Annotated in this window: 55 protein-coding genes (2 of these 55 only partly in view); 33 read left to right on the top strand and 22 right to left on the bottom strand. The window is 57.8% G+C overall.

The genetic code is table 11. The features are described 5' to 3' along the window. The 6 genes from cphA to AC3RLQ_RS12600 all read left to right on the top strand — a co-directional run. Positions 1 to 31: the end of a cyanophycin synthetase gene (gene cphA, locus AC3RLQ_RS12625; protein WP_493037572.1), read on the top strand. 2,576 nt of this gene lie to the left of the window's left edge; 31 of the gene's 2,607 nt are visible here — the last part of the coding sequence; its start codon lies off the left edge, out of view; it ends in the stop codon at positions 29 to 31. Positions 32 to 105: 74 nt separating this feature from the next. After that, positions 106 to 756, top strand: coding sequence for a glycerol-3-phosphate 1-O-acyltransferase PlsY (plsY, locus tag AC3RLQ_RS12620; protein WP_493037570.1), 651 nt, complete (start codon positions 106 to 108; stop codon positions 754 to 756). Beyond that, positions 753 to 1,754 carry an NAD(P)H-dependent glycerol-3-phosphate dehydrogenase gene (locus tag AC3RLQ_RS12615; protein ID WP_493037568.1) on the top strand — a complete coding sequence of 334 codons (1,002 nt, stop codon included), beginning with the start codon at positions 753 to 755 and terminating at the stop codon, positions 1,752 to 1,754. The genes plsY and AC3RLQ_RS12615 overlap by 4 nt, the downstream gene beginning before the upstream one ends. A 7-nt stretch (positions 1,755 to 1,761) precedes the next feature. Then, positions 1,762 to 2,619, top strand: coding sequence for a class I SAM-dependent methyltransferase (locus AC3RLQ_RS12610; protein WP_493037566.1), 858 nt, complete (start codon positions 1,762 to 1,764; stop codon positions 2,617 to 2,619). Between the two features lie 43 nt (positions 2,620 to 2,662). Then, a complete protein-coding gene (locus AC3RLQ_RS12605; RefSeq protein WP_493037564.1) occupies positions 2,663 to 3,583 on the top strand; it encodes an ABC transporter permease in 921 nt (306 codons plus the stop codon). Further along, entirely contained in the window at positions 3,576 to 4,562 is a 987-nt protein-coding gene (locus tag AC3RLQ_RS12600; RefSeq protein WP_493037562.1) for an ABC transporter permease, read from the top strand. Before AC3RLQ_RS12605 ends, AC3RLQ_RS12600 begins: the two co-directional genes overlap by 8 nt. Before the next feature lies 1 nt (position 4,563). On the opposite strand, the gene polA is transcribed toward AC3RLQ_RS12600, so the two are convergent. From polA to AC3RLQ_RS12575, 5 genes are all read right to left on the bottom strand, one after another. Further along, on the bottom strand, positions 4,564 to 7,377 hold the full coding sequence (gene polA / locus AC3RLQ_RS12595; protein WP_493037560.1) for a DNA polymerase I: 2,814 nt from the start codon (positions 7,375 to 7,377) through the stop codon (positions 4,564 to 4,566). A 43-nt stretch (positions 7,378 to 7,420) separates the two neighbouring features. Continuing rightward, positions 7,421 to 9,115 carry a cation:proton antiporter domain-containing protein gene (locus AC3RLQ_RS12590; protein WP_493037558.1) on the bottom strand — a complete coding sequence of 565 codons (1,695 nt, stop codon included), beginning with the start codon at positions 9,113 to 9,115 and terminating at the stop codon, positions 7,421 to 7,423. A 207-nt stretch (positions 9,116 to 9,322) separates the two neighbouring features. Further along, the gene (locus AC3RLQ_RS12585; protein ID WP_493037556.1) at positions 9,323 to 11,197 is read right to left on the bottom strand and encodes an ABC transporter ATP-binding protein; all 1,875 of its coding nucleotides are present in this window, start codon (positions 11,195 to 11,197) and stop codon (positions 9,323 to 9,325) included. Positions 11,198 to 11,275: 78 nt separating this feature from the next. Continuing rightward, a complete protein-coding gene (locus AC3RLQ_RS12580; protein WP_493037554.1) occupies positions 11,276 to 12,406 on the bottom strand; it encodes a glycosyltransferase in 1,131 nt (376 codons plus the stop codon). Positions 12,407 to 12,504: 98 nt separating this feature from the next. Then, entirely contained in the window at positions 12,505 to 13,632 is a 1,128-nt protein-coding gene (locus AC3RLQ_RS12575; protein ID WP_493037552.1) for a glycosyltransferase family 4 protein, read from the bottom strand. Positions 13,633 to 13,956: 324 nt separating this feature from the next. Here AC3RLQ_RS12575 and AC3RLQ_RS12570 point away from each other — a divergent pair, with 324 nt between their 5' ends. The 14 genes from AC3RLQ_RS12570 to AC3RLQ_RS12505 all read left to right on the top strand — a co-directional run bounded on the left by AC3RLQ_RS12570 (position 13,957) and on the right by AC3RLQ_RS12505 (position 27,493). Next, the gene (locus AC3RLQ_RS12570; protein WP_493037550.1) at positions 13,957 to 15,252 is read left to right on the top strand and encodes a nucleotide sugar dehydrogenase; all 1,296 of its coding nucleotides are present in this window, start codon (positions 13,957 to 13,959) and stop codon (positions 15,250 to 15,252) included. Further along, a complete protein-coding gene (locus AC3RLQ_RS12565) occupies positions 15,249 to 16,196 on the top strand; it encodes an SDR family oxidoreductase (RefSeq protein ID WP_493037548.1) in 948 nt (315 codons plus the stop codon). The genes AC3RLQ_RS12570 and AC3RLQ_RS12565 overlap by 4 nt, the downstream gene beginning before the upstream one ends. 66 nt (positions 16,197 to 16,262) lie before the next feature. Further along, positions 16,263 to 17,342, top strand: coding sequence for a dTDP-glucose 4,6-dehydratase (rfbB, locus tag AC3RLQ_RS12560; RefSeq protein WP_493037546.1), 1,080 nt, complete (start codon positions 16,263 to 16,265; stop codon positions 17,340 to 17,342). 7 nt (positions 17,343 to 17,349) lie between these two features. Beyond that, positions 17,350 to 18,228, top strand: a complete 879-nt coding sequence (gene rfbA / locus AC3RLQ_RS12555; RefSeq protein WP_493037544.1) for a glucose-1-phosphate thymidylyltransferase RfbA — start codon at positions 17,350 to 17,352, stop codon at positions 18,226 to 18,228. A gap of 17 nt (positions 18,229 to 18,245) precedes the next feature. Then, positions 18,246 to 18,959: a WbqC family protein gene (locus AC3RLQ_RS12550; RefSeq protein WP_493037542.1), complete on the top strand. Its 714-nt coding sequence runs from the start codon at positions 18,246 to 18,248 to the stop codon at positions 18,957 to 18,959. Beyond that, positions 18,956 to 19,183 carry an acyl carrier protein gene (locus AC3RLQ_RS12545; RefSeq protein ID WP_493037540.1) on the top strand — a complete coding sequence of 76 codons (228 nt, stop codon included), beginning with the start codon at positions 18,956 to 18,958 and terminating at the stop codon, positions 19,181 to 19,183. The genes AC3RLQ_RS12550 and AC3RLQ_RS12545 overlap by 4 nt, the downstream gene beginning before the upstream one ends. Next, positions 19,180 to 19,932 (top strand): SDR family NAD(P)-dependent oxidoreductase, encoded by a 753-nt coding sequence (locus tag AC3RLQ_RS12540; RefSeq protein WP_493037538.1) that lies wholly within the window; start codon positions 19,180 to 19,182, stop codon positions 19,930 to 19,932. Before AC3RLQ_RS12545 ends, AC3RLQ_RS12540 begins: the two co-directional genes overlap by 4 nt. Before the next feature lie 12 nt (positions 19,933 to 19,944). Further along, entirely contained in the window at positions 19,945 to 21,492 is a 1,548-nt protein-coding gene (locus AC3RLQ_RS12535) for an AMP-binding protein (RefSeq protein WP_493037536.1), read from the top strand. Further along, complete coding sequence (locus tag AC3RLQ_RS12530; protein WP_493037534.1) at positions 21,489 to 22,169, top strand: acetyltransferase; 681 nt, start codon at positions 21,489 to 21,491, stop codon at positions 22,167 to 22,169. Before AC3RLQ_RS12535 ends, AC3RLQ_RS12530 begins: the two co-directional genes overlap by 4 nt. A gap of 19 nt (positions 22,170 to 22,188) precedes the next feature. Next, a complete protein-coding gene (locus AC3RLQ_RS12525; protein WP_422316445.1) occupies positions 22,189 to 23,175 on the top strand; it encodes a class I SAM-dependent methyltransferase in 987 nt (328 codons plus the stop codon). Positions 23,176 to 23,187: 12 nt separating this feature from the next. After that, entirely contained in the window at positions 23,188 to 24,147 is a 960-nt protein-coding gene (locus AC3RLQ_RS12520; RefSeq protein WP_493037532.1) for a hypothetical protein, read from the top strand. A gap of 1 nt (position 24,148) precedes the next feature. Beyond that, the gene (gene purN, locus AC3RLQ_RS12515) at positions 24,149 to 24,850 is read left to right on the top strand and encodes a phosphoribosylglycinamide formyltransferase (protein WP_493037530.1); all 702 of its coding nucleotides are present in this window, start codon (positions 24,149 to 24,151) and stop codon (positions 24,848 to 24,850) included. Positions 24,851 to 24,899: 49 nt separating this feature from the next. Beyond that, positions 24,900 to 26,060 (top strand): aminotransferase class I/II-fold pyridoxal phosphate-dependent enzyme, encoded by a 1,161-nt coding sequence (locus tag AC3RLQ_RS12510; protein WP_493037528.1) that lies wholly within the window; start codon positions 24,900 to 24,902, stop codon positions 26,058 to 26,060. A 449-nt stretch (positions 26,061 to 26,509) separates the two neighbouring features. After that, the gene (locus AC3RLQ_RS12505) at positions 26,510 to 27,493 is read left to right on the top strand and encodes a hypothetical protein (protein ID WP_493037526.1); all 984 of its coding nucleotides are present in this window, start codon (positions 26,510 to 26,512) and stop codon (positions 27,491 to 27,493) included. Between the two features lie 32 nt (positions 27,494 to 27,525). Here the strand turns inward: AC3RLQ_RS12505 and AC3RLQ_RS12500 are convergent, their stop codons facing one another. The 6 genes from AC3RLQ_RS12500 to AC3RLQ_RS12475 form a co-directional block, all read right to left on the bottom strand. Then, complete coding sequence (locus AC3RLQ_RS12500; protein WP_493037524.1) at positions 27,526 to 28,458, bottom strand: hypothetical protein; 933 nt, start codon at positions 28,456 to 28,458, stop codon at positions 27,526 to 27,528. Further along, positions 28,455 to 29,675, bottom strand: coding sequence for a glycosyltransferase (locus AC3RLQ_RS12495; protein ID WP_493037522.1), 1,221 nt, complete (start codon positions 29,673 to 29,675; stop codon positions 28,455 to 28,457). The genes AC3RLQ_RS12500 and AC3RLQ_RS12495 overlap by 4 nt, the downstream gene beginning before the upstream one ends. Further along, complete coding sequence (locus AC3RLQ_RS12490; protein ID WP_493037520.1) at positions 29,672 to 30,649, bottom strand: glycosyltransferase family 4 protein; 978 nt, start codon at positions 30,647 to 30,649, stop codon at positions 29,672 to 29,674. The genes AC3RLQ_RS12495 and AC3RLQ_RS12490 overlap by 4 nt, the downstream gene beginning before the upstream one ends. Positions 30,650 to 30,845: 196 nt before the next feature. After that, entirely contained in the window at positions 30,846 to 31,616 is a 771-nt protein-coding gene (locus AC3RLQ_RS12485) for a hypothetical protein (protein WP_493037518.1), read from the bottom strand. A 211-nt stretch (positions 31,617 to 31,827) separates the two neighbouring features. Continuing rightward, complete coding sequence (gene rfaQ, locus AC3RLQ_RS12480; protein ID WP_493037516.1) at positions 31,828 to 32,820, bottom strand: putative lipopolysaccharide heptosyltransferase III; 993 nt, start codon at positions 32,818 to 32,820, stop codon at positions 31,828 to 31,830. Between the two features lie 51 nt (positions 32,821 to 32,871). After that, the gene (locus tag AC3RLQ_RS12475) at positions 32,872 to 33,981 is read right to left on the bottom strand and encodes a glycosyltransferase family 61 protein (protein WP_493037514.1); all 1,110 of its coding nucleotides are present in this window, start codon (positions 33,979 to 33,981) and stop codon (positions 32,872 to 32,874) included. Positions 33,982 to 34,180: 199 nt separating this feature from the next. Between AC3RLQ_RS12475 and AC3RLQ_RS12470 the strand changes: the two genes are divergently transcribed. The 4 genes from AC3RLQ_RS12470 to AC3RLQ_RS12455 all read left to right on the top strand — a co-directional run bounded on the left by AC3RLQ_RS12470 (position 34,181) and on the right by AC3RLQ_RS12455 (position 38,607). Continuing rightward, positions 34,181 to 35,002, top strand: a complete 822-nt coding sequence (locus tag AC3RLQ_RS12470; RefSeq protein WP_493037512.1) for a hypothetical protein — start codon at positions 34,181 to 34,183, stop codon at positions 35,000 to 35,002. 52 nt (positions 35,003 to 35,054) lie between these two features. Next, a complete protein-coding gene (locus AC3RLQ_RS12465) occupies positions 35,055 to 35,888 on the top strand; it encodes a class I SAM-dependent methyltransferase (RefSeq protein WP_493037510.1) in 834 nt (277 codons plus the stop codon). Positions 35,889 to 36,073: 185 nt separating this feature from the next. Then, positions 36,074 to 36,478 carry a type II secretion system protein gene (locus AC3RLQ_RS12460; protein ID WP_493037508.1) on the top strand — a complete coding sequence of 135 codons (405 nt, stop codon included), beginning with the start codon at positions 36,074 to 36,076 and terminating at the stop codon, positions 36,476 to 36,478. A gap of 71 nt (positions 36,479 to 36,549) precedes the next feature. After that, a complete protein-coding gene (locus AC3RLQ_RS12455; protein WP_493037506.1) occupies positions 36,550 to 38,607 on the top strand; it encodes a prolyl oligopeptidase family serine peptidase in 2,058 nt (685 codons plus the stop codon). Positions 38,608 to 38,620: 13 nt separating this feature from the next. Here AC3RLQ_RS12455 and AC3RLQ_RS12450 read toward each other — a convergent pair whose 3' ends face one another. Beyond that, positions 38,621 to 38,830: a transposase gene (locus AC3RLQ_RS12450; RefSeq protein WP_493037504.1), complete on the bottom strand. Its 210-nt coding sequence runs from the start codon at positions 38,828 to 38,830 to the stop codon at positions 38,621 to 38,623. A 117-nt stretch (positions 38,831 to 38,947) separates the two neighbouring features. After that, on the bottom strand, positions 38,948 to 39,469 hold the full coding sequence (locus tag AC3RLQ_RS12445; RefSeq protein ID WP_493037502.1) for a pentapeptide repeat-containing protein: 522 nt from the start codon (positions 39,467 to 39,469) through the stop codon (positions 38,948 to 38,950). 178 nt (positions 39,470 to 39,647) lie between these two features. Here AC3RLQ_RS12445 and AC3RLQ_RS12440 point away from each other — a divergent pair, with 178 nt between their 5' ends. Both AC3RLQ_RS12440 and AC3RLQ_RS12435 read left to right on the top strand, forming a co-directional pair. Next, positions 39,648 to 40,613, top strand: a complete 966-nt coding sequence (locus AC3RLQ_RS12440) for a hypothetical protein (RefSeq protein WP_493037500.1) — start codon at positions 39,648 to 39,650, stop codon at positions 40,611 to 40,613. A 17-nt stretch (positions 40,614 to 40,630) separates the two neighbouring features. Then, positions 40,631 to 40,837 carry a hypothetical protein gene (locus AC3RLQ_RS12435; RefSeq protein WP_493037498.1) on the top strand — a complete coding sequence of 69 codons (207 nt, stop codon included), beginning with the start codon at positions 40,631 to 40,633 and terminating at the stop codon, positions 40,835 to 40,837. A gap of 3 nt (positions 40,838 to 40,840) precedes the next feature. Here the strand turns inward: AC3RLQ_RS12435 and AC3RLQ_RS12430 are convergent, their stop codons facing one another. Next, complete coding sequence (locus AC3RLQ_RS12430; RefSeq protein ID WP_493037496.1) at positions 40,841 to 41,401, bottom strand: hypothetical protein; 561 nt, start codon at positions 41,399 to 41,401, stop codon at positions 40,841 to 40,843. A gap of 5 nt (positions 41,402 to 41,406) precedes the next feature. Next, entirely contained in the window at positions 41,407 to 41,775 is a 369-nt protein-coding gene (locus tag AC3RLQ_RS12425; protein WP_422322084.1) for a HesB/IscA family protein, read from the bottom strand. A 151-nt stretch (positions 41,776 to 41,926) separates the two neighbouring features. On the opposite strand from AC3RLQ_RS12425, the gene AC3RLQ_RS12420 reads away from it, so the two are divergent. The 3 genes from AC3RLQ_RS12420 (at position 41,927) to AC3RLQ_RS12410 (ending at position 44,267) form a co-directional block, all read left to right on the top strand. Further along, positions 41,927 to 42,247, top strand: coding sequence for a hypothetical protein (locus AC3RLQ_RS12420; protein ID WP_461523628.1), 321 nt, complete (start codon positions 41,927 to 41,929; stop codon positions 42,245 to 42,247). A gap of 3 nt (positions 42,248 to 42,250) precedes the next feature. Then, entirely contained in the window at positions 42,251 to 42,733 is a 483-nt protein-coding gene (locus AC3RLQ_RS12415; protein ID WP_493037493.1) for a hypothetical protein, read from the top strand. Positions 42,734 to 42,896: 163 nt separating this feature from the next. Next, positions 42,897 to 44,267, top strand: a complete 1,371-nt coding sequence (locus AC3RLQ_RS12410) for a Gfo/Idh/MocA family protein (protein ID WP_461523626.1) — start codon at positions 42,897 to 42,899, stop codon at positions 44,265 to 44,267. Positions 44,268 to 44,271: 4 nt separating this feature from the next. Here the strand turns inward: AC3RLQ_RS12410 and AC3RLQ_RS12405 are convergent, their stop codons facing one another. The 3 genes from AC3RLQ_RS12405 to AC3RLQ_RS12395 form a co-directional block, all read right to left on the bottom strand. Then, complete coding sequence (locus AC3RLQ_RS12405; RefSeq protein ID WP_493037491.1) at positions 44,272 to 44,526, bottom strand: chaperone modulator CbpM; 255 nt, start codon at positions 44,524 to 44,526, stop codon at positions 44,272 to 44,274. A gap of 1 nt (position 44,527) precedes the next feature. Continuing rightward, positions 44,528 to 45,490, bottom strand: coding sequence for a DnaJ C-terminal domain-containing protein (locus AC3RLQ_RS12400; protein WP_493037489.1), 963 nt, complete (start codon positions 45,488 to 45,490; stop codon positions 44,528 to 44,530). 62 nt (positions 45,491 to 45,552) lie between these two features. Then, positions 45,553 to 46,809 (bottom strand): MgtC/SapB family protein, encoded by a 1,257-nt coding sequence (locus AC3RLQ_RS12395; RefSeq protein WP_493037487.1) that lies wholly within the window; start codon positions 46,807 to 46,809, stop codon positions 45,553 to 45,555. 88 nt (positions 46,810 to 46,897) lie between these two features. On the opposite strand from AC3RLQ_RS12395, the gene hisC reads away from it, so the two are divergent. Together hisC and AC3RLQ_RS12385 are read left to right on the top strand one after the other, a co-directional pair. Then, positions 46,898 to 47,992, top strand: a complete 1,095-nt coding sequence (gene hisC / locus AC3RLQ_RS12390; protein ID WP_493037485.1) for a histidinol-phosphate transaminase — start codon at positions 46,898 to 46,900, stop codon at positions 47,990 to 47,992. A gap of 73 nt (positions 47,993 to 48,065) precedes the next feature. After that, positions 48,066 to 49,607, top strand: coding sequence for a L,D-transpeptidase family protein (locus AC3RLQ_RS12385; RefSeq protein ID WP_493037483.1), 1,542 nt, complete (start codon positions 48,066 to 48,068; stop codon positions 49,605 to 49,607). Between the two features lie 47 nt (positions 49,608 to 49,654). On the opposite strand, the gene AC3RLQ_RS12380 is transcribed toward AC3RLQ_RS12385, so the two are convergent. Next, on the bottom strand, positions 49,655 to 50,395 hold the full coding sequence (locus AC3RLQ_RS12380) for a glycosyltransferase (protein WP_493037481.1): 741 nt from the start codon (positions 50,393 to 50,395) through the stop codon (positions 49,655 to 49,657). A 143-nt stretch (positions 50,396 to 50,538) separates the two neighbouring features. Here AC3RLQ_RS12380 and AC3RLQ_RS12375 point away from each other — a divergent pair, with 143 nt between their 5' ends. After that, positions 50,539 to 51,297, top strand: a complete 759-nt coding sequence (locus tag AC3RLQ_RS12375) for a DUF3313 family protein (protein ID WP_493037479.1) — start codon at positions 50,539 to 50,541, stop codon at positions 51,295 to 51,297. Positions 51,298 to 51,306: 9 nt separating this feature from the next. Here the strand turns inward: AC3RLQ_RS12375 and AC3RLQ_RS12370 are convergent, their stop codons facing one another. The 3 genes from AC3RLQ_RS12370 to AC3RLQ_RS12360 all read right to left on the bottom strand — a co-directional run bounded on the left by AC3RLQ_RS12370 (position 51,307) and on the right by AC3RLQ_RS12360 (position 54,863). After that, positions 51,307 to 52,386 carry a L,D-transpeptidase family protein gene (locus tag AC3RLQ_RS12370; RefSeq protein ID WP_493037477.1) on the bottom strand — a complete coding sequence of 360 codons (1,080 nt, stop codon included), beginning with the start codon at positions 52,384 to 52,386 and terminating at the stop codon, positions 51,307 to 51,309. 210 nt (positions 52,387 to 52,596) lie between these two features. Continuing rightward, entirely contained in the window at positions 52,597 to 53,865 is a 1,269-nt protein-coding gene (locus AC3RLQ_RS12365; RefSeq protein ID WP_493037475.1) for a glutamate-5-semialdehyde dehydrogenase, read from the bottom strand. Between the two features lie 74 nt (positions 53,866 to 53,939). Next, positions 53,940 to 54,863: an alpha/beta hydrolase fold domain-containing protein gene (locus tag AC3RLQ_RS12360; RefSeq protein ID WP_493037473.1), complete on the bottom strand. Its 924-nt coding sequence runs from the start codon at positions 54,861 to 54,863 to the stop codon at positions 53,940 to 53,942. A 113-nt stretch (positions 54,864 to 54,976) separates the two neighbouring features. Between AC3RLQ_RS12360 and AC3RLQ_RS12355 the strand changes: the two genes are divergently transcribed. Further along, positions 54,977 to 55,695: the 5' portion of a tetratricopeptide repeat protein gene (locus AC3RLQ_RS12355; protein ID WP_493037471.1), read on the top strand. 631 nt of this gene lie beyond the right edge of the window; the window shows 719 of its 1,350 coding nt (coding positions 1-719); its start codon is at positions 54,977 to 54,979; its stop codon lies off the right edge, out of view.

Raw genomic sequence — 55,695 nt, 5'->3', positions numbered from 1 at the left:
GTATCTCAAAGAAAAGTACGGCGCAAAATGACATCCGGCAGTTTCGGCCTGATGAAATGCTTGCCAGAGCAGGCTGAATTCGGCTACTAGGAGCCTGATCAAGCCATGACCACAACCACCGCCACACTCCTCAGCATCGCCTGCGGCTATCTTTGCGGCTCAGTACCCTTCGGCTATATCGCCGGTCGCTTGAAAGGCATCGACATCCGCCAGCACGGCAGCGGCAACATCGGCGCCACCAATGCCATCCGCGTGCTGGGGAAGGGGATCGGCATCCCGGTTTTCATCCTCGACATGCTCAAAGGCTGGCTGCCTGTCTGGCTGGCGGCAGGCTGGATCGCCCAAACAGGAGCTGCTCCTGAAATAATTTCCGTTGGCAAGGTTCTGACGGGTTTCGCCGCCGTGATCGGCCACATGTTCACCTTTTGGCTTGGATTCAAAGGCGGCAAAGGCATCGCCACCACGGGGGGCGTTTTGGCAGGCATCTCGCCTGTGGGGATGCTCGGCGGCTGGATCGGCTTTCTCACCTTCCTCTTCGCGTTTCGTTATGTCTCCCTGGGGTCAATCGCGGCTGCCGTCGGTGTGCCCACGGCGATGGCCATTCAAATGTGGCGTGAAGGTCATTGGGACTTCGTACTACTCGGCTTTGGCATTGTCGTGATGATCCTCGCCATCGCTCGGCATCGCTCCAACATCCAGCGCCTGCTCGCAGGCACGGAGAACAAGGCCTTCACCAAAAAGAAGCCTCAGCCATGATTCAGTCCGCCACAGTCATTGGTGCCGGCAGTTGGGGCACCGCACTTGCTGCAGTGTTGTCCTGGCGCGGGCTGAACGTTCAGTTCTGGGGGCGCGATCCCGAACTGATGGCGCAGATCCGCGACACCCGCCGAAATGTCCGCTACCTGCCTGATCTGGAACTCCCTTCTCAGGTCACTGTCACTTCGGATCTGAATGCTCTGCAGCCTGCGGACATGCTCGTGTTTGTGATTCCTTCCAAGGCCATGCGTGGCACAGCGGAACTCGTTGCTCAAAGCCTGGCGGCCTCCAAGGCGCGGGTGCTGGTGTCCTGTTCCAAAGGCATCGAACTCGAAACCGGCCACCGCATGAGCCAGCTGATCGGTGAATCCATCCCCGGTGTTCCTCTGGCGGTGCTGACTGGTCCGAATCATGCCGAAGAAGTGGCGCGTCAGCTTGCCACCGCCGCCGTCGTGGCCTGCGCAGATGATGAAATCGCCAAAGCGGTGCAGGCCTGTTTCACGCTGCCGTTTTTTCGCACCTACACCACCGATGATATCATTGGCGCCGAATGGGCCGGTGCGATGAAGAATCCCTATGCCATCGCCTCGGGAATCGCCCATGGCTTGAAACTCGGAGACAACACCCTCGCCGCACTCGTCACCCGTGCGCTGGCTGAGATGGTGCGCCTCGGTGTTGCCGAAGGCGGTAAGGTGGAGACTTTTTATGGCCTCAGTGGCGTGGGAGATCTCGTTGGTACCTGCTACTCAACTCACAGCCGCAATCACCGCGTCGGTGTCATGCTTGGTCAGGGGCGTCCTCTGGATGAAATCATCGCCAGCACGCGCATGGTCGCCGAAGGCGTGCCAAACACCGCCAGCATGCACCGTGCTGCCCAGGCTCGGGGGGTGCGCATGCCGTTGCTCGATGAGATCAACGCCGTCCTTCATCAAGGCAAATCCCCCAAGGAGGGCATGAAGGCCCTGCTTTCACGCGATCCACGGCCTGAGGCCGACTAAATTTCCCATGGCTGATTCAAACGGTTACGAACTTCTCGACAGCGGCTCATTTCAAAAGCTTGAGCGCTTTGGCAGCGTCGTGCTTTCACGACCTTGCGCGCAGGCGGTCTGGCAGCAGACCCTTGCCAAAGCTGACTGGCAGAAAGTGACCGCCACCTTCTTTCGCGACGGCGGCAATCAATGGCGCGGCCGTGACAAGCTTCCTGAGACATGGGCCATTGAGGTCGATGGCACCAAGTTCCAGCTCAGCTCCACCGATTTCGGCCACCTCGGCATCTTTCCCGAGCAGCGTGACCAATGGAGGCGCATCCGCGAAGTCTGCACGGAATATGCCAAGCGCCACAACCGTCCGGCACGGGTACTCAATCTCTTCGCCTACTCCGGTGGCAGCACGCTGGCAGCAGCTCATGCTGGGGCTGAGGTCTGTCATGTGGATGCTTCCAAGGGCATGGTCGATTGGGCGCGCAAAAATGCCGCCATCAATGGCCTCGAAGAAAAACCGATCCGCTGGATCGTGGATGATGTGACCAAATTTCTGGAGCGCGAACTCCGGCGCGACCGGCAGTACGACCTGCTCATCCTCGATCCTCCAAGCTATGGCCGCGGTGCCAAAGGAGAGGTATTCAAAATCGAAAACGACCTGCCACCGCTGCTTTCGCTGCTCGGAAAACTCCTGTCTCCTGAGCCGCTCGGCGTGCTGCTTTCCTGCCATACGCCCGAATTGACGCCCATTTCTCTGCATCACCTCCTCCAGCAGCAGTTTGGCCGCAAGAGTGGTAAAGTGGAGCATGGCGAAATGCAGCTTCGCGGCGCGGCCGGTGTTTTGCCCGTTCCCAGCGGCAGCTTTGCATGGTGGCTGGCGTGATTGAGCATTCGACATTCCGCCTTCGTCGTTCGACATTTCCGCGATGCTTCCGTTCCTCCTCCGCCGCGCCTTCAGCAGCGTGATCGTGATCTTCTGCGTGATTTCGATCACGTTCGTGCTCGCACGGATCACGAAAGGCGGGCCGTTTGACAAGGAGAAGGAACCTCCGCCACACATCAAGGAAGCACTGCTCACGCGCTACAAGCTCAACGGCACTGTGTGGGACCAATACACCGCCTATGTCGCTTCTCTCGTGCGTTTTGACCTCGGCCTCTCCACCCGCTACCGCGACTGGCGTGTCTCTGAGCTCCTGCGGCAGAAGATGCCGAATTCATTCGCGTTGGGAACGCTGTCCTTCTTGATCGCCAGTTGTGCAGGGGTGTTCCTTGGCAGTCTGGCCGCAATGAAAAAAGACACTTGGATCGACCGCTCGGCCATGTTTGGCGCACTGCTCTCCATTTCCATTCCTTCCTTCATCAGCGGACCGTTCCTGATCGCGATCTTCGCGCTCTGGCTTGGCTGGCTGCCAGTCGGCGGTTGGGGCACGGTGTCGCAGATGATCCTGCCCGCGATCTGCCTCGCAGCACCCTACATCGCCTACGTCGCACGCTTGATGCGCAACAGCCTGCTGGATGTGCTGAAAAGCGATTTCCTGCGCACCGCCCGGGCCAAAGGACTCACCGAAACACAGGCCGTGGCCCGGCATGCCATCAAAGTGGCCATCCTGCCCGTTATCACCTTCCTCGGCCCGCTCGCGGCGCATCTGCTCACCGGTTCGATGATCGTCGAAAGCGTCTTCAACATCTCCGGTGCCGGCATGATCTTCGTGAACTCGATCCAGAACCGCGATGTTTTCCTGCTCGGCGGTGCCGTCATCGTTTACTGCGTGCTGCTTGTGCTCTTCAACCTGTTCGTGGACGTGATCTACACGCTGCTGGACAAACGCATCAAACTCTATGCCTGAAGCCGCCGCTCCAGCATCCATCGCACGGCCGGACGGCTGGCAGGTCTTGAAGCGCAACCGCGCGGCACTTATTGCGCTCGGTTTTCTCGTGGGCCTGTCGCTCATTGCCATCGTCGTGCCGCTGCTGCTTCCGGATGAACTGAAATCCACCAGCAGCGCCTCGTTTGTGCCGCCCATGCAGCATGCTGCGGAAACTCATGCCACCCATGTTCTCGGCACGGATGTGAACGGACAGGACATGCTCTACCGCCTGCTCTCCGGTGCCCGCGTGTCACTCGGCGTGGGATTGGTCGGCGCACTGATCAGTCTCTGCATCGGCACGCTCTATGGCATGATCAGCGGCTACGCAGGTGGTCGGATCGATGGCGTGATGATGCGCACGGTCGAGGTCCTCCAGTCCGTACCGCGTATCCTCTTCATCATGATCCTCATCGCCGCACTCGATGACTATGTGAAGGAATGGATCGACGGCTGGCGCCTCGCCGCGCAAGCGCGCAATTGGACGGATCTGGCTTCCAACATCAGCGAGGTAAAGGCCTACTCCAAGGTGTTGGTGATGATTGTGTCGCTCGGCCTCGTGGAATGGCTCACGATGGCACGCATCGTTCGCGGTCAGGTGCTCGTGCTGCGGGAGATGACCTTTGTCACCGCCTCCCGCGCCATGGGCCAGAGCCCCGTGGGCGTGCTTCGCCGGCATCTGCTGCCTAACCTCAGCACCATCATCCTCACCTATCTCACTCTCACCATTCCCGCCGTCATCCTCGATGAATCCTTCCTCAGCTTCCTCGGCCTCGGCATCGAAGATCCTGCTGCAAGCTGGGGCTCACTGCTCAAGGATGGTGCGCAGGTCATCAACCCGCTCGAAAGCAAATGGTGGCTCCTCATTTTCCCCGCTCTCCTCATGTCCGCCAGCCTCCTCGCCCTCAATTTCCTTGGTGACGGTTTGCGTGATGCCTTTGATCCGAAGAGCGGGGATTAGTTCAATGCGCCTGCAGCCAGTTTAGTCCCGTTCCCGCTTCAACTTCCACAGGCACACCTTCGAGGAGCAGCGCGTTTTTCATCGCATCAAGGATGATCGGGCGTGCCTGCTCGACTTCGCTCTCGGGCATTTCGAAAAGCAATTCATCGTGAACCTGCAGCAGCATGCGGGTTTGCAAACCTGCTTTCGTCAGTGCCGCATCGACGTTGATCATCGCGAGCTTGATCATGTCTGCTGCCGTGCCCTGGATGGGAGTATTCATGGCAACACGCTCTGCCGCACCGCGTACCGTGGCGTTGCCGCTGGTGATGTCGCGGATGGTGCGACGGCGGCCGGTGAGTGTCTCGACATATCCGCACTGCTTGGCATCCTCGACGACCTTTTCCATGAAACGCTTCACGCCGGGGAACTGCTTGAAGTAGTTCTCAATGATGGTGGCAGCCTCACCGCGTGGAATGCCAAGGCGCTGGCTCAGGCCGAAGGCTGAAATGCCGTAGATGATGCCAAAGTTCACCATCTTGGCGGTGCGGCGCATCTCGGGCAGCACGCCGTCGAGTTCGACGTCATATACGCGCGCAGCGGTAGCCTGATGAATGTCGAGACCCTGGGCGAAGGCCTCAATCATGGCTTTGTCGCCGCTGAGGGCGGCCATCACGCGGAGTTCGATCTGCGAGTAGTCGGCGCTCATCAGCACCCAGCCTGCTTCGCCGGGAACGAAGGCCTTGCGGATCTCACGACCGAGATCGGATCGGATGGGGATGTTTTGCAGGTTCGGATTGCTCGATGCCATGCGGCCGGTGGCCGCCATCAGCTGATGAAACGTGGTGTGAATTCTGCCTGTCACGCGTGAAACGGCATGCGGTAGTGCTTCGACATAGGTGTTGCTCAGTTTGGTCACCTCACGGTAGTCGAGGATGTCCTGAATGATGGGGTGCAGGCCCATGAGAGACTGCAGCACCTGCTCATTCGTCTGATACTGGCCGGTGGCGGTTTTCTTCGGCTTCTCGATGAGCTTGAGGCGATCAAACAACACTTCACCGAGCTGTTTGGGGCTGTTGAGGTTGAAGGGGCCGCCTGCGTTTTCCTGAATGCGTTTTTGCAACTCGGCGGCTTTCCTGTCGAGTTCGACGCCGTATTCACGCAGCGCCTGAACGTCGATCTTCACGCCATAGTTTTCCATCTTGGTGAGCACGGGCAGCAGCGGGCACTCCACCTTGTCGAAGACATACTGCTGCTCCTTCAATTCAGTGCGCATCTTCGCGGCAAGCTGCCACGTCACATCCGCATCCTCTGCGGCATAGTCGGCCACCTTGCGGGCATCTTCTGCCGCGACATCGGCCATGGTGGACTGGCTGAAGAGATCGTTTTTTTCAGTGCCGATGAGCGCGGTGATCGGCACCGGCGTGTAGTGCAGATACGATTCTGCGAGGTAATCCATGCCGTGGCGCTGATCTGGATCGATCAGCGAATGCGCCAGCATGGAATCGAAAAACGGTCCGCGAACTTCAACACCATGCGCGAGCAGTACGCTGAGGTCGAATTTGAGATTGTGGCCGATCTTCTCGACGCCTTCTTGCATGAGCAGGGCACGGAATTCCTCCAGCACAGCCTTCGCGGCCGCCTTCTCGCGCGGGAAAAGCACGAACCAGCCTTCATGCATCTGCCATGAAAAGGCGATGCCAACGATCTGCGTATCGCGTGGATCGAGTCCGGTGGTTTCGAGATCGAAGCAGAAGGCTTTTAGCTCGGCGAGCCGTGAGATGATTTTCTGCCGCTCCTCCGCTGTCTCCACAAGATGATAAACATGCGGAGTGTCTTCGATGGTGCGGAGCTTGGCGGGGACAGGCAGGGCGGGGGCGGCAAAGAGGTCCGCCGGGGCAGACGATGTTTCAGACGACTGGCTGGCAGCCTGTTCCATTTTCCGACCACGTCCAGCTTTGAATTCCTCACCGTAAAGCCGGCGGCCGAGGGCGTTGAATTCAAACTCCGTGAAGAACGCCTTCAGCGCCTCGTCGTTGTGAGGCTTGATCACAAGATCAGCCACTTGAGCTTCATAAGGCACGTCCACAAAAATGGTGGCCAGTTTCTTGGAAAGCAGCGCGTCCTCCTTGCTGGCTTCGAGTTTTTCCTTCTGCTTGCCCTTGAGCTGATCGATGTTGGCGAGCAGGTTTTCGACGCTCCCGAACTGCTGGATGAGCGCTGTGGCAGTTTTTTCGCCAAATCCCTTCACGCCTGGGATGTTGTCCACGGCGTCGCCCATGAGCGCGAGAATGTCGATGACCTGCTCCGGGCGCTCGATGCCCCAGCGTTCACAGACCTCCTTCACGCCAAGGATCTCCACGTCAGCCCCGGAACGGCCCGGCTTGTAGATTTTGACGTGCTCGGAGACGAGTTGCCCGAAGTCCTTGTCTGGCGTGACCATGAAGGTCTCAATGCCCTCCTTCTCAGCACGCTTGGCCATGATGCCAATGATGTCGTCAGCCTCATATCCATCACGCACGAGGATGGGCACGTTCATGGCCTCCATGAGGCGTTTGATTTGCGGGATGGCCATGCTGATGTCCTCAGGCATTTCCTCACGCTGCGCCTTGTAAGCCGGGAACATCTCATGGCGCGGCGTGGGCGCGGAGGTGTCCAATGCCACGGCGAGATGAGTGGGCTGCTGGTTCTTCAGGATGTCGAGCAGCGTGTTGGCAAAGCCGTAGAGCGCAGACGTGTTCAATCCATCACTGGTGCGGATGGGGGCTTTGATAAAAGCAAAGTGCGCGCGGTAAAGCAGCGCCATGCCATCGAGGAGGAAGAGACGTTGGGACATTTGCCCTCAGACTAGGCGGCATGAGGGCCTGCGCAAATGATGCTCAAGCTCCCTGCAAAGTGATCGCTGCATCTTCCATGGCCCGGCTGGCCTCTGTTTCGTCGTTGACGACCTGCGTGGCACCCAGACGCTTCAGACGCTCCACATCGGAGCTGAAGCGTGCACGGGCCAGCACCGAGATGTCCGGACGATGCTCACGGATCATGGCCAGAGCCTGGGCGTTGACCGTGGCGTCGGGGAAGGTCAGTGCCACCATGCGGGCATGCTTCAACTGGGTAAGCTCCCAGGTTTCCTCGTGGCTGGCATCCGCAAACAGCACGGCCTGCCCCTGGCGCTTGAGTTTTTGCACGGTTTCGGCATTCAGCTCCACCACCAGCGTACGCACGCCGGAGTCGAGCAGCGCTTTGTTGAGCTTTTCGCCCACGGGGCCATGTCCGCAGATGATGGCGTGGTCGGTCAGGCCGCTGATGCGCTGGCGCAGGTTGCCAGCATCGGCCTTGACCGGCTTGCCCCGGCCCCAGCCGCGTTTCACCAGCCATTCGCCGAGCGGTATGCCAAACTTCAGCAGGGCAGGGAGGAGGCCCATGGAAAGCGCGCTCGCGGCCAGAAGCGTCTGCTGGGTGTCATTGCTCCAAAGATGGGCGCTGCTGGCGTTCTGCAGCAGCACGAGTGAAAATTCCCCCGCGCTGCACAGGCCGATGCCTGCCATCAGCGCCTGCTTGTGGGCGAGACCTAGACGACGAGCGATGATGGTGATGATGCCTGCTTTGGCGAGCATCAGTGCCGCTGTAAGCATGCAAATCGGCATCCACAAAACCATGGCAGCCTTCACGTCGATCATGAGCCCGACGGACACAAAGAACAGCGTGAGGAAGAGATCCTTCAGCGGCATCACATCCGCCAAAATGCGGTGCTTGAAGATGGATTCGCTGACAGCCAGTCCGGCGACAAACGCACCCAATGCCAGCCCCAGCCCCAGCAAACCGCCGACGAAGGCCAGACCGACACAACTGCCGATGATCGAGAGTGTGAAAAGTTCACGGCTGCGCGTGCGCGTCACCGCGTTCAGCAGCCAAGGGATGACCCATCTCGCAGCCACGCCCGCCAGAATCACAAAGGCACCACCACGCAAAGCCAGCGAGCCAAGTCGTGGCATGAGCGCCGTGGCAACACCTTCATGAGGCAGGAGCAGAGGCAGGAACAAGAAAAAGACGATGATGAAGAGGTCCTGAAAAATCGCCACGGCCAGCGCCATGCGCGCACCCGGGCTCGCTTCAAGGCCGAGATCTTGAAAGCTTTTCAAGCTCACCGCTGTGGAGCTCATGGCAAGCGCGACGGAGACGAGCACGGCTCCCTGCCAAGACGTGGCAATCAACCCCGCCGAAGCCGCCGCGGCCACCGCCATGCAAAGCCCCATCTGCCAGCCGCCGCCCGCAAACGCGAGCCGACGCAGAAAGCGCAGTTCGCCTAGCGAGAACTCCAGCCCCAGCGTGAACATGAGCAGCACCACGCCAAACTCCGCCATCTGGGAGACCTGCTCGTGCGATTCACCACCGCCGAGGAGCGCCAGCACACCGGAATTGGCGATCAGAACGCCGCAGATGAAATACCCCGCCAGCATCGACTGCCGCAAACGCAGCAGCAGCAGCGAAACCATGACCACGCCCGCAAGCATCAGCGCCAGCAGCGCAAACAGAGGCGGGATGGAGGCAGATGCGATGGTAAATCCCTGGATCATGCAAGAAATCTCCTTCGCAGTTCAGGCGCGGCAGATCAAGTTCTGATGCAGGCATTCGCCTCAAACGTATGAATGCGCTGCGGTAAAGAGATCACTTGCTAGGCGCATAAAAACATCGGACCACTCACGGCATGCCGCACCTTGGATGGCTCCTTCAGACTCCTTGCGATGTTATGCCGTAGCCGCCTTGGTGGATGACATGAACATTCAGGTTTCCCGCCGTTCATCAGAACTGAACTGGAGATTATACAGATTCTGATACACCGGATTGCGGCCCAGCAGTTCCGCATGTGTGCCGCGGTCAAGAATGCGACCTTGGTCCATGACGATGATCTGATCTGCCTCAAGAATGGTGGAAAGCCGATGTGCGATGGCAACGACCGTTTTACCAGTTGATAGTGTGTGAATGGCGTCCTGGATGATTTTTTCGCTCTCGGTGTCGAGTGCGGAGGTGGCTTCATCGAGCAGCAGGACCGGTGCATCACGCAAAATGGCTCGGGCGATGGAGATCCGCTGCTTCTGGCCGCCGGAGAGATTGCACCCGCCTTCACCGACGATGGCATCGTAGCCATTGCTGATCTGCTCGATGAATTCATGCGCATGCGCTTTTTTCGCAGCCGCGATGATTTCCGCCTCGCTGGCATCAAGACGTCCGTAGCGGATGTTTTCGCGGATGGTGTCGTGAAACAAAAAGGTGTCCTGATTGACGATGCCAATGTTGGAGCGCAGAGAATCTTGCGTGATGGATCGGATATCGCGTCCGTCCAGCATGACCGAACCCTCGTCGGGGTCGTAAAAGCGCAGCAGAAGAGAGAACAGCGAGCTTTTGCCGGCGCCGCTGCGACCGACGAGGGCGTAGAATTTGCCGGGATCGAGTTTGAGGTTGATGTTGGTTACAGCCGGAACCTCTTTTTTCTCACCATTGGTTTCTCGATAGTAAAGAGCTGTGTTTTGAAAGCCGATTTCACCACGCGAACGTCCGACATCCACCGCGTCGGGTGCGTCTACAATGTCCGGAGTGCGTTCGAGCAGTTCAAACACCATGCCTGCAGCCACGGTGGTTTTTTGCAGCATCATCTGCACACGGCTCAGTTCCTTCACGGGCGGATAGATCTGCGTGAGCGCCATGACGAGCAGGAAGAAATTTTCCGCTTCAAGTCCACGATCCCAGGCATACACCAGGCCTGCGGCAATGCCTAGAGAGGCGATGGTTTCCACGCAGGGACCGACAAATTCGACGGCTTTGGCCCAGCGCACCATATTGCGAGTCATGCTGGCGTTGGTGCGTTCAAAGCGCTGCTCGGCATGTTTTTCACCGGCATAGGCTTTGACCAGCCTGATGCCCGAAAAGGATTCCTGCATGGCCACCATCAGCTCTCTTGAATCATATTCCTCACGCGCTCCTGATTTTCGCACCCGTTTGCCGATGCGAATAATCGGCAGGAGGCAGGCCGGAAAGACAACAAGTGACATGAGTGTAAAAAACCAATCCTGAGCAAAGAGGACAACAAGGATGGAGATGATAGTCAGGGGGCGTTGCGCAAGAATTTGAATCAGCTGCATGGCATTGCGCTGGACCGTGGCAGTTTGGTTGGTCACAGTCTGCATCAGTTCGCCTGTTTTGGCGGAATTGAAGAAGACCGGAGACTGCCGCATCACGCAATGGAATGCATCATTGCGAAGCTGGTAGGCCACCTTGCTGGTCACCCACGCCTGCATGTAGCTGGAAAGGTAGCCAAAAAAGCCGCGCAGAAAGATCAAAACTGGAATGAAGGAGCAGGCGATCATGACACCCGTCAAACCAATCGGGGTGTCAGCGTCGAGTCCGAACATCTTTGCCAGATTGATTTCACCAATCAAAGGCAGTTCGGTCCCCTCGCCCAGGGTGCGTGTCTTGCCTTTCAAAACCAGTGAGAAGATCAGTTGAAAACCAATCAGCATGAATCCGTTGAAGACGGCGCTGAGCATTCCAAGCAGGACACTCAAAGCGAAACGACCGCGATAAGGAAGGACATACTTCCAAATGGAGGTGAGCGTCTTTTTTACCAAGGCTGCAAATTGAAGGTCTTCCGTAAGGTGCATGAACAATAATGTATCAGGGGGTGGGAAATGCCGGCGTAGCTAGTTACACTAGCTGGTGAAATGCCACCAGCACAAGGTTCAACGCTCGCCGAGATGCTGACGATAGAGAACATCCAGACGGTCCAGCATCGTATCAAGACTGTGATGATTCACGATAAACTCCTGTCCGGCGCGGCACATGGCCTGGGTTCGGAGCTTTTCCTCCAGGGTTTCACGAATGGCGGCGGCAAGCGCGGCGGCGTCATGAGGTGGTACGAGCCGGCCTGTTTCACCATGCTTGATAATGCTGGGAATGCCCCCGACGTCACTGGCTACGACTGGAACTCCAATGGCCAGGGCTTGCAAGCCTGACTGGGGAATGGCTTCGTGGAATGAGGGAATGGCAATGATGTCGAGTGCCCGCAAGATTTCGGGGACGTCTTCCCGGTGGCCTAAAAACGTGAATTGATTACCCACCGAGAACTGTTCGACCACGGAATTCACATATTCAAGCGCTGGTCCTTCCCCGGCAATGATGCAGTGGACATGAATTCCATACTGAGTTTTGAGCAGATGTGTGGCCTCTGCCAGGACTTGAATGCCCTTGGCGGCACGAATCACCGTGATCATGCCAATAAGGGGTGTTTGCGGCGGCGGCAGGCAGGTTGAAAAATCTGCTTTGGGACCCTCCGGGTTGAATCGTTCGAGATCAACCCCTGTAGGCAGGGTTGTGATGCCACCCGGGTCCAGATCGAAGGTGGAAATCAGCGAACTGGTGATTTTAGGGCTGGTCGTAATGATGTGATGACTCCACTCTTTATACATCAGTCGGCTGAGCGACTTGTTCGGAATGGGAACGTCAAAATGGCGGCTGCGGATGATTAGTGGTACTCGTGCGATGCGCGCCGCGAGGGTCAGCATCCAGCCATCCCGTGAACTGTGTGGATTCACGATCTCGATGCGCTGGCGATGCAGCCACCAGGCAAGTCTGAGGACGTGAAACGGCAGCAGGCTGCGCTGGTTGAAGCGCTGGGCCAGGACATGCACCCCAGCCTGGCTGGCGCGTTGATAAATTTGGCTGTCCTCCGGGGCGATCAGCCAGACTTCGCTGCCGCGGCGGCGGAATCCGTTTATTTCCGCCAGAATTCGGTGTTCCTGACCTCCCCAGCCAAGGGAGGCTTCGGAGTGGGCAATACGCCAGACGCGTTTGAGAGAAATTGAATCAGCCATGAAGTCCACGCTGCTCTATTCCTCAAGCAGCATGGAGCCAACACCTTTTTTGGCGTGAAGTTTCAAGTAAAAGTCAGCTTTGCACGGATGCAGTATTTTTATACCGCCGGGCGTTCAATATAGCGTGCATAGATGTCATCGAGACGATCCAGCATGGTGTCGAGACTGTGCTGATTTTCCACCATTTCGCGGCCGGCCCGGCACATCCGCTGGTTGCTTTCCTGCTCGTCGATCGCTTCAGCGATGCGTGTGGCGAGAGCTTCGGAATCGTTCATCGGGAAAATGCGCCCCGTAGTGCCATCCAGGACGATTTCCGGAATGCCGCCACAGTCACTGCCGACCACCGGTGTACCACAGGCCAGCGCCTGCAGGCCTATTTGCGGTATTCCTTCATGCTTGAAAGAAGGAATGCATAGCACATTCAGCGCACGCAAAACATCCGCAATGTCTTCACGATGTCCGGTGAAGTGCACGCAGTCCCCCACACCATGGGCGTTCGCCATGTTGGCGAAAACTTCGATTGGGGCGCCGCCGCCGACGACCACGTATTGAAATTCTCGGCCTGCCTCGCGCAATTTTCGTATCGCAGCAAAGAATACTTCATGGCCTTTCCATGAGCGCAGCACGGAGACCATTCCAATAACGGGTGGTGCCCCAGGTCCGCTTTTCACTGGCAGTTCGGCTTTGGGGCCCTCGGGATGAAACTGCCTCACATCAATGCCGGTTGGCAGCGTCGTGACGCGATCCTCAGGCAGTCGAAAAGTGGTGCGGATATAATCAGTGATTTTCCTGCTCGTCGTCAGCGCATGATCCGCAAGTGTTGTGAATTTATGCCTGCTGATGGTTGGCGTACGATCGATCACGTCTATGTGCCGGGTGCGGAGCAGCAGGGGCACACGGTACAGCCGTGAGGCCAAGCCTGCCAGCCAGCCATCACGGGAGCTGTGAGTATTGACAATCTGGATCCGCTCACGTCTCAAAGTGAGCGCCAGTCGCAGCAGTTCAAGTGGCAGCAGCCTGCGGTCAAAAGTGCAGGCGTGGGTTGTAATGTCTGTCTCTCGAGCACGCTGCAAGATCTGGCTCTTTGGATGCGCCAGCAGCGAAACTGAGCAACCGCGTTGCTTGAAGCCGATCAGTTCTGCCATGACACGGTGCTCCTGCCCCCCCCAGCCAAGGGAGGCTTCGGAATGAAGAATGCGCCATTGGTGGGACTGAGTCGCAGCCATGATTTAAACAGTTGTGGAATGGTTTGTTACCCAGGTTTTCTGGTGAAGAATGCCGAAATATTAAAAACAATAACGCCAGCATGCTAAAAGTATTATGCTTAGAATATCAATGTCATTAAAATGTAATGCTGAGCATCGCAAAAAATATTTGATTATGCTTTCATTCTTTAAATGAGATTCCAAAAAAGTGTCATTAGGGAATCAATTCGTTTTATATTTGATAGTGGCTCTTCATGAATCCGGTTGGTCCTCCTTTTTGGAAAAAAGTTCTCGCAAGCCTTCTGCCTTGCCTTCATATCATGTTTTCACATTTCTGATCTTTACATGACGTCATCAACCATCGGTATCATCGGCTTGGGCTATGTGGGTCTGCCTTTGAGCCTTCAGTTTGCTCGGACTGGCAGCACAGTGCTGGGATTCGATATCGATCCCGCCAAAATCAAAGCCTTGGAGGCTGGTGAGACCTACATCCTCCACATCTCTTCTGAAGCCGTGCGTGCTCAGCGCGATGCGGGGCGCTTTTCCGCCACCACAGACTTTTCTCGTATTTCCGAATGTGAGGCCATCATCATCTGCGTCCCCACACCGCTGGCGAAACACCGCGAACCTGACCTCACTTATGTAATGGACACCGGTCGCGCCATTGCTCCCCATCTGCAGCGTGGCCAACTGGTGGTCTTGGAGTCCACCACTTATCCAGGGACAACGGATACCGAACTCAGGGAGGTTCTGGAAGCTGGTTCCGTCCTCAAAGCCGGGGTGGATTTTCATCTCGCCTTCTCGCCAGAACGCGAGGATCCGGGCAATCCGCAGAGCGATGTGGCGGTGATTCCGAAAATCGTCGGTGGCTTCACCCCTGCATGCCAGAAGCATGCACTGAGTGTTTATGGCCGGGCGATCAAGACTCTCGTCCCGGTGGAGTCCTGTCGTGTTGCGGAAGCGGTGAAACTGACAGAAAACATCTTCCGGGCTGTGAACATCGCCATGGTGAATGAACTCAAGGTTGTCTATGCCGCCATGGGCATCGACATCTGGGATGTCATTGACGCGGCGAAGACAAAGCCGTTTGGCTTCATGCCGTTCTATCCAGGTCCCGGACTCGGAGGCCATTGCATCCCGATCGATCCCTTTTACCTCACTTGGAAGGCCCGAGAATATGGTCAGGAGACTCGTTTCATCGAACTCGCCGGTGAGGTCAACACCGCCATGCCTGCTTACGTAATTCAGCGTGTGGGGGAGGCTCTGGCCTCGCTGCACCTGACCATTCGCGACAGCCGCATCCTCATGATTGGCATCGCTTACAAGTCCAACGTCGATGATGATCGCGAAAGCCCGGCCTATGCGCTTTGGGATCTGCTCGAACAGCAAGGCGCGGAAGTGGATTACCACGATCCGCACGTGCCGGTGATCCGGCCATCACGTGAGCATGCTCATTTTGCCGGACGGCAGAGCGTCGCTCTTGCGGCAGGCACGCTGGCTGATTACGACCTCGTGCTGGTGGCTACCAATCACAAGGCGGTGGACGCAGCGCTCATCGCAGAACACTCGCGGCTGGTGGTGGATTCACGCAACGCGCTCAGTACCCTGATGAAGGGCAAACCCAATTATTTTAAAGCATGAAGGCTCTCGTCACAGGTGGTGCAGGTTTTATTGGTTCTCACATTTCCGAGGCACTCTGTCGCAGAGGTGCGGAAGTCATTGTTCTGGACAATCTTTCTCTTGGCAATCCCGCCAACCTCCATTGGAAACAGCCCGGTGATAAGATCGACCTCGTTGAGGGCGATATTCGCGATCAAGCCCTGCTGGCAAAACTGATGCCTGGTATTGACTGGGTGTTTCATCAGGGCGCGCTTCCCTCGGTGCCGCGTTCAGTCGCTGAACCGCTTGAGAGCAACGCGCAAAACTTGGACGGCACGCTGAACGTGCTGCTGGCAGCGCGCGATGCTGGCGTGAAGCGTCTGATGTTTGCATCCTCGTCCTCCATCTACGGAAACGCAGACGTCCCTGAAAAACATGAAGGACTGCCCGTTCAGCCGCTTTCTCCCTACGCGCTGCAAAAGTATGGTGGCGAGCGCTACTGCCAGCTCTTTTATCAGCTCTATGGCTTTGAAGCCATCGCGTTGCGCTACTTTAATATTTTCGGTCCACGCCAGGCTTTTGATTCACCCTACTCCGGTGTGATCGCGAAGTTCTGCACCTTCATGCTGGAAGGCAAGCCACCCGTGATCTTTGGTGATGGCAGTCAGGCCCGCGATTTCACCTTTGTGGACAATGCCGTCTCCGCGAATTTGCTCGCCGCCGAGGCTCCCGCGGAGAAGGCTGCAGGCAGGGTCTTCAACGTTGCCGCCGGGCACTCCATCGACCTGATCCGCCTCGTGAAAGACATCAACCAGCTGACCGGCCAGGAACTGCAGCCAACGTTCGAACCGGCACGTGCAGGAGACGTTCTGCATTCGCTGGCAGATATCAGTGCCGCCCAGAAAGGATTGGGCTACCAGGTGACTGTCTCATGGGAGGAAGGCCTTGCCCGTACCTTGGATTTCTACCGGGCAATCCAAGCGTGAAGAGGCTCGACCTGATGGAGAAAAACAAAGCCATTCCGACGATCCACTCAAAATAGAATCAGATTAATGACCGTCTTAGTTACAGGAGGCGCCGGTTTTATTGGCGCCAATCTGGTGCGCCAGCTGATTCTGGAAACAGATCACGAGATCGTTAATCTTGACAAGCTGACCTACGCGGGAAATCTAAGTTCGCTGGAGGGAGTGCTCGATCATTCCAGGCACCATTTTGTCAAAGCGGACATCAACAACGCTGCCGCCGTGGAGGCGGTCTTCCAGAACTTTGGCATTAATGCGGTCATGCATCTGGCGGCTGAAAGCCATGTGGACCGTTCGATTGACGGCCCGCAGGAATTCATTCACACGAATGTGATTGGCACGTACAACCTGCTTCAGTCTTCACTGCGCCACTGGCAGGCAAAGCAGGGCCATGAGCGCACGGACTTCCGGTTTCTCCATGTTTCGACCGATGAGGTTTTCGGCTCGCTCAAACCCGAAGATCCTGGCTTCACGGAAACAACCCCGTACAAGCCGCATTCGCCCTACAGCGCCAGCAAAGCTGCATCGGATCATCTGGTCAGGGCCTGGCACGACACGTATGGTCTGCCCGTCGTGGTGACCAATTGCTCCAACAACTACGGACCATACCAGTTTCCCGAAAAGCTCATCCCCGTGGTCATCCTCAAATGTCTGCGGCGCGAGCCGATCCCCGTCTACGGTAAAGGCGAGAATGTGCGCGACTGGCTGGCTGTGTCAGACCACTGCAGAGCACTGCGGATGGTCCTCGAAAAAGGAAGGGTTGGAGAGACTTACAATGTGGGAGGAAACAACGAATGGAGCAATCTTGAGCTGGTCAGAAAGCTTTGCCAGCTCGTGGACGAATTGATCGAGCCTCCTTCCCCCAGTGAAAACCTCATCACCTTTGTCACTGACCGGCCCGGCCATGATTTAAGATATGCCATCGATTCGTCAAAAATTCGCACGGAGCTTGGCTGGCAGCCTCTGGAGTCGAGAGAGAATGGATTTCGTGAAACGGTGCGCTGGTATCTGGAACATCGATCCTGGTGGGAGGATATTCTGATGAAAAAGAATCAGGGATTGCAACGAATCGGTGCTGCCGAAAAAAACATGGCCAACAAGCCCTCCTAAATCACCTATGAAAGGCATTCTCCTCGCCGGTGGCTCCGGATCTCGACTGCGCCCCGTGAGTCAGGCAATCAGCAAACAATTGCTGCCGGTTTATGACAAGCCGATGATCTACTACCCTCTTTCCGTGTTGATGCTCGCCGGAATTCGCGAAATTCTGGTGATCTCAACTCCGGAAGACCTGCCCCTTTACAAGCGACTGCTCGGCAATGGTTCACGCTTTGGCATTCAATTGAGCTTTGCAGAGCAGCCACGCCCAGAAGGTCTGGCGCAGGCCTTTCTCATCGGCGAAGACTTCATTGGCAGTGACGGTGTAGCGCTCGTGCTTGGAGATAATCTTTTCTATGGCCAGGGGTTCTCACCTAAACTTCACGCAGCGGCTGCACGGCGGAAAGGGGCAACCATTTTTGGTTATCAAGTGAACGACCCGGAACGTTTCGGCGTGGTGGAATTTGATTCGAATGGGGATGCCAGATCCATCGAAGAAAAACCCACCCGCCCCAAATCCAACTTTGCTGTCACCGGATTGTATTTTTACGACAACGATGTGGTGTCGATTGCTAAAACGGTCAAACCTTCAGCACGGGGCGAGCTTGAAATCACCTCCATAAACCAGGAATACCTGTCGCGCGGGCAGTTGCATGTGGAGAGGCTTGGACGCGGGCACACCTGGCTGGACACCGGCACTTTTGATTCGCTGCTTGAGGCCGCCCAGTTTATTCGGACGATTCAAGAACACCAAGGATACTTGGTGGCCTGCCTGGAGGAGATCGCTTTTCAAGCTGGCTGGATCGACAAGGAAACCGTGCAGGCTACTGCCGCAGAGATGGGTGGAAACGCCTATTCGCAGTATCTGCTCAGACTCATCTTAACCCACTCACCGGCCTAAAAATGCGTCTCGCCGTCATGCAGCCCTATTTTCTGCCTTACATTGGTTATTTCCAACTGATGGCGGCTGCGGACCGGTTCGTATTTTTGGACGACGTCAATTATATCAATCGTGGCTGGATCAACCGCAACCGTCTGCGCACACCGCAAGGCCCCGCATGGTTCACCCTGCCTTTGATCGGAGCCAGCCAGAACCGGCTGATATGTGAGCTGGACATCAAGCCCGATGACGGCTGGAAGCGGTCTTTGGAGCGCACCATTTCGACGACCTATTCGAAGGCTCCCTGCTATGCTGAAGTCTTCCCGTTGTTTCAGAGTTTTTTGGCTGCCGCCTCTGGGAATTTGGCGCAGTTTTTGAGTCAAAATTTGCAGGAGGTTGCCGCATGGTTGGGACTGGCCACGCAGTTTGTGCCCTCATCAAGCATTTACCCCAAGGGGGAGTTGAAGGGCCAGCAACGCATTCTGGACATTTGCCTGCGAGAAGGTGCCGAGACCTACATTAATCCACCCGGTGGGCGCGAGCTGTATGACTCCCCCGTTTTTACCGCCGCTGGGGTGGAGTTGCAGTTCCTCAAACCGGAGCTGAAAAATCTGCAGCTCGACTCAGTGGGAGACGACGGGCCGGTGCTTTCTATCCTTGATTTGATGATGTACAACTCCCAAGAGTTGCTGCGTCAGGCCGCATGCACTTTCCAGGTGGAAACAGCCTGCCCGACTTCTCCTTTATCATGACTCTTGAAAAAATATTCGCCGAGGTGTTCGCCATCCCTGAGAGCAGTGTCGCGGACACTCTGGAGCTGCGCCAGATCAGCAGCTGGGACTCCATGTCTCACATGTTCCTCATCACTCGTATTGAGGAAATTTTCTCCGTGCAGCTCACAGGTGATGAGATTGCCGACATGAAGAGCGTCGGGGATGCTCGTCGCTCGCTTCAAGCTCATGCCGTCGCTGTATGATCGTCAAAGATAGCGCAGTTTTGATCACCGGTGGTGCTCGCGGCATCGGCCGGCATCTGGCCGAACGTTTTCTGGCTGACGGAGCCCGGGTGGGCGTGATTGATCGTGATGAAGCATCCTGCGCCGAACTGCGCGAGACCTCCGGCGGCCAGATCCAGGCATGGGCCTGCGATCTTACTGATGCGGATGCCGTGGACGTCACCCTGCGGGCCATCTTCGATGCAGGGCTGGTGCCGGACCTTCTCGTCAACAACGCCGGCATCATTCACAGCGAGCCGCTGGTGAACATGCTCTCCCGCACCGAACGCGTTCATTCGCGTGAGGCTTGGCGGCGCGTCATGTCCGCGGATCTCGATTCTGTTTTTTATGTCACCAGCCGCGCCGTTGATCTGTGGCTGGCTCGCCGCCACAAAGGCACGGTCGTTTCCATCAGCTCCATCTCCGCCCATGGCAATCCCGGCCAGTCCGCTTATTCCGCAGCCAAGGCGGGCGTCAATGCCCTGACCCAGACCTGGGCCAAAGAGCTGGGGCCTCTGGGCTTCCGCTTTGCCGCCATCGCTCCCGGCTTCCTGGACACTCCTTCGACGCGCGCCGCCCTGAGCGAAGCGATTATCACCCGCCTTCAGCAGCAGATCCCGCTGCGCAGGCTCGGCGGCGTGGAGCACATTTACCTGAGCGCTCGGCACATTTTGGAAAACGACTACCTCAATGGCCTGATCCTGGATGTGGACGGCGGACTGGTCCTTTAACCCTTGAATCGAATGGCCTTCATTTCGAATCTCCCCATCGCCTTTGCCGAAGTCATTCGCAACCAGCCAGAGCGCACCGCCCTGTGCTATCCTGCCACCGGTGAAAAGGTGACGTATGCCGAGCTCGCGGCGAGCGCCGATGCCACCGCCGGAGTGCTGCACGCGCGTGGATTGCGGCAGGGAGATGTGGCGGCGTTTTTCCACGACAAAAGCCCCGCCGCCTACGCTGCTATGCTGGCCTGCCTGCGGCTCGGCATCATCTATACCAATCTGGATGCGGACAGTCCTTGGGAGAGGCTGCGGAAAATCTTGGGCAGCTGCGAGCCGCGCCTGATCATCAATGCTTTCGAGCAGCTCCCGCATGCGGAGGCTCTGAATCTTGCCGGCCATGCCGACGTGCTGCATCTGCGGCAGCTCCCGCCTGCGCAGGTATCGGCAGAAGCGCTGCCGGATGTGCGGGGGATCAGCGGTGCCTCTCCGGCCTACATCATGTTCACCTCGGGCTCGACCGGCATGCCGAAAGGGGCCGTCATGTCTCATGCCAATCTGCTGCTGTTCATCGCGTGGGGCAGGGACCGTTTTGGCATCACGAATGAGGACGTGCTCACGAATGCCAATCCCATCTATTTCGACAATTCGGTCTTCGACTTCTACACGGCCATCTTTTCCGGCGCCACCCTGGCTCCCATCACCAATGCGCAGGCACGGGATGCCCGCCTGCTGGTCAGACTGATCAATACGGCGAACTGCACGGTGTGGTTTTCAGTGCCCTCCCTGCTGGTGTACCTGCTGACCACGCGTGCGCTGGGTGCGGCGGATTTTCCCAGCATCCGGAAGATCATCTTTGGCGGGGAAGGCTTCCCCAAGCCGAAGCTCAAGCAACTTTTCACGCTCCTCGGGCATCGCTGTGATCTTGAAAACGTTTACGGTCCCACCGAATGCACCTGCATCTGCTCCGCCCACACCATCACGAGTGATGATTTCGAGGACATGCAAAACCTCGCGACGCTCGGACCGCTGGCGCAGAATTTCGATCATGAAATCCTGCCGCTGGATGAGTCAGACCCGCATTTCGGCGAGCTGTTCCTACGCGGGCCGCAGGTCGGCTTGGGCTACTACCGCGATCCCGAGCGCACCGGCCGCGCCTTTGTGCAGAATCCACGACATCAGGATTACGCAGACGTCGGCTACCGCACCGGTGACCTGGTTCGCCGGGACGAGCGCGGGTGGCTCCACTTCAAAGGCCGTGCCGATTTCCAGATCAAACACATGGGCTACCGCATCGAGCTGGAGGAGATCGAGGCTGCCTTGTCCACCTTGCCGGGAGTGAAGGAGTGCGCGGTCATCTATCAGCGCCTGGGAGAAGGCATGGGGCAGATCCTCGGCTACGCCGCCATGCCGGAGAGCGTCCCCTCGGAAGCGCTGGTCCAGCAGGTCGCGGCCATCGTGCCGCCCTACATGGTGCCTCGCCGCATCACTGTGCTGGACACCTTGCCAAAGAACGCCAACGGTAAGATTGACCGCGTCGCCCTCTTGGCCCTCGCTTCATCCCCTTCATGAAACCAATCATTCTCTTTGGCACCGGCAAAATCGCCGAGATCATGCTGTACTTCCTGCGCAATGATAGCGACCGCACCGTGGTCGCCTGCACGGTGGACAGGGCCTACATGCCGGGCTCGGAGTGGCAGGGGCTGCCCGTGGTGCCGTTTGAAGAACTGGCCGCGACTTATCCTCCCGACCAATATGAGGTCCTTGTTGCCTTGGGCTATCAGGACATGAACGAACTGCGTGCCGGCAAATGTGCCGCGGCGCGCGCTCTCGGCTACACGCTGGCCTCCTACGTGCACCCCCAGTCCGGCGTGCCGAAAGATTTGGTGCATGGAGACAACTGCTTCATCATGAACCAGGTCATGATCCATCCCTGCGTGAAGCTCGGCAGCAATGTCTTCGTCTGGAGCGGAGCGATGATCGGCCACCACAGCACCATCGGAGACAATGTCTGGCTCACTTCCTGCGCAAATGTCTCAGGCGTGGTCACTGTGGGTGCCGGTACCTTCCTCGCTGTGAACAGCACCATCGGCCACGGCGTGAAAATCGGCCAGCGCTGCTTCATCGGCGCCAATGCCCTCGTGACTCAGGGCACGGAAGATGATCAGGTCTTCGTGAGCGCAAGCACCAAGCCATTCCGCCTGAGCAGCCAGCAGTTCATGCGCATGTCGCGCTTTTCCGATCTCTAAAACACGATCCGTTTTGCCTATGAATCCTTCCGAACTCAAATTTTTCATCAGCCCGGTCACCAAGCTGCCTCTCACCTTGGATGCCTCCAAGAATTCGCTATCCACAACGGCGGGTGAGCAGTTTGGTTTCCTGGACGGCATCCCCGATTTCGTGCCGGCCGAAGGGCTGGCAGCCAAAGCACGTCAGGCGCAGTCATTCTACGATGACCGGTCTGAAAACTACGACCAGTATCTTCATCTGACCTTTTACACCCACGGCGAAGATGAAGGCGTCGTGCGTAACCGGCTTGTGGACAATCTTGAATTGAAGCCGGATTCCAAGGTGCTCGAGATTGCTGCCGGCAGCGGACGGGATTCGGTGATCATCGCTTCCCGCCTCAACGCCAGCGGGCTGCTCTGCCTTCAGGACATCTCCGCGGGCATGCTGGCCAAAGCGCGAGCCAAGCTCACCGACGTCGAGGTTCCCGTTTCTTACTCCCTTTCGGACGCCACCAGCCTGCCATACGCAGATAACAGTTTTGATGCTGTCTTTAGCTTCGGCGGTCTTGGTGAGTTCCCAGACATCGCCAAAGCTCTCGCTGAAATGGTTCGCGTGTGTCGTCCCGGCGGCAAGGTGGTTGTCGGCGACGAAAGCATCCCCGTGTGGCTGAGAAAAACAGAGTTCGCGAAAATCCTGACCACGACCAATCCGCAATTCATGGCGCCGCTGCCTCTTGAGCATCTGCCAGTGGAGGCACGGGAGGTCTGCGTGCGCTGGATCATCGGCGGCGTGTTTTATACCATCGACTTCCGTGTTGCAGAAGGGGAGCCGTCGGGAAATTTCGATTACCCCATTCCAGGTCCCCGTGGTGGCACCCTGCGCTCTCGATATCTGGGCCAGCTGGAGGGAGTCAGCGTGGAGACCAAAGATCTTGCGCACAAGGCCCGTCTGAAAAAGGGGCTCAGCATGCATGACTGGCTTGAGTCCGTTGTCCATGAGGCCGCAGTGCGCGATCTCCAAGAATGATGTCTTGAATTCATGAGCATCAATTCGACACCCCTGGAATGGCATAAAATCGGGCGCATATTCGGTCCTGCGGAGGGGGCTCCGTGGATGAAAAGCCATGCCCAGGTCCCCACACCTCTCGTCATTGAGAAAGAGGGAGTCTTGCGTGTTTATTTTTCATCCCGCCCAGATCGCGGAATGAGTTTGACCAGTTACGTGGATCTCGACCTGGCAGATTTCACAAAGATCGTGAACGTGAATCAGCAGCCATTGCTTGAACTTGGCCGACCTGGCACCTTTGATGAACACGGGATCATGCCGTCATGCGCTGTTCGCACCGGTGACCTTGTTTACCTGTACTATAGTGGCTGGAGCCGCGCTACTTCCGTTCCTTATACCAATTCCACCGGGTTGGCGATCAGTGAAGATGGCGGCAAAACTTTCCGTCGTGCTGGAGAAGGTCCTGTTCTCGCGAAATCGTTGCATGATCCTTGGTCAGCCACCTCTCCGTTTGTCATGAAAACCGGCGATCAGTGGCGAATGTGGTACTGCGCTGGCACAGGCTGGGTGCAGGTGGATGGAAAGTACGAGCATGTTTATGATATCAAAGAGGCTGTCTCTTCTGACGGTATAGCCTGGACCCCTCTTTGCCGCTCTTCTATTCCAGCGACGGAGGGTGAAGAGGCGCTGACCCGGCCATGGATCATGCCTTTCGGTGATTCGTGGCGCCTGTGGTACTGCCATCGTCGTTCCAAGGACTTCCGGGATGGGGCTGGTGCCTACCGCATCTCATCTGCAAGCTCGCCGGACTTGAATTCATGGACGCGCATCGGTCGTGACGGCCCGGTGGGAGCAGGGGAAAATACATGGGACTCAGCAACACAAGCCTACCCGGCTCTCTTTGAGTTTAACCAGAAGCTCCATATGCTTTACAACGGTAACGACTTTGGCGCGGATGGCTTTGGCATTTGTACAGCTGAACTAGCATCATAAAATGAAGATAGCATTAATTACAAATGCGGGTGGAGGGCAGCTGCAGACATGCCTTTTGGAAGAGAAATTTAGGTCTCGGATTCACGCTGTCATCTCCGATAAAGACGACAAAAATTTGGAAATTGCAAAATCGCATGGCATTCAAAGCTTGATCGCGAGAGGCGAGACCAGTTCTGAATTCAACGAGGCATTGTCGACTCTGATGGATGAGCACAAGTTCGATGCGCTGATCTCTTTCGGATTCACCCGGCTGTTTTCAGCCGCCTTTCTTGCGTCCTTCAAAGGGACTGTATTCAACTCTCATTTTTCGCTTCTTCCGTCGTTTCCAGGGAAGAGGGGGGCGGATTGGACGACAAATGTGCTGCCTCCCAAGGCCATTTTTGAACGTGCGATTCTGTATGGAGCACGGTTCATCGGAAACACGATTCACATTGTGGACCAGTCAATTGATGGCGGGCGGCCTGTGATGCAGTCCTGCCTCCCAGTTCCTTACGAATACAAGAAAAATGAGCTCAGGCACGAGTTGTTCATTCAAGAATGTCGATGCCTGATGCAATTCGCACTATGGTTAAGTGACGGGCGGATTTTGATCTCCGAAAACGAGGCTGTTGTTGCCAATGCTTCATTCGATCAGGGGTGGTACTCTCCGGCGCTCGAAGAGGAATGGATCAAAAGCTTCACGCCCGTAAATCGGGCAGCTTAGGAGCTGTTATAAACAGCCTGTTATTATAAATAGTTTATCAATAGAGTTCATGAGTTTCAATCAAGGCAATTCACTGTTTGTCGGAACGCCGAATATTGGAAATCAGGATGTCTTTCTTTCGCGCACAGTGGATGCTTTAAAGCGCCGCTGGCTCTCCAATAATGGAAAGTATGCGCAAGAGTTTGAGGCGGCTGTATCCAAATTTCTGGGGGTGAAGCACTGCATTGCCATGTGCAATGCCACAGTCGGGTTGGAGATAGCCATTCGTGCGCTGGGGCTTTCTGGCGAAGTGATTGTGCCGTCATTCACATTCATTGCCACGGCGCATGCACTGCAATGGCAGGAGATCACCCCGGTGTTCTGCGACATTGACCCCGTGACCCACAATATTGACCCCGCAAAGGTTGAGGCGCTTATCACGCCGAGAACAACGGCCATCATGGGCGTGCATCTCTGGGGTCGTGGTTGTGATGTCGAGGCACTGCAAAGAATAGCTGACAAGCACGGCCTGAAGCTTCTGTTTGATGCTGCTCACGCTTTTGGTTGTTCGCACAACGGGCAGATGACAGGTGGTTTTGGCAATGTTGAGGTTTTCAGTTTCCATGCCACCAAGTTCATCAACTCGTTTGAGGGAGGCATGGTTACCACCAATGATGATGAACTGGCGCTGCGACTGCGGCGAGTGACCAACTTTGGATTCTCGGGCTATGATCAGGTGGACTGCATAGGCACCAATGGCAAAATGAACGAGATCTCCGCAGCCATGGGGTTGACTAACTTGGAGAGCATTGATGAGTTCATTGCCATTAATCGTGCCCATCATCGCCGGTATCAGGAGTTGCTGGACGGCCTGCCGGGTCTCTCGGTAATGCCCTACGGTGAGGCTGAACGCGGCAATTACCAATATGTGGTCATAGAAATCGAGTCGGACCTCGCCGGTATCAGCCGCGATCTGCTGGTGTCACGCCTGCACGAACAGGGGGTTATTGCCCGACGGTATTTTTATCCGGGCTGCCATCGCATGGAACCTTATCGCACTTTGTATCCGCTCGCAGGGAATCATTTGCCGGAAACAGAGCGGCTTACGCAACGTCTTTTCTGTCTTCCTACAGGAAGCGCCCTCACTGAAAATGATGTGGAATCTGTTTGTCACATCATCGGTAATATCATGTCTGAGGCTCGCAATGGACCTGGGACTCGTGAGCCGTGAGATTCATGAGCTTTTAGCTTGGTGAGATTGCGTCTGCCCGCCGGTGGCGATGGGCGAATGCTGAAGTCTCGGGGCAAAATCTAAAACACGTCACAGGCGGCTCTTGGCTTCCTGTCAGACAGCGACCTGTAGCGACCTGTGTCATCATTGACATCTGGCCGCGCATTTCCAAAGTGAAGTTCCTCGATCGCATGTTGAGGGAGCGTCGGTGATATGAAAACTGAGTTCCGGTTGAGTGGGCTATTGGCCGCCAGTGCATTTGCATCGGCAAGTCACGAACATGCCTCCAAGATGTTTGAAAACTGCTGCGAAATGAATTTATGGCCGACGGCTCATGGCTGGGGTGGATGCTTCCCGAAAGAGTCAGTGTGAAGCAGGAAGTCATTGGACAAGTAAGCGGCATTGCTGCTTCTTTCGTTGCAGCAGGAAAATAAAAACACCACGAGAACATGAATCAGTTGGCGCCAATTGGCATATGTACTTACTCAAGACTGGATAAGTTAAAGCTGACGATTGATGCCCTGAAGCGTAACACTCTGGCAACCGATTCAGAGTTGCACATTTTCTCAGATGGACCCAGGCAAGGTGACGAGGAGAAGGTTGGAAAATTAAGGAGGTATCTTGAGACGGTGGATGGCTTCAAAAAGGTCGTTCTTAATCTTCCGGTCGAGAACAATCAGTTCCAAAACACCCACTTGGCCCATCGCAATTTAACGGAAATGTATGGGAAAAGCATCTTCATGGAGGATGATAATATCACGTCGCCGCATTTTCTTGAATACATGAACAAGGCCCTGGCTTTCTATAAAGATAATCGCCGGGTTTTTTCCATAGGCGGGTACGCTCCTCATGGGGTCTTCGACAAGAAAGCCTCCGCAGATGTGTTTTTCTCAAGGATGTTTTGTCCTTGGGGGGTGGGAATTTGGGCGGAGAGTTTCCAGTTATTTGGCGACATTAACTGGGGCGAAGTGTTTGAGAGGGAAGCTGACAACCAAAGGCTGATCGCGGAATTGTCCTATCTCGGAAAGCATCTATCCAAGAGATTTAAAAGGTGGCGGGACAAAGGGATGAAAGCGGATCAATACCACCTTGCCGGGGATCTGCTCATGACGATAACGATGATTAAGAATCGGATGTTCACGGTGGTGCCTGCGAAATCGTTGGTGAAAAACATCGGTCTTGATGAGTCGGGCCTGCATAGCGGCGTTCATGATGTCCGCTTCGATGTTCCCGTCGATCCCAATTTTGTGCCCAAACAATTCACCGCAGAAGCGGTGGCTAGCAGAAGGCTCTGTGACGAGCAGTATATTCTGAACAGCTATTCAAAAAAGCAAAAAAGCGCCATCCGTTTTTACTATCTGCTGATTCGTGAGATTAAAATCCGTTTCAGCCGTTTTCTAGGATCATCAGATGCTTTTTTGAAGTCTCACTAGGACGCAAATTACAGCTATATCGCTATGCGCTTTTAAGCCTTAAAACCAGAGAGCAGATTGATTGGTGCGATGTTGTTGAACATCCACTTGTTTACACGGCGTTTCAAACGGGAGCTGGAGAGGGTGTTGAACTTTCGCATGCGCCGCTTGGCCGCTCCTTTGTAGTGCAGGGCCAGCGCGCGCACCCACTGGTTGCTCGTGAGATATCGGAGGTAGGGGACGAGTTTTTCGCCTTCTTCGCGCCACTGCACGCGCTTCAGTTTCTTGGGGCCGGGCCAGCGTTCGTAGCCGTCGGCCTCAGACATGGTCTGCTCCAGAATGGCATCATCCCAGACCATCTGGCTGCTGACCTGCTCCGGGTGCAGGCGCCGGTGTTCGCCCAGACCCGTCATGTCGCAGAAGTACTGCCGCGCCGCCAGCCAGTCGGTTTTCACCCAGGTGCGATGAAGATCGGAATCAAACAGGCCGGAGAGGGTGGCTGTTAGACCGGCGATTCCTTCTTTGCGAAACACCGCCACATGCGGGTTGCCACTCGTTCCGTAGTAGCACACCGCTGGCGGAGGCAGCAGCCTTTGGGTGAGGGCCTGCGCAGTGTCAAAGATCATGCAGTCACTGTCGAGATGGAGCGCGGTGTCAGAGCCGCAGGCCAGCATGGCTTCTTTGAGCAGGAACCACCGGCTGAAGCAGAACCGCTCAAAGCCTTCCGGATTGCCGGAGGTGTGGACGTAGGATTTTTGAAAAGCCTCCAGCTCAGTTTGCGGCAGGTCCTTGATGGCGACGAGCGTAACCTCCAGCCGGCCAAACTGCGCATGTGAATGATCACCGATCAAGAACAAGCGCGCGTCAGGATTGAAGACCCGGGTGTTCTCCAGGGAGCAGAGGAGATAGCGTGGGATGGGGCCGCGATGGACGTAGTAGATGTCCGTCGGCGCGTTGTCCGGGGGGCTGGGCGTGGCAGAGTTCATGGGGCCAGGATGCTTTGATATAAACGGCTGTACTGCACGGCTTGAATTTCCGGCGCATGATTTGCATGCGCATAGGCCTGAGCCGCCGCGCCCATCTCCTGCAGGGGCCATCGGCCGGCACGCGACTCTTTGATCAGCCGGGCCAGTCCGGCCGGTTCCTGACTGGGAAACAGCAGGCCGGTGAGACCATGCTGGACTCGTTCAGGGATGCCGCCAATCCGACTCGCCAGGGGAGGTGTCCCTGAGGCCATCGATTCCAAAACGGTCAGCGGACCCGTGTCTCCCTTCGTTGGGCAGATGAAGAGATCCATGGCGGCATAGAGCGCTGCCATCCGGGCCGGGTTGCTCACAGAGCCGAAGGTGCGCAGCGTCAGGCCCGGCAGGGAAGGGGACGCGGGCTCCTGCCCCCAGATGGCGAGACCGAGGCCCCGGCAGTCGATGCTGGCCAGGGCTCTCCAAAGCACGTCCATGCCTTTGCGGTTGTTGTTCCAGGTGGCGCCGACGCCGAGCCAGAATAGATCCTCGCTAAGGCCCAGCTCGGCACGGCTTGCTTCACGGGAGGGGGCGCTGAGAAACTCCGGCCGCACCACATGGGGAATCATCTCTTCTCGTGTTTTAAAGCGGGAGATCAAAGGGTGCATGACGCGGCTCACATAGTCCGAAGGCGCCACCAGCGTGAGGTTGCGGCGCTGTAGCAGCAGTTCATCGCGAGCCCGCAGCAGTGTGGCTCTTTTTCTGCTGCCGATTTCATAGCGGTCTCGGAGGCCCGTGGTGTGCTCGATCCATGAGCAGGCATGGCCTTTGATGGGCCAGAGATCGTGGATGGTCCAGATCAGCGGGATGTGCGGCTCAATCTTTAAAAGGGAGCCGTGGTAGAGATCTGCGGAATGGATGTTGTGCACATGGATCAAGTCCGGGCGTGCTGTCTTGATGGCTTGGTATAAAGCCTGTTCATGCCGCTTGGTGCGCCAGCGCGCCGCGAGGGAACGCGAGAAATTTTTCACCAGTCTCTCCAGCGGAGGTCTCTTCACGGAAGGTGCCAGGGAGCGCTCGGAGACCAGCCCTGTGAACAGCCCCTCTTTTGCAGGAGGTGAAAAATGCCAGCGTTCGATCTGATACTCGGCGCGCTGCGCGAGGTCATTGGCCAGCATGTTGGCCAGTGTGGCGGCTCCGCCATTGATATGGTCGGAGAGCAGAACGATTTTCGGCTTTTTCATACCCCCATGAGATAAGACTTCCACAAGGGGTAGGTGCTCGTGGTGGAGTAGTGCGCTTCGAATGCCGCTCTGGCATGGCGGCCCAATGCCTCGCGCTTGGGGGCGTCATTGACCAGGCAGGTCAGGCAGGCGTGCCATTCGGCGGGCGTTTTGGCGAAGGCAATGGCACCTGATTCGCGGTCCAGTTCCAATGCGCCAGCCTGCGGGGTTGCCACCGTGGGAATCCCGGCCGCCATGTACTGCAGTGCCTTGATAGGGGACTTGCCTTGAGAGAAGGCGTCCACGGGGAGCGGCAGCAGACCGATGTGGAACGTTTCGACCGCCGCAGACTCGCCGCCTTGGCGCCACGGCAGATGGATGTAGGGCGTGGCGGCAGAGAAGTCAGGCTTCTTGCCGCAAAAGACGGCCAGCTCCACCTCGGAGTGCTCGCGCATGATCTGAGCGAGCACTGGCTCCAGCGTTTCCAGGTAGCGCAGATTCACCGGAGCACCTGACCAGCCGATGCGGATTCTGCCGGTGGATTCGGTGGCAGCAGGAGGCGGCCAGTCTGCCGGGTTCAGGGCCATGGGCAGCACCTGCGCATTGGCCCCGAGTGCGGAGAGATGATGGGCGATGTAGTGATTGGCCACGAGGGCCACATCGGCTGCACGAACGATGCTCCGCAGCCGCCGGTTGGTGCGCCAGCGCGTCCACCAGCTATGCTTGCGCCCATGGGGGTGCCAGGTCGCGTCATCAATGTCGAACAGCAGCCTTTTCGCATGGGCTCTGAGGGTCCGCACTTGTGACGTGGAGAACAGTTTTTTCTGCACCAGCACGGCGTCGTAGCCTGCGATCTCAGCAGACGGAGGCAGCGTGCCCGGAGGGGCCACATCATACCTGAGGCCATCCGCCCTCAGCATTTCCAGATACTGGATCACCCGGTAGTGGGTGCTGGCGCAGGACGTATCGCCAAAGGGGAGGACGAGAATTTTCATGTGCGTTGATAAAGGGCGTGGGCGAGCACCTAACCACACTCCGCCACAGGCTCACAGCAATATCGCTCCCGTGAAATCCTTAACGCTAAGTCTCCGGACATCCCTTTCTGTTGAGCAATACACAAGCCATGGCTGGCAGTTTATGAAAGGAGATTCAGGTCCGTTGCTTTGTGGCGGAGAAGGCCGCTCTTCAGGACTACAAATCCAGCTGGCAGGTATTGCGGCAGATGATGACGACGTAGGCGGAGTTCAGGGTCTTCGCGATGTAGGATTTGTAGCCGTTTTGCTCCAAATAGGAGCTGAGCAGCTCCCACATGTAGACGTCCCGGAAAGCAATGTCCTCAATGATGACCACGCCGTCCGGCTTGATCATTCCCAAGCCGAATTTGAGGGTGAGAAGGTTGGCGTGGGCCATGTGGAACCCGTCATCAATCACGACGTCGAATTTCTCAGGTGACAGGCTTTTTTCCAGATCTTGGAAAGTCGACCACTTGGTTTGATCGACATAAAACGTTTTGATTCGATCTTCGGTAAAGAGGATCCGCTTGTCGATGTCGGCACCATAAATGCGCGCATTGGGCATGAAATCCCTGAAAGCTCTCAGGGAGGCTCCGGGCTTGCCCTTTTCGCCCATGTTGGATAGAACATCGATGTTGTTGGTTCCCAGCCCGATCTCGAGCAGCCGGGTCTCAGGGCTTGAGCGGATCTTGGACAAAATGCGTCCATAAATTCGATGGTAATTGTGTTTGGTCGTTTTGTCGCTGCCATGCTTGCCCAGGAGGGCTCCCAGCTCAGCCACATCGACAGGCTCCGTGGCTTCCCGGGCGGAATAGTCAAGATGGCACGCGGGAGTGGGAGCTTTCTGGGAGATGAGGTCGAGAACACCCGCAAAATTTGTCAGCGTGTCTTGATGAATGGCCTGAATTTCTTCGTCGGTGAAATCCTTGTACCGGACGTCATAAATCATGGTCTTGACGAATTTGGCGAGCTTCGGCGGGTTGATCAAAAACCCGCTTAATCTCTTAAAATTCATCGCCGATAATAGTAAATCCGTGCGTCCCATAGAAGGGGCAATAGTTGCTGGATGAAGGGTTTGTCAACCTTTCAGAGCGGGTATTAGAGGTGGCAATCTTCAAGCCTGAGCAGGCTTGTCTCTTAAATGTCGGAAGGACGATATTTTAGAGGGCTGAGGGGGGCAGGGAGAGGAAATTCGCTGCGGCGGTTTTCACCTCCTGAAGCGCGGAAATTTCGTCCGATTTGAAGTGAACGATTTGATGCCGGGTTTTCCAAGGGTGCCAATTGCAGACGGCGGAGTCCGGACCAAACAGGGCCACCGTGGGGCAGCCCGTGGCGGCGGAGAGATGCATCGCTGCGGTATCGACTCCGACAAACAGCCGGGCCTGGTACATCAGCCAGGCCAGATGATGCCAGCGGATTTTTCCTGCGGTGCTCGTGCATCCCGCTCCGATGGCCTGGGTCAGGCGCTCGCCGAGGGCGATCTCCTCCGGGTCCGGCCCCACACTGATGACGATCTGATGATTTTGCGCGATCAAGAATTTCCCCAGACTGGCCCAATGAGCGTCCGTCCAGCGCTTGCGCTGCCAGCGTGTGCCTGGATGAAAAATGACCAGAGGCTTTTCCGGAGAAAGCTCAATGGGCGGCGGACTGGTGCGGCTTTTTTCAAAGATCAGCGGCCCGGGCTCCTGCTGCGGGAGATCGATGAAGTCTTTGGCGTTCAAGAAATCAGCCTCCACCCGGTGGATGAATGACCAGTCGCTCTGCCCCAGGTGAGTCAAAAGCTTTTTCCAGGGCCAGCCGATCTTGTAAACGAAGGCGTTGGCGCAGCGCTTTTTGGCGCCGCTCAATGCGACGACGGTGCGTCCACGGTCATTGTTGCCCAGCTCAATGGCCACGTCATAGCGTTCACGACGGATGGCGGCCTGCAGACGCAGCGCGTGCAGAAAGCTCAGGGCGGAGCGTTTGCTCTTCTCAGGCGAGACAGTGGTGTAGATCTTGTGGATGTCCGGGCAGCCTTTGAGAATGCTTTCCGTGCCTGCGCGCACCACGACGTCGATCAGTGCCTCAGGGAAGGCTTCTTTCACCGCCTTGACTGTGGGGGTCAGCAGCAGGGAGTCTCCGATGTGGCGGAGTTTGACGAGGAGAAGGCGCATGGGGAAAGGGGGATGATGAGGCTCGTTGCAGGGAGCGGCGGCTTGAAACCACTACTGAACGAGCCTCTTCACATTCTCAAGCCTCGCATGGAGATCCTCCCTTGGAAAGAGAAAGGAGCCGTCCGCAGTGCGTGGGGTTTTTGAGTACAGCGAGAGGCCCTGGTTGCCGCAGATGTTGGCGACGTCACGGAAGGCATCTCCCCATGAATCGGGCCCGTGGCCGCCATCCAGATTGATATAGACCGAGTTTCTCGCAAACAGCGCCGTGGCCAGCGCCTGTCCCAGCGGACCGACGACCACCGGTGCTGCTGAAATCAGGGCGATCTGCTCGTCCAACGGGGTTTTGGAAAGCTGGATGGAGCGGCATGAGCCAAACACCCTTTCGACCTCGGCGACCGCTTCGTCTTCATTGAGCAGGTAGCGGTTGGGCGCGTCTTTGCGGGACAGGAACAGCGCGGGGCCGGTTTTGGCTTGGGGACGGTGGAAGTACTCGTTCATGGCCCGGTAGTCCTGCGGGCGGGAGAGGCAGTCGTGCTTCCCGCGTAGCTGGGGGATGTAGTAGAGATCGTTGCACCGTGTGGTGCCGTCTCCGCATTCGATCATCTGATCCGGGGCACCGCCAGTTCTTGTCAGGTAGCGGGACTGCCACTTCAGATGCCCCTTGGCGACGAGGATCTTAAAATCCGGATTCAGCTCCTGCATCTTTTTCTGTGCGGCCAGCCACCGGGGCATGTGCTGAAACAGGAAGTGCCCATGGTTTTCGTGGTCCCGGCCGGAGAGATGGAACAGCGGCATGCTCAGCCGGTTGGCACCGAGGTAAATGGGCTGCCGCACCTTTTTCAGCGGAAGATAATCGAGGCTGGGGCAAACGCGCAGCCACCTGCCGTCTGACGTGAAAACATTGGCCTGATCGCCAACGATGGTGGCGTTTTGGACGCGGTACAGATTGACGGTGGGCCAGCGAATTAGCGTGGACATCGCCGTCTGGTTGTTCAACCGCGCCTCCAGCTCGCAGGAGATTTCCTCCGAGCCTGCTTCGATCAGCGGAATCACCGTGACGTCCTTGGAATTCGCCGGAGCAGATTCGATCTTGGGATAGAGATGAACTGCAGACCGTAGATTCGCATAGAGATCATGTATGCGGCGACGGAAGGATTTCATGGCATGGATGGAGGAGCATCATGGGAGGTGGCTCCCATTCCCCCTTTTTTCACAGGGTTGAAAGGTGAATGGATGCGGCTGAAGTCGATGCGTGAGATGGGCGTTTCCTTCTTTACTACAAAGCAGACAATCCCCCCCGTGCAACCAATTAACAGTTTGCGGATTGTGCCTCGACGTATTCAATTGAATGCCCGTCTTCATGTCATCGATCCCCAACACGCAGAATGCTGCCACTGTCATCTCGTCTTGTGATGCCTACTCAGATTTGTGGCCCCTCTTTTTCCATTTTTTCTTCAAGCATTGGGGGAATCCCCCCTTTCCGGTTTATCTCATCACCAATCACCGCCACTACAAAGATCCGCGGGTGATCAGCATCCCGGTGGGCGAGGACAAGAGCTGGTCTGACAATCTCATCAATGCGCTGAAAAGCATCCCGGAGGAAAACCTCTTCGTCTGGCTGGATGACTTTCTGGTGGATCGCGACATCGACAGCGCTGCAATGACCGCGTGCATTGAGCAGCTCGACCAAGTGGGTGGCAAGTATCTGGCGGTGGACCAGTTCGGTGATCTGGGCGCGCCAGTCGAGAACAGCTGGCTGCGCTTGATCGAAGGGGGCAATCTCCGTGCGGGCCTCAATCTGTCACTGTGGAAGAAGACCTTCCTCAACCAGGTGTTGGAGCCTGCCTGCTCGATCTGGGCTGCTGAAAGCCGCCTGCGCAAGCTCAACCGCGAAGGCGAGGCGGGTTTGTATTACTTGAAAACCGAGACCCCCAAAGTGGTGTCCTATGTGGAGGGTGTCCGAGGGCAGTTCTGGAAACCGCAGGGCATTGCCTATCTGCGGGAGCAGGGCATCAAGGCGAACCTGAAGCGGCGGCCGTTTCCGCCGCAGGGAAATGATTTCCTGTCCAAGTTTTTCAGAAGCTGCTACAAGCGCAGGATGAAATCGCAGTCGGTCAAAGAAGTCCGTGCAGCGTTGGAAGGGAAGGGGCTTGAAGTGCTTCCTTTGCAGGGCGTGTCCTGATTTGACACAGGACGTTGGCAGCAAGCTATTAAGAGATAGAGACCGCATCATCATGGAAGTCGAAACAGACAACTCATCATTTGAACTCCTCGACAGCGGCGGCGGGCGTGTGCTTGAAAAGCTCGGGGCGCTGGTGTCCTCCCGCGCCTGCCAGCCAGCTTGGTGGCGGCGCAAACTTCCTGGAGCGGAATGGCGCAAGGCCGTGGAACTGAAGCGTGAGTTGAAGGAGCCGCTGAAACTGCGCATCGGAACGTTGCGCTTTTTGCTTTCTCCTCTGGGCGGCGTGCGCAGCCTGGCTCCTGAATTGCAGGAACTTTGGGCGAAGGCTGGCGCGCAGTGCTCCGCTTTTGCTGAGCAGCAACGCCGTCCGGCGCGTGTGCTGCATCTGTTTGGCGGGGCCGGTGGTTTCACGCTCGCAGCTGCGCAGGCCGGTGCGGCAGTGGCCCATGTGGATGTTTCGGCAGATGCGATCAAACGCGCGCGTGAGCACGCTGCGCTCAACACGCTGGCCAATCGGGACATCCGCTGGGTGGTGGACGATCCGGTGAAATTCGCGCAGCGTGAGCGCACACAAACGACCCGCTACGATTTGATCGTGATTGATCCGCACACTCCCAAGGATGCCAAGCGTGGCAGCTTTGAGCTCGAGCGTGATCTCGGCGCCTTGCTCAGCACGGTCAGCGGTTTGCTGTCCGACAAGCCGATTGGCGTCCTGCTTTGCTGCCGTCAGGGGGCGGTATCGCCCACGACATTGCAGAATCTCATGCGGCAGGAATTCAACGTTTTCGGCGGTGCCGTGGAGAGCGGTGAAATTTTGCTCAAGGGCGCCGAGGGAGTTCCTGCGGTGCCGAGCGGAGTGTTTGCCAGTTGGCGCAAAGCAGCTTGAGGAAAAGGAGCGTGTAGTTTGTCCTGATCATCTGGCCTTATTGAAGCCAGTGCATGCGCGACTATCAGCGCGGCTTAAGCGCATTTAAATAAGTACGCAATAGAGGGGCATGGGAATGAGGGAAGCTTTACCGGTGGAAATGACAGAGGTGCCAGATCCTTCAACCAGTCTCATTCCTCAACTCCATGAAAATCAAACAAGTGGATCTCCGCCCATCAGGGTTCAGTCTCATTGAACTCTTGGTTGTGATTCTTATCATCGGTTTGATTGCAACGATCATCGTGCCGAATCTGGGGTTTCTTGCAGGAGAGGCGGACAAGGTGAAAGACAAGCGCAATGCTCAAAACATCATGCTGGCCTATACCACAGGTGTGGCGGCTGGTGTGGTCTGGCCTGAAGGAGATGTGGCAACCCAGGTGGCCGCTGTCATCGAGGGGCGAAAACCAGCCAGTGGTTCACTGGCCACCATGATGTTTCAGTCTTCCGTTGCTCCTGACACCGTGCCAGGGACTTATCTCTACATTGGTATCAGACCCAGTGGTGAACTGTTCTTTGATGCATCTGGTGGGCAGAGCCCCGCTGGTCATTGAGTCGAGCGGGGAAATCAAACAGACCGCAACTCACGGTTAAAAACCGCGCAGGGCGGCGTTTAAGCTTCTCCATGAAATGTTTTCTTTTTCTCTCCCTGTGGGTGGTGGCTGCTCACGCGCAGCTCAGTCCCAATGGTGCCACGGCCTCATTCAAAGGCAGTCTGCCGCCCAAACCCACTGCGGCGCTTTCAGCAGAGCAGGAGGCGGGCATTGCCAAAGAGCTGGCGGCGGTGATGAAGGCCTTCCAAACGGTGAAGAAGCACCCGCGTGCAGCTGATGCGGATATCTTTCTCAAGGCGGTGAGCTACGCACTGGAGTTCGACGAGTGGTATGACAAAAAGCCGGAGGACGGAGTGAAAAAGGCGATGGCGCTGCTCGACGAAGCCAAGAAGCGCATTGCAGCACTCGGAAAAAATGAAACGCCATGGATGATTGGTAGCGGGCAGAAGGTGCTGGGCTACTATTCCAAGATCGATGATTCACCACAGCCTTATGGCGTGGAAGTGCCGGAAGGCCTGGAGTTTGGCGCGGGTAAAAAACCGGTGCCCATGTGGATCTGGCTGCATGGCCGCGGTGACACCTCCACGGATCTGCCGTTTGTGTATTCGAAGCTGATGGCGAAGAAGCCGGGGCAGTTTCAGCCGGCGGGCACGATTGTGATTCATCCCTTCGGACGTTACTGCAACGGCTGGAAGAGCGCGGGTGAAACGGATGTGTTTGAATGCCGTGATGACGCCATCAAGCGCTTCAACGTGGACACGAACCGCGTGGCGCTGGCGGGCTTCAGCATGGGCGGCGCAGGGGCCTGGCACATGGGCGCGCATTACCCGGACCAGTGGGCCTGCGTTCATACGGGCGCGGGCTTTGCGGATGTGAAGCGCTATCAAAAACTCACGCCCGACAAGTATCCGGTCTGGTATGAGCAGACGCTCTGGGGTGTGTACGACGTGCCGGACTATGCGCGGAATTTTTTCAATGTGCCGCTGATCAGCTACAGCGGCGAGGTGGATGCTCAGCGCGATTCGGCGGAGTACATGATGGAGGTGCTGGCCAAGCAGGACCTGCACCCACCGCATCTCATCGGCCCTGGCATGCCGCACAAGTACCATCCTGAAACGATCAAGGAGGTGCAGGCATGGATCGAGAAAGAGGTCGCCAAGGGACGAAACTTGTTTCCTGACGAAATCCACATTCAGACCAAGACACCGTTTTATGGCCGCGTGAAGTGGCTCAACCTGCACGGCATGGAGGAGAGCTGGAAGGAAGCTCGGCTGGATGCCAAGGTCATCGATGGGCAGACGATCGAGATGAAGACGCAGAATGTGACCCGCCTTGTGTTCTATCCACCGCCGCAGGCACGGAAGGGCGGGGGATCCCTCCAAGTGAACATTGATGGCACTACGCTGAAACTCACTGTGGGGCCAGAGTCGCCCAAATTTGAGACCTTCATGAGTCCTGGTCCGAAAGTGGCGGGAGCGTTCTGCCGGCTGATCAAGGAGAACGGAGTCTGGCGTGACTTTGGCAATGCAGAACCGTTTCAGCACGACACTCCGGCCGGAGGCAAGCCTGGCGCACATCCGGGGCCGATGGATTCGAGCTTCATGAAGCGCTTTCTGGTGGTGCTGCCAGACGGAAAATCATCTTCTCCTGCGGTGGATGAATGGGTGAACTCAGAGGCGGCGCATTTCATCAAGCGCTGGAAGGGTCTCATGCGCGGCGAAGCCCGTGTGGTGAAGGCCTCGGATGTGGGAGACATCTATGAAGCAGGCAAAACGCAGAGCCTAATCCTCTGGGGCACGCCAGAATCCAATTCCTGCCTCAGGCAGCTTGCCAAATCGCTGCCGGTGCAATGGGACGCAAAGAAAGTGGACATGGGCGGGCAGTCGTTCGACGCGAAGACCCATGTCCCTCTCATGGTTTATCCCTGTCTGAAATCTCCGGGCTTTGAAGTGGTGATCAACTCCGGCCTCACTTTCCGTGAGGCGCATGACAAGACCAACTCGCTGCAAAACCCCAAGCTCCCCGACTGGGCCATCCTGGACATCACGCAGCCGCCGAGTGCCGAGTCTGCCGGCAAGGTCGTGGCTGCGGACTTCTTTGATGATCACTGGCAGGTGAAGAAGAAATAGCACCTGCGCACCCTCATGCCGAACGATTGCGCGGCATGCAGGGGGGCAGCGGTGGGTACAACATGTCGAGTGTTGATTCACGCAGCCATCCGCTGAGAGAGGGCTGATTCACGCCCAACCGCTGGGCGATGTCTTTGCAGCTTTCTCCCAGGCGGATCCGGGAACGTGCGGCGGCGACGATGGCTGCCTTTTCAGCAGGGGAGTAACGTGATGGGCGTGGCATAGTGTTGTCGTGTGTGCGGGTGGCTGAGCCGCCCTTCCATTTAGCAAATCCGAGCCCATCACACCTGTCCTCGCAGTCCCCAAATCGCGCAAAGCAGACGCAATTTGTGCATGCTTGCTAGGCTGCCACGCACAACGCTGCGGGTCTGCCTTCCAGCATCTCCACGCCGGTGAGATCTGCGCCGTAGAGGTCGGCACCCAGCAGGTTTGCCCGAATCAGACGTGTGCCGCTGAGGTCCGCTCCGCATAGGTTTGCGTTGGCAAAATTCGCTCTTCGCAGGTCGGTGTCATGGAAGTTCACCCGGCGCAGGTCTGCACCTAAAAGCTGCACGCCGGTGCATTTGGCTCCGCGCAGGTCCGCTCCTTCAAGATTGGCCAGACTGAGATCGGCGCCGTTCAGATTAGCACCTCTGAGATCGGCCAGACTGAGGTCCGCGCCCCGCAGGTTCGCCAAGCTGAGGTCAGCTCCGTTGAGATTCGCCAGGTGCAGATCTGCCTGGGCCAGATTCACACGGCGCAGATCTGCGCCGCCGAGGTTCGCCTCGCTCAAGCAGGCGGATTGGAGGCCTTCATCCAGGAGAAAGCTGTTCCAAGCGTAGGTCCCTTGTTTCAGAACTTCCAGACATGTTGTCTTTTCCATGCAGCAATTTTCACCCAGTGCCAAAGCCGGTAAAGGGGCGCATTGTAATGTGTTTGTGCGCTGTTTACGCTTTTGTCACACTTGGGCCGCCTTGGGAAGCGACTACAAAAACAGGCGCGTTTCGCAGGTGCGCCGCACGTATCCTTGCATCATGCTCACCTCGTATTTTTCTCCCACCATGAAAACACTCGCACGCCATTTCTTCCTTCCTGCTCTCGCTGCCACGCTTCTGCTCGGCACCGCTGGTGCACGCGCTGCTGCTGGCGGAATTCAAGATGACGGAGCCTTCTTTTCCGAGTTCGCCAAGGTGAACGCCACCGGCACGATCAACGACGTCTCCGCACGGCTGCACAAGGACATCGCCGTGCAGACCTTCGCCACAGTGCCTGAGGACATGAAGGCCACGGTGATTCATCCGGACAAGGCCGCCACCAACCGTGGCTTTTCCCAGTGGGCGGAACAGCTGGCCCGCACCAAGAAAGTGAACGGTGTCTTCATCCTGCTCGTCAAACAGCCCGCGCATCTGCAGGTGGTCGTTGGCACAGACACTCAGCGTCAGGCTTTCACACTGACGGATCGGGTCACGCTGATTCAGCGCATGCTCGAACAGCTGCGGAATAAAAAGAATGATGACGCGCTGATTGATGCGGTGAATTTCATTTCCACGACCATGAGCGCGCATCGCAACGGCGCTGCTGGCCCTGTCAGTTCCAAAGCGCGCTCCTTTCAGAAGGAGGGGGGATCATCCTGGCTTCCCACGATCGGCATCGTGCTGCTGATCTGGGTGGGCTTCAGCCTCATTCGCGGGCTGTTCCGCTCCATGTCCGGAGGCGGCGGTGGTGTCGGCGGCGGCATGGGCCAGCCTGGTTATGGTGGCGGTGGCGGCTTCTTCCAAAACATGATGGGCAGCATGTTCGGCGCTGCTGCAGGAATGTGGATGTATGATCAATTCTTTGGTTCCCACAGTTCGGCTTCTTCCTTCGGGGCTGATCCAACAGACACCTCTCACAGTGACGGCGGCTTCTCCGGCACCGATACCGACTACACCAGTTCCGGCGGCAGTTTTGGCGATGACTCCGGCGACGGCTTCGACGGTGGTGGTGACTCGGGTGGCGGCGACTTCGGCGGTGGTGGTGACTTTTAATCTGCCACTTTGCAGCCATGAGTCGTTACGCCAGCAATCAGGATGTGGTGCGCTTCTTTGCCGCCCACAACATTGAGGTGACCAACGTTCGCCGCGAAGGGGTTGTGCGCCACTTGTGCGTTCAGTCTAGGCCGCTCACACTGCCCATGGATGCCAGTCCGGACGAGTGCCTGCGCCGGGTGCGCGAGGGCATGGCTGCGCCCGTGCCGGCGGAAGGCAAATAGGGCTCACATCAAACTCAGCAAAGCTTCCCGAACCTGGGCCTGCCATTTGCCGAAATAAGCCAGACGGGCCTGGAGGATTTGCAGGTCGGCGAGGGCGTTGGTGTCGCCTGCGCTGAGACGGGAGTCAAAGGCGGGTAGGTCTGCCAGTAGGGCGGTGCGCTCCGCATCGAGTGTGGTGCCGAGGGCCTCGAGCTGCTCACGCAGCCGCATTTCATCCGGTGCCAGCAGGGCCTTGGCGAGTGCGGAGGTGGCGGTCTGTTTGCGCTTGAGAAAAGCAGCGACGCTCTGCAGTGCCGGGCCCAGCTGGCCAAAGAGCGACATCATGGCTTCGTCGATGGGAATGGCACGCCAGGGCACGGCATGCAAATCCAGCAAATGCTTGATGCGTTTCTCGGGCGCCTGAAGTGTTTCGTAGGCGTTGTTGATCTCAGCGGCGTGGGAGGCATCACCACCCGGTTGATCGGGGTGTGCTCCGCGGCTGGCAGACAGCCAGGCTTGCTGCAGCGCCTCGGCATCGAGTGCGGCAATGCGTGGCAGGCCGAGGAGGGCAAAGGCGTTCGACATCGGTCTCAGGCGGAGAAGCTTTCGCCACAGGAGCAGGTGACGACGGCGTTCGGGTTCTTCACCTTGAACCCACCGCTTTGGATGTCGTCGCTGTAATCGAGTTCGGAACCGGAGACGAAGAGCGCGCTCTTGGGATCGATGACGACACGCACGTCGCTGGAGGTGACCATGATGTCTCGATTGGCCGGGCCATCGACCAGATCCATCTTGTACTGCAGGCCGGAGCAGCCGCCTCCGACAACGGCCACGCGCAGGGCGCCGTTTTCCGCGCGGCCCTGCTTTTTGAGCAGGCCAAGAAGACGGTTGGCGGCGTTTGGCAGCACCTTGATGAGCTTTTCATTGCCAATTTTGAAACTGGGGGCGACGGCGGTCATGGGGAGGGACAGATAGCGCAGAGATGAACGAAAGAAAGCAAAGGGGCGAAGTGTCAAGCATGCAGGGGACTTCTATTTTTCCTCATCCGTGGATTATGCTTGCCTCATCAGCCGATTTTTGAGACGTAAGAGGGAGAACTTCAATATCCCCATGAGCGCACTCGAGGCAACCCCTCTCCCCCTGCAACTCTTCACCCTGAAAGATGGGCTCGTCTCCAGTGACAGCGGTCAGGAAGCCGTGAATAACTACGCCGCTGATTTCCAAGGGCTGCGGCACTTTGGACTCAAAGTGGGCGAGTGCCTGGAACTCGGTGCCCCCTGGATGGGGACGCTGCAGGAAGATGATTTCACCCTGAACTTTGCTTATTTCGACGCCGGTACTGATGCCAAAGATCCCGGTGCAGGCGCACACATCGGCGAACGCGTGCCGATGTTTGAACTCCTCACCCGTGCCAATTCCTTGGAGGCATAAACCATGGCTGCATCTATCACACCCTCCCTACGGTCCGCCCTCGAACGTCTGAAGCATGCTGGCTCGGTGAATGGACTGCTGCTGTGCTGGCGGCGGCAAATTCTGATCAACCTGCTGCCCTTTGAGGAGTTTCGCGCCGAGCGTCTCCTTCAGGCCCTGCATGATGCACGCGCGCACTTTGGCAGTGGCGGTGACCGTGACGTGAAAACGTTTTGGTTTGGCTATGAGGGAGTCTTTGTGCTGGCCTTGTTTCAGGGGGAATGCCTGCTGATCACGTTGCACACGCACGCCTCGGAGGTGGACTTTTTGCGCCGCGCCGGACTGACCTTTCTGGAAGACACGCAGCTCTTGGTGGATGCGCTGCTCCAGCCTTCGCCAGACGACGAAATCAGCCGGGTCGAAACACAGCCGCTGAGCAACCTCGACAGCGATGGGCATCCGCCGCAGTCAACCGGCCTGACGAAGATCATCCCACGGTATTCCTGAGGCCTTAGTCGCACCCGGCGGGCGATGTCTGCACAGGGCTCATTGCAGCCATTAGGGGCTTCCTAATGGCGTGCTGATGGGGTGGGCAATCTGGCCTTTCGCTGAAAGGTTTGTCTTTCCCGTGCCGAAATCTCAGCTCTGTTTGCAACCATTCTCCGTACCTATGTCTGACCCAGCCGTTTCTGCCTTCTCACGTCGTCGTTTTCTCAATGCCAGCGGTGGTGCAATCCTCGCTCCGGCAGTTTTCACTTCTGCGGGAAGTTTGCTCGCGCAGCAGAAGGCGGACTCAAATGAGACATTGAAGATCGGCCTCATCGGGTGCGGTGGCCGTGGCACCGGGGCGGCGGCGCAGGCGCTGGGCGCGGATTACAATTCGAAGATCGTCGCCATGGCCGACGCGTTCGACACGCAGATCGAGAACAGCATCAAGAATCTCTCCGCGAGTTTTCCAGATCGCGTTGACGTGAAGCCGGACAAGAAATTTACGGGTCTGGATGCGTATCAAAAGCTCATCGACTGCGGCGTGGATGTGGTGCTGCTTGCCACTCCGCCCGGGTTCCGCCCTCTGCACCTCACGGCGGCGGTGGAGGCAGGGAAGCACATCTTCTGCGAGAAGCCGATGGCGGTGGATGCTGCTGGTTATCGCGTGGCCCAAGCGGCGGTCGAAAAGGCGAAGCAGAAGAAGCTCAACCTCGTGGCCGGTTTCTGCTGGCGCTACTCCACCAGCCGCATCGAATGCTACAAGCGCCTGCATGAAGGTCAGATCGGCGACATCACCAGCATTCTGGCGACTTATTATGCTGGTCCGGTCAAAGTCATGCCGCCTGCGGCAGGTCGTCCTGCCGGGATGGGGGATGTGGAGTGGCAGGTGCGCAACTGGTACAACTTCTCCTGGCTCAGCGGTGACAGTCTCGTGGAGCAGGCGGTGCACAGCCTCGACAAGATCTGCTGGGCCATGAAGGACACTCCTCCTGTCAGCGTCATCGCCACTGGCGGGCGCCAGCGTCAGGCGGAAGGCGGCAACATCTTTGACCACTTCCACTGCGCCTTCGAATGGGATGGCGGCATTCTTTGCCACATCACCAATCGTCAGATCAACGGCTGCCACAACGAAGTCATCGACAACATCCAGGGCACCAAAGGCAAGCTGGTCATCGGCAAAGGTTCCGCGCCATTCATCGACGGCGAAAAGCGCTGGCGCTGGCGCGGTGAGGAAAAGAACATGTACGATCTGGAGCATCAGGCGCTCTTCAATGCCATCCGCAAAGGCGAGGTCATCAATGATGGTGACCGCATGATGAGCAGCACGCTGATTGCCATCATGGGCCGTGAAGCCGCCTACACAGGGCAGAAGATTCTTTGGAAGGAAGAGGCTGCACCTGCGGATCAGGGCGGAGGGAAGGATAAAAAATCCGCGCGTGTGGCGCTGGCGATGCTGTCCTCCAAGCAGGACCTCGCGCCTGACAATCTTCAGTTTGGCGACAAATTTGAGCCCACGCCGATGCCGGTGCCCGGGGTGACGCAGTTCACTTAAGCTCTCAGCGTCTGGTGCGAAGTTCCTGGCGCAGTTGCTCGACTTCATCGAGCAACTGCGTGAGCATTTTGAGGCCGCTGAGATTCATCTCGCAGGCTTCGCGCAGCGCCTCGATGCGGCGCAGCGTGCGTATGGTCTCGTCATCGAAGTCCGGATGGATGATGCCATGTTCCTGATACTGTACGATCGTCTGCGTGGAGACACCGGTCGTCTCGGCGAGGATTTCCAGCGAGTAGGTTTGAGGTGTGGTGTCGCTCATGTCAGGCGCGTGGGTTGAAGGTGGAGGCGCTGCGCAGTTGTTCCCACAGCGTGCGTTCGGCATCGCTGAGCTTGGTCGGCAGCACGATCTGGAGTTTGACGAAGAAATCGCCGCGCTCGGCGGACTTGCCTTTGGGCAGGCCGCGGCCGCGCACGCGCAGGCTCTGGCCGTTTTCGCTGCCTGCGGGGACGCGCAGCTTGATGGAGCCGTCGAGTGTCGGCACGATCACCTCCGCGCCCAGCACAGCCTCCCATGGGGCGAGGTCGAGATCGTGATGCACATCGGCCTCTTCGGTGGTGAATTCGGGATGGGCGGCATGGCGCACGCGCAGGTAGAGGTCTCCGGCCTGACCGCCATTTTGGCCGGGTTCGCCCTGGCCGGGCACTCGGATGCGGCGGCCATCAGTGGCACCGGGCGGGATGCGTACTTCGAAGCTGTGCGTCTGCACCGCACCGGTCTGGCGGTTCACGGTTTGCAGTGAAATCGGCCGCTGGGTGCCGTGCATGGCTTCTTCCAAAGTGACAAGGATGTCGCCCTCGATGTCATGGCCACGCCGCGCGCGGCCTTTCTTCGCGGCCCCGGTGGGGATTTCTTCTTCAAAGCCCTGCGGGAATCCATAGCGGCTGCCGCCACTGAAGTATTGCTCGAAGAAGTCGCTGAAGCCGGTGCCGCCAAAATGGAACTCCTGCTCATGGCCACCTGCTCCCTGCGGGGGCTGCTGGAAATGACCTTCGTCCTGCCAGTTGGCTCCCAGGGTGTCATACTTCCTGCGCTTCTCCGGATCGCTGAGCACCTCGTTGGCCTCGTTGATCTCCTTGAACTTGGCTTCGGCGGTCTTCTTGTCCTTGGCAGTGTCGGGATGGTAGAGGCGGGCCAGTTTGCGGAAGGCCTTCTTGATCTCGTCCGCGCTGGCATCGCGTGCGACCCCAAGGGTGGCGTAGTAGTCTTTAAATTCGGCGGGCATGATATGGAGTATTTACGTCGCGCAGTGACATGTCGTTGTGAATCGTACTGCATTCTTTGCAGTCAGCGCCAGAAGGCCAGGATGGCCGCGCCACCGGCGACTGACATCAGCAGGCCGAGCAGGGCAGGTTTGATGTAAGCTCGGGAACCCAGGGCGATCACAAAAAACATTTTGAAACACAGATTGGCCATACCACCGACGAGAATCATGCGCCAGGCGATGGAGGTCTCAAGGTGCCCCGTGTTGACCAGCCGTGAGGTGGAAAGCGTGATGGCCGACATGTCCGGCAGGCCGGAAAGAAAAGCCGCCACGTACAAGCCTGCGGAACTGTTGTGCTGGCGGGTATAGGCCACGATGACCAGCACCAGTGCATAGAGCAGCCCGAGGGCGACTGCATTTTTCAGTTCGGATGGCGGGTGCTCATCCACCGGTTCCGAGTCGGCATTTTCTGCCAGCCGATGCGCCACGGCGGCGATCAGCCCCACCCAAAACATCATGGCTACGAGTGGCGGCAGCAGCTCGCGAATATGGTCAGAGGCGACGATTATCACCTCTGCCAGCAGACGTACAAACGCCACGGCGGAGGCGATCAAGGCCATGGCAGCAAGCGACATGCTGCCTGCGGAGGAAATTTTGCTGCGACGTGCGCTGCTGGCTGTCGTGGCGGTGCTGGACACCAGCCCGCCGAGGATGCCTGCCAGAGCGGCACCTTTGGAGCCGCCCAGAAATTTTTCAGCCATGTAGGCCGCGAGGCTGATGCCCACGATGAGCACCACGATGAGCCATATGGCGAAGGGATTGAGCACGCCGAGGTAGCCCATCTCGCGGTTGGGGAGCGCGGGCAGAATGACGAGGCCCAGGAGCACGAGGCGCACGATGGCGCGCAGTTCCTCCTCACCGAAATGCCGCACCATGGCATGCAGACCCTTTTTACTTTGGAGCAGCGCCATGACACCACCCGCGATCATCACGGCCAGAAGCCGCTCTCCGAGCATGGTGATGATGCCCACTGCAAACATCACGAGCATCGCCATTTCCGTGGCGAGGCCGGAAACCGGCGGGCGTTTTGCCTGCCGCAGCCAGCTGCCAAGCACGACAATGCAGGCAAATGTGATGAATCCTGCGGCAATCACCCAGCTGCCATAGGCATTCCCCAGCAGACCGGTCAGAGCGCCGAAGAGCGTCAACAGGGCAAAGGTGCGGATTCCCGCGACGCGATTCTGCACCCATTCGCGCTGCAAACCGACCAGCAACCCCAGTCCGATGGCGGTGCCGAGGGATTGCAGCAGTTCCGTGGTTTCAGGCAGCGGGGTGGGCATGGCAGTTAAACGAAGTCTCAGGGAGACTTTACACGGACTTGCCATCGTCGCCATCCCAGTCCAAGAAAAGGACTCCAAGCCACCAACCATGTCCATCTGGAACTACGCCAACCCACAGCTCAAAGACCTCGTCGCTTACGAACCCGGCAAACCCATCGAAGATGTGGCCCGTGAACGCGGCTTGAAGCCGGAGGACATCATCAAGCTCGCCTCCAACGAGAATCCTCTCGGGCCTTCGCCCAAGGCCATAGTGGCGATGCAGGAGGCCGTCAAAGAGGTCAACATCTACCCGGACGGCGCTTCGTGGAAGCTGCGCAATGCGCTGGCGGAAAAATTCGGCCTGGAAATGGGCAACATCATCATGGGCTGCGGCTCCAATGAAGTCATCGAATTCATCGGCCACGCCTTCCTCAAGCCCGGCGACAACATCATCACCGCCGAGCACGCGTTCCTGGTCTACAAGCTCATGGCCAAGGTGTTCGGGGCTGACACCATCGAAGTGCCAGATCCCGGCTACGTGCATGACCTCGATGCGATGGCGGCAGCCATCACGCCGAACACGAAGGAAGTCTTCATCGCGAATCCGAACAATCCCACGGGCACGCTCGTCACCCAGGAGCAGATTGACCGCTTCATGGCCAAAGTTCCCGCGCATGTCGTCGTCGTGTTCGATGAGGCCTACTATGAGTTCCTCGACAATCCGCCAGACACGCTCAAATACGTCCGCGAAGGCCGCAACGTCGTCGTGCTGCGCACGTTCTCGAAGATCCAGGGCCTTGCAGGTACGCGTGTCGGCTACGGCATCGCCAACAAGGAGCTCATAGACGTGCTCCAGCGCACGCGGCAGCCCTTCAATCTGAACTCCATCGCCCAGGCCGGCGCACTGGCCGGCTTGCTCGACGAAGAGCATCAGAACAAGACCAAGGCCATCACCGATGAAGGCCGCGCCTACCTGCAGCAGCAGTTTGGCGACATGGGTCTCGAATACATCCCGAGCTACGCTAACTTCGTCCTCGTCAAAGTCGGTGATGGCAATGCCGTCTTCAAAGCCATGATGGACAAGGGCGTCATCGTCCGGGCCATGGCCGCCTACAAGCTCCCCGAATGGGTGCGCATCAGCATTGGCACCATGCCGCAGAACGAGCGCTGCATCGAGGTTCTGAAGCAGGTGCTTGGGAAGTAGGATTCGCGGAGGTTTTCGCCGCACCAGTGTGAACAGTGACTTGTGAATGCAGCAAATGCGGATTGAATGCCGCATGATGCTGAAACTTTTGCCATCGAAGTTCACGTGGGTGCTTTGTGTTCTGCCCGTGCTGGCAGGCTGTCTGCCCGGCACGATCATGGCCCAGGTTGAAACGGTGAAGCCTGCGATTCCCACCATTGAGCCCGGGTTGGATCTGGCGGTGAAGTGGCCCTGGCAGGTGGAGCCTTCTGATGAGGCTGCTTGGGGCCTGCCTGTTGACGTGCTGGTGGAAGCTCCTGGGGCAAAACCCGGTGGACAAACCGCCTCTGAAACGGGGGCCAAAACGACGCCTGCGACCAAGGTCGCTCCCAAAGGTCCGCCCGCGACGATGATCGAACACGTGGTGGCAAAGGGGGACTCTCTCACCAAGATCGCGCATGCCAATGGCGTGACGGTGGACCAGCTCAGGATTTTCAATCAACTGAAGAACGACCGGATTGTCATCGGGCAGGTGGTGAAAGTCCCAGGGGAGAGTGACATCAAGGTCATGGTCGACGCAGCAGTCGCCGCCGAAAAAGCTGCGGCGAAGGCCCCGGCCAAGGAGAAGCCCAAAAAAGCCCCAAACCCCGTCAAGGAGGAGGCGCCGGTATTGATCGCCACCAAACCCCATCGCGCGCTGCCACCTGCGGCCTGGGGGGCTGCATCTTTGGTGCTCATCCAAGCTTTTCTAGACCGGCAGGGATTCACCATCGGTCCGATTGATGGCACGGCGGGGCCGGTTTATGACGCGGCGTACAAGGCATTTGAAAAAGCCCATCCCGGAGAGCTTCACACTCCTGAAGGCCAGCCCTCCGCCGCTATGAAAGCCATCGGCGGCCCCTACGTCGAGTATGTACTCACGGCAGCGGACATGCGCTGGATTTTACCTCATCCTGGCAGCGCTGCCACAGGCAAGTCGAAGGTCAAGGCCGTGGAGCCGCCACCCACTTTTGAAGAACTGACGCATGAGCCTTTCATGGCCTACCGCTCTGGCTGGGAATGTGTGGCCGAGCGCTTTCATGCGGCCGAGTCATTCCTGCGGCATATCAATCCCGGTATCAAAAATCCCAATGTTCCCGGTGCGGTGTTTCTGGTGCCGAATGTGATTCCATTCGAAATCGAAAATGCGCTGGCCGAGCCGCTTCAGCCTGCGGCTGATCCCGCAGCTCCCATCTCCGCCAGCATGCTGGGCGTGAGCCGCCTGATCATTCGTCGCGGAGATGTCGTCATTGCCAGCATGCCGGTCTCAGCGGCGCGCCCGGGATTGCGTGGTCGCAAGACATGGAAGATTCTGGATGTCGTTGCGCGCCCCCGTCTCTCCAGCACGGGCGATCCTGCTGCCCCCATGACGGTGCCCTACCGGCTGTCTGCCGGTCCTAACAATCCGGTGGGCATTGTCTGGATCAATCTGGCCAAGGGCAGCGATCCCAAACCTCTGCCTTACGGTCTGCATGGCACCAGCATCCCCGGTACGATGACGAAGCAGGAAAGCATCGGCGGCTTCCGCATGACGAACTGGGACATCGCCCGCGCTGTGCGGCTGCTGCCAGCGGGCACCGAATTGAAGTGGGAGTAAAGAGGCGGGGCATCCGCACAGCGCAAGCGTGACGCTTGCGCTATGGATCAGCGCTTCGCGCGGCGTTTGCGGATGGCGAGAACATCCCGCGCCATGCGGAACGAATCGCGGATCAAATGCACGTGACCGCCGGGGGTTTCGTGCCAGGCGATGGATGCCTCCTCAAACTCGCAGCCGCTGTCATGCAGGGCGGCGAGCAGTTCGACGTCAAAAGCAAAGCCATGAATGCGCAATGTTGGGGCGATGCGCAGATAGGCTGCGCGCGGCACGAATTTGAGCCCGCACTGACTGTCGTGAATGGGGACGCGCAGCAACGTGGCCACGAGAGTTCCAAAGATACGGCCCATGAGCCGGCGCTTCCACTGCCGCTGCACCTTGGAGCTGGTTTGATCCCAGCGGGAGGCAAACACCGCTGTCAGGGGGGCTGGTTGCAGGCGGACACGGCGGATGAGATTGGCGACTTCAGTGGCCGAGCAGGAGCCGTCTGCATCCACAAAAGCGAGCCAGTCCACCGGCGGTGCCTGGTCCCAGCCGGCATACACGGCACCGCCTTTGCCCAAATTTTTCGGCAGAAACATCGGAGGGAGCAGGTGCTCGTTCTGGTGGCAGAGGGGAGTGATGATCTCCCTCATCCGTTCGGTCTCCGCCGCATCTGAGCCGTCTTCCACCACCTGAATGCTCACACCACCCAGCGCATGAGTCACCGCGCACAATTCCGTGAGGAACGGTCCGATGCGCCCGCTTTCCTGATAGCAGGGAATCACGAGATGAACGGTGGCTGGTGGCATGAAAGGACTGATGACCGATGTTCGGCAGAAAGCGTGGGGGATAAAAGCTAAATTCGTGGAGGCTGCGCATCTTTTGTACGGCTGCGATGGTCTGGTATTGCGGAGCAGTTGGGTTCTGTGGCTTTATCGTGGACACATCCACCATGCGTTTCCTGCAATTCATTTTCGCGCTGCTGCTGGTGCTGCCTGCCTGCAGTTCGACGAATCGCATGCTCAAAGCGCAGCCTGTAGGTCTGTCGCCGTTTTTTGAGCAGCCATGGCTGGCGCAGGATGCGCGTGCCCAGCTGGGGTTTCAGAAAATCTGGACCACGCCTGATCCGCAGCTGCTCGCGCAGGGAAAGGCGAAGCGAAAGCTCTACATCGCTCCAGTGACGCTGCATTATTTGCGTCCGTTGAACCGGGCGTTTTCTTCCGGCGAGGTCGCCTGGGGCGGGGTGCAGCGCCAGGAGATGGATGTGGCAGTGCGGCTGCGTGAGGAGTTTGTGGCCGCCTTTCGTCGCTCGCCGACGCCGCTCTATCGACTCGTGAACCAGCCCGGCAAGGATACGCTGACACTGCAGCTGGCGATCACAGAACTCAATCCCACCAGCCCGAAGGGGAACGCGGTGGTCACCGTGTTGAAGTTTGTGATCACGCCTGTGATCGGCCTGGCGGCCTATTTCACCAAAGGCAACATGGCCATCGAGGGCAAAGTGGTGGACTCCGTGTCAGGCCGGGCCTTCTTCCAGTTCGCGGACAATGAGAGCGACAAGCTGACTTTCATCAACCTGCGGGATTACCAGCCTTACGGTCATGCCGTTAACACCATCCGCTACTGGGCCACGCAATTTGAGCAGATGACACGTTCTCCGCGGGGATGGAAGGTGAAGGATTCGGGCTCCATCACACTGCGGCCCAATTGACAGCCACCTCTATTTTCTGCCAAACAGCCTGGAGAAGAAGCCTCGCTTGGGCTCGGGTGGTGGCGGAGCAGGGGCCACAGGCTGCGCCTTGGCGATCACGACCGGCCGCGGCTCAGGAGCCGGACCTTCAATGATCACGGTCATGCCCTGAGTGATCTGTTTCACCAGCCGCACCACGTCCCAGTTCGCCGTGCGCATGCACCCATGGCTGGAAGTGCGGCCGATATTCTGCGGCGAGTTCGTGCCGTGAATGCCGATGCCAGGGCGGTTCAAACCGATCCACATGACTCCCACAGGGTTGTTTGGGCCGATGGGCAGTTCGTAAAAGTTGCCGCTACGCACACCGTACTCGAGCACGCTTTTGTCCCAGCGAAAGGTGGGCATCTGTGTGATGCCCAGGATGCGCCAGGTGCCGGGCGGCGTGGCCAGATGGCCGCTGCCAGGGGTAATGGGCAGGCTGGCCAGCAACTTTTCACCATCCCACACATCAAGCACCTTTTCCCGGGTGTCGATCTTGATGACGCGAGTGAGAAATTCCGGCACCTCAGGCAGCTTGGGAATTTCCGTGAGCTCTTCGATGAGGAAGGGCTGCACCGCAGGGACTTTGACCACATCGCCTGGTTTGAGCGCGCTCATCTTTAGGGGCTTGTTGATGAACTCCAGCAACTCCGGAGCACTGTGAAAGCGCTCGGTCAGAAACTCCAGCAGGGAGTCGTAGGGCAGGTACTTCTTCTTGCTCTGCGCGGACGGCTGGCGGGGCACCTCGCCCACAAACTTGAGATCTTCCTCCCGGATGGTGTAGGTGGTATAAATCTCCGGCACGCTGGACACGTCCAACGTGTTGGTTTCGACCTCGCTCTCAGGCAGGCCATGAGAACGCTGGTAGCGCTTCAGCGCCTTCGTGGTGAACTCACCGGGGCGGCCATCCAGCTTTCCGGGTCCGAAGAGCTGGGTGTCCAGAAAGATCTGCAGCCGCAGGATGTCATCAATGGGTTCAGGTGCCTTGGGCAGCAGATTAGGGATCACCGCCGATGCGGAGGCGCAGGCCAGGAAGACCAAGGGAAGAAAACGAGAAAACAGAGGGTTCATAGGGACTTGAAAAGCCTGTCGCAACTGCGGCGGCCTTTCGGGGGCTTAGACTGCAAAGAGTATGGTTACGCACGAGACCGCAAGTGAAGATGCGCTTCACTTGGCAAATGCGCGCAAGAAAGATGCCATGCCAAGGACGGGGCAGTCACTATCCATGACTACTGTTTCCGGTGGTTTGGCTCTGCTGAGCCGGCTTGGTGTCTGCCGGATTTACCCGCGCACCTGTCCGCTGCCATCCACGAGATATTTATAGCTGCACAGCTCTGCCAAGCCCATCGGCCCTCGCGCATGCAGCTTGTCCGTGGAGATGCCGATCTCGGCACCGAAGCCAAATTCGCCACCATCGTTGAACCGTGTGCTGGCATTGTGCAGGACGACGGCGCTGTCCACCTCATGCTGGAAGCGTTCGGCAGCGGCGCGGTCTTTGGTGATGATGCTGTCGGTGTGGTGAGAACCGTAGCGGTTGATGTGCGCGATGGCTTCATCCAATCCGCTGACGGTTTTGACGGCAAGGATAAGGTCGAGGTACTCGGTGCTCCAGTCTTCCTCCTTGGCAGGATGGGCCTCCACGCCGAGGTGCAGCAGTGCCGTGGCATCCGCATGGATTTCTACCCCTGCCTCATAGAGACGCTGTCCTATGAGCGGATAAAAGGTGGCGGCGAGATCCTCATGCACCAGGATGGTTTCGAGGGCATTGCACACGCCGGGCTTCTGACACTTGCTGTTGACGATGATGTTCGCGGCCATGTCGAGATCCGCATCCACATGGACATACACGTGGCACACGCCGTCGTAGTGCTTGATGACGGGCATGCGCGCTGTGGCCACGACTTTTTCGATCAGGCCTTTGCCGCCGCGTGGGATGATGAGGTCGAGGTATTGATCCATCTGCGCCATGTGCTCGACGCTGGCGCGATCGGTGAAGGGGATGAGCTGGATGCTGTCGGGCGGGAGTCCGGCGCGTTCTCCCCCGGCCTGCAAGGCGGCGGCGAGAGCGCGGTTGCTGTCGATGGCCTCGCTGCCACCGCGCAAGATGGTGGCGTTGCCGGTTTTAAAGCAAAGGGAGGCGGCGTCCGTGGTGACGTTCGGGCGTGACTCAAAGATGATGCCGATGACGCCGATGGGGACGCGGACTTTGCGAATGTGCAGTCCGTTGGGGCGGGTCCAGTCGGTGAGCTTTTCGCCCACGGGATCGGGCAGCAGGGCGACTTCACGCACGGCATCGGCCACAGCTTTGAGGCGCTTGGGATCGAGTGTGAGGCGGTCGATCATGGCCTTGCTCAGTCCGTTTTGCTCCGCCCGGGCGAGGTCGAGTGCATTGGCGGCGAGGATGGCATCCTGACGGGCCATGATCTCGTCGGCCATGGCCACGAGGATGGCGTTCTTCTGCTCGGAGGTCAGTTTGACCAGAGCATAGGAGGCGGCACGGGCACGGCGGCCCATGTCGAGGATGGCGGACTTGATTTCGGAATCGGTCATTGAAAAAAGTAGGGGCAGCCGGGACGGTTGCACGGCTGGGATGAATCAGCAACCGGGACGGTTGCGCCAGGTGTTTACTTGGAAGGAACGGCTCCTTTGGGGATTTGGACGTCTTTGCCCTGCAGATGACGGGCATTGAAGGCGAACATGCGCTCGACCAGCGGACCGCTCAGGAAGACGTGGCCCCCATCGGTGCCGGTGAGAAGGGTGGAGGGGACGTGTGCTGCTTTGAGGGCGGTATCAAACTCCGTGGCCTGGGAGTAAGGGACGAGGGTGTCCTTGTCCCCGTGGATGATGAGGAAAGAGGCATCGTCCTGGGTGATATAAGTGACCGGTGAGGCCTTGCGGCCCTCTTCCCGGCGGTCCTTCAGCGGTCCGCCAATGAGCTTGGCCAGTGCGCCCTTGGGATCGTCAGGGTCGATGATGCTGCCTTTGCCGCCGAAGGTGAGGAAATCGGAAGGGCCGCAGAAGTCGAGCACGCAGGTGACGCGGCTGCTTTGGTCCAAATGGTTGCCGAGGTCCCCTTCGAGTTCCTTCACCTCGCCGGTGACGCCGAGCATGCTGACGAGGTGCCCGCCTGCGGAGATGCCAAAAACGGAGATCTTGTCCGGATCGAGGTTGTATTCCTTCGCATGGGCGCGCAGCCAGCGGATGGCGGCTTTGCAGTCAAAAATCTGCGCGGGCCATGGGGCCTGGTTGGTGAGGCGGTAGTTGATACTGGCCCCGGCATAGGGCGTGCCGCCTTTGATGAGTCCCAGCAGCACATCCGCCTCATTCTTGCTGCCAGCTTCCCAGCCGCCGCCATGGATGTAAACGACCAGCGGGTGCGGCTTGTCCGCCTTGGCCTCGGGCAGGTAGAGATCGAGCATCTGGCGCTGGTTGCCTGATCCGACGTAATCGAGATCCCGCACCGCGCGAAAACCGGCGGGGGGAGTGGAAATTTTCTGACATTGGGCCAGCAGTGGGAAGCTGAGAGCCAGAATGAGTAAAAAGCGCATAATGCGGTGTCCTTTAGTCTGGGGGAAGGGGCAAAACAAGGGCCGCCAAGGGGCGGTGAGACAAGTGCGTTGCCACCTTGACGCAAGCTTAACCAGAACTTACTATCCCCGCGATGAAATTCCCCCTCCACGCCCGCCTGCCGGTACTTCTGGCATGTGCCGTTTCATTCCTTGCTTTGACGACTCCATCCTCTGCGCTCTGGCCGTTCTCTGGCAAGAAGGACAGAGTGGTGCCGGTGGACAGCGAGCGTGAGTCGCAGGAACTCGCGGCCTCGGCCATGCTGGCGCAGGCCCGTCAGGCTGAGAATGCTGGCAAAGTCAGCAAGGCGCAGGGCCTGTATCAGGCGATTGTGAAGAAATACGCCTTCACTCCGAGCGCGGCGGAGGCTTCCTTCCACAATGCCGTCATCATCCGCCACAATGGCAAAATGGACGATGCGTTTGACGCGTTCCAGACCTTCATTCAGTCCTATCGTGACAGCCCTCATTTCAGCGAGGCCATTGAGAAGCAGTATGAGATCGCTGAAGAGGCGAAAGGCGGCAAAAAACAGCGCGGGATGCTGCTGATCAGCATGAAGATGAACTCGTCTGAGGTCATCAAATTCTACGAGAAGATCATCAAGAACGCCCCCTTTGGCAAATATGCCCCCCTGGCCCAGTTCAGCATCGCTGAAATCCAGCAGGATCTGAAGGAGAAGGACAAGGCCGTCGCCGCCTACAACAAGGTGGTGGAAAACTATCCTCACACCTCGCAGGCGGCTGAAGCCCAGTTCCGCATTGGTTCCATCAGCAACATCGCTGCACAGCGCAGTGAAGACGCCTCCAACCTGCT

This window comes from Prosthecobacter sp. GW821-HT29F12, assembly GCF_058803405.1.
Note: the sequence above shows the minus strand (reverse complement) of the source record. Positions and strands in the feature narration are given on the sequence as shown.

Bases quoted from the DNA above. Each gene is read 5' to 3' on its own strand.
- rfbA (WP_493037544.1), top strand. From the start codon at position 17,350: ATGAAAGGCATTCTCCTCGCCGGTGGCTCCGGATCTCGACTGCGCCCC.
- AC3RLQ_RS12580 (WP_493037554.1), bottom strand. From the start codon at position 12,406: ATGGCTGATTCAATTTCTCTCAAACGCGTCTGGCGTATTGCCCACTCC.
- AC3RLQ_RS12540 (WP_493037538.1), top strand. From the start codon at position 19,180: ATGATCGTCAAAGATAGCGCAGTTTTGATCACCGGTGGTGCTCGCGGC.
- AC3RLQ_RS12575 (WP_493037552.1), bottom strand. From the start codon at position 13,632: ATGGCTGCGACTCAGTCCCACCAATGGCGCATTCTTCATTCCGAAGCC.
- AC3RLQ_RS12435 (WP_493037498.1), top strand. From the start codon at position 40,631: ATGAGTCGTTACGCCAGCAATCAGGATGTGGTGCGCTTCTTTGCCGCC.
- AC3RLQ_RS12585 (WP_493037556.1), bottom strand. From the start codon at position 11,197: ATGCACCTTACGGAAGACCTTCAATTTGCAGCCTTGGTAAAAAAGACG.
- AC3RLQ_RS12360 (WP_493037473.1), bottom strand. From the start codon at position 54,863: ATGCGCTTTTTACTCATTCTGGCTCTCAGCTTCCCACTGCTGGCCCAA.
- AC3RLQ_RS12455 (WP_493037506.1), top strand. From the start codon at position 36,550: ATGAAATGTTTTCTTTTTCTCTCCCTGTGGGTGGTGGCTGCTCACGCG.
- AC3RLQ_RS12420 (WP_461523628.1), top strand. From the start codon at position 41,927: ATGAGCGCACTCGAGGCAACCCCTCTCCCCCTGCAACTCTTCACCCTG.
- AC3RLQ_RS12490 (WP_493037520.1), bottom strand. From the start codon at position 30,649: ATGAAAATTCTCGTCCTCCCCTTTGGCGATACGTCCTGCGCCAGCACC.
- polA (WP_493037560.1), bottom strand. From the start codon at position 7,377: ATGTCCCAACGTCTCTTCCTCCTCGATGGCATGGCGCTGCTTTACCGC.
- AC3RLQ_RS12440 (WP_493037500.1), top strand. From the start codon at position 39,648: ATGAAAACACTCGCACGCCATTTCTTCCTTCCTGCTCTCGCTGCCACG.
- AC3RLQ_RS12545 (WP_493037540.1), top strand. From the start codon at position 18,956: ATGACTCTTGAAAAAATATTCGCCGAGGTGTTCGCCATCCCTGAGAGC.
- AC3RLQ_RS12610 (WP_493037566.1), top strand. From the start codon at position 1,762: ATGGCTGATTCAAACGGTTACGAACTTCTCGACAGCGGCTCATTTCAA.
- AC3RLQ_RS12460 (WP_493037508.1), top strand. From the start codon at position 36,074: ATGAAAATCAAACAAGTGGATCTCCGCCCATCAGGGTTCAGTCTCATT.
- AC3RLQ_RS12400 (WP_493037489.1), bottom strand. From the start codon at position 45,490: ATGCCCGCCGAATTTAAAGACTACTACGCCACCCTTGGGGTCGCACGC.
- AC3RLQ_RS12385 (WP_493037483.1), top strand. From the start codon at position 48,066: ATGATGCTGAAACTTTTGCCATCGAAGTTCACGTGGGTGCTTTGTGTT.
- AC3RLQ_RS12395 (WP_493037487.1), bottom strand. From the start codon at position 46,809: ATGCCCACCCCGCTGCCTGAAACCACGGAACTGCTGCAATCCCTCGGC.
- AC3RLQ_RS12600 (WP_493037562.1), top strand. From the start codon at position 3,576: ATGCCTGAAGCCGCCGCTCCAGCATCCATCGCACGGCCGGACGGCTGG.
- AC3RLQ_RS12375 (WP_493037479.1), top strand. From the start codon at position 50,539: ATGCGTTTCCTGCAATTCATTTTCGCGCTGCTGCTGGTGCTGCCTGCC.
- purN (WP_493037530.1), top strand. From the start codon at position 24,149: ATGAAGATAGCATTAATTACAAATGCGGGTGGAGGGCAGCTGCAGACA.
- AC3RLQ_RS12535 (WP_493037536.1), top strand. From the start codon at position 19,945: ATGGCCTTCATTTCGAATCTCCCCATCGCCTTTGCCGAAGTCATTCGC.
- plsY (WP_493037570.1), top strand. From the start codon at position 106: ATGACCACAACCACCGCCACACTCCTCAGCATCGCCTGCGGCTATCTT.
- AC3RLQ_RS12410 (WP_461523626.1), top strand. From the start codon at position 42,897: ATGTCTGACCCAGCCGTTTCTGCCTTCTCACGTCGTCGTTTTCTCAAT.
- AC3RLQ_RS12500 (WP_493037524.1), bottom strand. From the start codon at position 28,458: ATGAACTCTGCCACGCCCAGCCCCCCGGACAACGCGCCGACGGACATC.
- AC3RLQ_RS12365 (WP_493037475.1), bottom strand. From the start codon at position 53,865: ATGACCGATTCCGAAATCAAGTCCGCCATCCTCGACATGGGCCGCCGT.
- AC3RLQ_RS12475 (WP_493037514.1), bottom strand. From the start codon at position 33,981: ATGAAATCCTTCCGTCGCCGCATACATGATCTCTATGCGAATCTACGG.
- AC3RLQ_RS12565 (WP_493037548.1), top strand. From the start codon at position 15,249: ATGAAGGCTCTCGTCACAGGTGGTGCAGGTTTTATTGGTTCTCACATT.
- AC3RLQ_RS12450 (WP_493037504.1), bottom strand. From the start codon at position 38,830: ATGCCACGCCCATCACGTTACTCCCCTGCTGAAAAGGCAGCCATCGTC.
- AC3RLQ_RS12405 (WP_493037491.1), bottom strand. From the start codon at position 44,526: ATGAGCGACACCACACCTCAAACCTACTCGCTGGAAATCCTCGCCGAG.
- AC3RLQ_RS12415 (WP_493037493.1), top strand. From the start codon at position 42,251: ATGGCTGCATCTATCACACCCTCCCTACGGTCCGCCCTCGAACGTCTG.
- AC3RLQ_RS12520 (WP_493037532.1), top strand. From the start codon at position 23,188: ATGAGCATCAATTCGACACCCCTGGAATGGCATAAAATCGGGCGCATA.
- AC3RLQ_RS12495 (WP_493037522.1), bottom strand. From the start codon at position 29,675: ATGAAAAAGCCGAAAATCGTTCTGCTCTCCGACCATATCAATGGCGGA.
- AC3RLQ_RS12525 (WP_422316445.1), top strand. From the start codon at position 22,189: ATGAATCCTTCCGAACTCAAATTTTTCATCAGCCCGGTCACCAAGCTG.
- AC3RLQ_RS12505 (WP_493037526.1), top strand. From the start codon at position 26,510: ATGAATCAGTTGGCGCCAATTGGCATATGTACTTACTCAAGACTGGAT.
- AC3RLQ_RS12590 (WP_493037558.1), bottom strand. From the start codon at position 9,115: ATGATCCAGGGATTTACCATCGCATCTGCCTCCATCCCGCCTCTGTTT.
- rfaQ (WP_493037516.1), bottom strand. From the start codon at position 32,820: ATGCGCCTTCTCCTCGTCAAACTCCGCCACATCGGAGACTCCCTGCTG.
- AC3RLQ_RS12530 (WP_493037534.1), top strand. From the start codon at position 21,489: ATGAAACCAATCATTCTCTTTGGCACCGGCAAAATCGCCGAGATCATG.
- AC3RLQ_RS12370 (WP_493037477.1), bottom strand. From the start codon at position 52,386: ATGAACCCTCTGTTTTCTCGTTTTCTTCCCTTGGTCTTCCTGGCCTGC.
- AC3RLQ_RS12445 (WP_493037502.1), bottom strand. From the start codon at position 39,469: ATGGAAAAGACAACATGTCTGGAAGTTCTGAAACAAGGGACCTACGCT.
- rfbB (WP_493037546.1), top strand. From the start codon at position 16,263: ATGACCGTCTTAGTTACAGGAGGCGCCGGTTTTATTGGCGCCAATCTG.
- AC3RLQ_RS12430 (WP_493037496.1), bottom strand. From the start codon at position 41,401: ATGTCGAACGCCTTTGCCCTCCTCGGCCTGCCACGCATTGCCGCACTC.
- AC3RLQ_RS12605 (WP_493037564.1), top strand. From the start codon at position 2,663: ATGCTTCCGTTCCTCCTCCGCCGCGCCTTCAGCAGCGTGATCGTGATC.
- AC3RLQ_RS12570 (WP_493037550.1), top strand. From the start codon at position 13,957: ATGACGTCATCAACCATCGGTATCATCGGCTTGGGCTATGTGGGTCTG.
- AC3RLQ_RS12425 (WP_422322084.1), bottom strand. From the start codon at position 41,775: ATGACCGCCGTCGCCCCCAGTTTCAAAATTGGCAATGAAAAGCTCATC.
- AC3RLQ_RS12470 (WP_493037512.1), top strand. From the start codon at position 34,181: ATGTCATCGATCCCCAACACGCAGAATGCTGCCACTGTCATCTCGTCT.
- AC3RLQ_RS12615 (WP_493037568.1), top strand. From the start codon at position 753: ATGATTCAGTCCGCCACAGTCATTGGTGCCGGCAGTTGGGGCACCGCA.
- AC3RLQ_RS12510 (WP_493037528.1), top strand. From the start codon at position 24,900: ATGAGTTTCAATCAAGGCAATTCACTGTTTGTCGGAACGCCGAATATT.
- AC3RLQ_RS12380 (WP_493037481.1), bottom strand. From the start codon at position 50,395: ATGCCACCAGCCACCGTTCATCTCGTGATTCCCTGCTATCAGGAAAGC.
- AC3RLQ_RS12465 (WP_493037510.1), top strand. From the start codon at position 35,055: ATGGAAGTCGAAACAGACAACTCATCATTTGAACTCCTCGACAGCGGC.
- AC3RLQ_RS12485 (WP_493037518.1), bottom strand. From the start codon at position 31,616: ATGATTTATGACGTCCGGTACAAGGATTTCACCGACGAAGAAATTCAG.
- AC3RLQ_RS12550 (WP_493037542.1), top strand. From the start codon at position 18,246: ATGCAGCCCTATTTTCTGCCTTACATTGGTTATTTCCAACTGATGGCG.
- hisC (WP_493037485.1), top strand. From the start codon at position 46,898: ATGTCCATCTGGAACTACGCCAACCCACAGCTCAAAGACCTCGTCGCT.